Origin of the sequence: Streptomyces sp. NPDC094448 (assembly GCF_044763775.1) — a bacterium.
Classification (GTDB): domain Bacteria; phylum Actinomycetota; class Actinomycetes; order Streptomycetales; family Streptomycetaceae; genus Streptomyces.
The window spans coordinates 1-56,632 of sequence record NZ_JBIWGU010000011.1 but is presented as its reverse complement, the minus strand read 5'-3'; the positions used below and the strand labels follow the sequence as shown (position 1 = coordinate 56,632).

The window sequence follows — 56,632 nt, the reverse complement described above, 5'->3', positions numbered from 1 at the left end:
CGTCTCCCCGACGACGTGGCTGACCGGCAAGCACACCATCTTCGGCGAGGTCACCAGCGACGCCGGCAAGAAGGTCGTGGACGCGATCGCCGGTGCCCAGACCAACCCGCGCACCGACCGCCCGGTGCAGGACGTGGTGATCGAGTCCGTGGTGATCGAGACCCGCGAGGGCTGATATCCGGCTTCCGGGAACAACCCGCCCCGCCCGTCCGTCTGGATGAGCGGGGCGGTGTGTTGCCGGGCCCGGGCCGGGGAAGCCGACGGAGAGACTCGGCGCCACCGGGCCACCGGGAGTACCGGACGGGAGCGCCGGACAGAAATGCGGGGACGGGCCGGGACACCGGCCGTCCGCACGGAGCCGGGACGCCCGGCCGGGATGCTGAAGGACGTGGTGGAAGCTCATGGACCAGGCGCCAGGCCATCCGCAGGAGTCGCGCGGAGCGCACGGCCTGCCCGGCTGCTACCGGCATCCGGACCGCGAGACGGGTATCAGATGTACCCGCTGTGAGCGGCCGATCTGCCCGGAGTGCATGATCAGTGCCTCCGTCGGCTTCCAGTGCCCGGACTGTGTCAGAACCGGTTCGGGTACGGGGCACGGTCCGGCCGCCAACCAGCCGCGGACCATCGCGGGCGGGGCGATCGCCGACGACTCCTTCCTGATCACCAAGATCCTCATCGGGATCAACCTCGCGGTCTTCGTCGCCGTGCTGGCGCTCGGTGACCGGTTCGTCGACGAGATGAGCCTGATCGGTCTGGCCTACAGCCCCTTGCTGGGGGAGGTCGTGGGCCTCGCCGACGGCCAGTGGTACCGGCTGCTGACGTCGATGTTCCTCCACCAGGAGCTGTCCCATATCGCGTTCAACATGCTGGCCCTGTGGTTCCTGGGCCGGATGGTCGAGCCGGCGCTGGGCCGGAGCCGCTTCCTGGTGCTCTATCTGCTCTCGGGCCTCGGCGGCGATGTCTTCGTCTATCTGCTGAGCGAGCCCAACCAGGCCACGATCGGCGCATCCGGTGCGATCTTCGGGCTGGTCGGCGCCTTCGCCGTACTGCTGCGGCGGATGAATCTCGACCTGCGGCCGGTGGGCCTGATCATCGCCATCAGTGTGGTGCTGACGGTGGTGCGGCCGGGGGAGATCTCCTGGCAGGCGCACCTCGGCGGGCTGCTGACCGGCGGACTGCTCGCCCTGGCGATGGTGTACGCGCCCCGGGCGCACCGGAACGCGGTCCAGTGGGCCGCCGGGGCCGCGGTCCTGGCGGCGATCGTGGTGGCGCTGGCCGCCCGGACTGCCTATCTGACCTGACTCCGGCGCTCCGGAGCCGCGGATCCGGGTGTACCGGGTGTACGGAATCGGAACCGCGGCATACAGGGGCAGGGGCCAGGACCGGATCCGGGCCGGCCGGAGCCGGATCTCCGGATAGGGCCGGGCGGACCGGTCCGCCCCGACGCCACCGGGGACTCACCGTCCGGCCCTCCGCTGAGCAGGGTTTTTCCCGGTACCCCGGATAGTTGTCCACAGCATGTGCCGAATCTTGTGCACGGTGTGGTAGAGCACGGCGCCCCTTGTCGCCGCCGGGCTACTGCCCAGCAGGCACAAGGGGCGGAGGGTGGTCACCGGGATGGCGGACCATGATGCGTGCAATCACACCGGCGTCAACATCCGGAAGGTTATCCACAGATCGTCAGACCTTTTCCCCACTGTGGACAAGTTTGTGGACAGGTCTGTGGATAACTTGGGGAAAGGGCTCCGGTCGAAGCTACTTCCACTGGGTGGAGACGGCGAAACCGGCCGCGATAAAGCCGAAGCCCACCACGATGTTCCAGTTCCGGAGGTCCTCGATGGGCAGGCTGCCGTCGGTCACGTAGAACAGAACGATCCAGACAAGACCGATCAGAAACAGTGCAAGCATGACCGGTGCGACCCAGCTGCGATTGGTCAGCTTGATGTTCGTTGCTTGCTTGCCCGCCGGCGGCGTGTAGTCGGCCTTCTTGCGGATCCGTGACTTCGGCACGAGGGACTCTCCTGTCGATGCGCTGCGTGACCGCGCAGTGAACGGTGGCTGGCGCCGGGTCCGGAGGAAGCGAAGGGGCCCACTGCCTCCCCCGGGCGTCCGTTAGCGTAGTGCTTCCGCGGCGCCTGGTGAGATAAGGGTACGCTGAGCAATTCTGCCGGTGGGCAGGGGCGCAGGGACAGGGGGCTGACCGGGATGTGGACGAACAACACGGCGTACGGGTCTCCCGGCCCGTTCCCCGGGATCATGTGATGGGTGCCCGCCGGGTCGCGCTCCGGGCACTGACCGCCGCCGTCTTCGCCCTCGCCGGACTGATCTTCGTCACCAGCTTCAACACGGCCAAGGGCACCAACCTCCGCACCGACGACTCCCTGCTCAAGCTCTCCGACCTGATCCAGCAGCGCAGCGACCGCAACGGCGAACTCGACGACTCCACGGCGAAGCTCCGGAACGAGGTCGACTCCCTCGCCCGCGGCGACGACGGATACACCCGCGAGGAGGACGCCCGGTTCGGCGCCCTGAAGCGGGCGTCCGGCACCGAGAAGGCGACCGGCGGAGCGCTGAGCGTCACCCTCGACGACGCCCCGCCCGACGCCCGCGCCGCGCCCGGCTACCCCGAGCCCGGGGCCAATGACCTCGTCATCCACCAGCAGGACCTCCAGGCCGTCGTCAACGCCCTGTGGGCGGGCGGCGCCGAGGGCATCCAGGTCATGGACCAGCGGCTGATCTCCACCAGCGCGGTGCGCTGCGTCGGCAACACCCTGATCCTCCAGGGCCGGGTCTACTCGCCCCCGTACAAGATCACCGCGGTCGGGGACCAGGAGCGGCTGCGCAAAGCCCTCGACCGCTCCCGGGCCGTCCAGAACTACCAGCTGTACGTCAAGGCGTACGGCCTCGGCTGGAAAGTGGACCAGCACGACACCGTGACTCTTCCGGGGTACTCCGGCACAGTGGACCTCCATCACGCGAAGCCCGTCGCCCCGTCGAGCCGAGCCGACTGAGCCCGGCACCGAGCCGACCGAGCCGGCCAGCCGACCGAGCCCGCCGGGGCCGCCGAGCCCGGGGCGGCTGCCGGAGCGGCCACACACCCTGGGGGTCCGCGGTGCCGGTGCGGCTGATCGTCCGCAGCCTCAGCGAGCTGTGCATCACGGCGGGCACGGTCACCGTGCTGTTCGTGGTCTATATCGTCCACTGGACCGGAGTGAAGGCCTCCGCCGCCGGCGACGGGCAGATCGCCGTGCTCCAGGAGCAGTGGGCCCGCGGCCCGGCCGAACCGCCCGGCACCCCGGCCGCCCCCACTCCCTCCCCCGCCACTTCGGCGGAACCGGCGGAACCGGCGGAACCGGCGGAACCCGCGGAACCGGCGGAACCCGCCGGTGCGCCGGCCGCAGCCGGATACCGGCCCGGCAGACCCTTCGCCGTGATGTACATCCCCCGTTTCGGCCGGGACTGGGACTGGCCCGTACTCGAAGGCACCGGGGTCGGCACCCTCAAGAAGGGCCTCGGCCACTACCCCCGTACCGCCGCCCTCGGCCGGACCGGGAACTTCTCCGTGGCCGGACACCGCCGCACCTACGGCGATCCGTTCAAGGACTTCCCCGAGCTGCGTCCGAAGGACGCGGTCGTCCTCACCGACGGCACCAACTGGTACACCTACCGGATCGTCGAAAAGCCCTACCGAACGGTCCCAACCGATATCGGAGTGGTCGATCCCGTTCCGAAGAAGTCACCTTTCGCACAACCCGGGCGCTACCTCACGCTGACCACGTGTGATCCGGAGTGGGGCAGCAGCCACCGGCTGATCGCCTGGGCGCGGCTGGAGGCCACCCGGCCTGTGACGCACGGCAAACCGGAAGCTTTGCGCGGCTGACCCGCAGCACCGTGCCGCCCCGTAATCTGGAGCGGTACCGAAACGAGAGGGACGGCATGTACGGCTGGATCTGGCGGCATCTGCCGGGCAACGTGTGGGTGCGTGCCCTCATCGCGCTCGTCCTGATCCTGGGGACCGTCTACCTGCTTTTCCAGTACGTCTTCCCATGGGCCGAGCCGCTGCTCCCGTTCAACGACGTCACGGTCGACGGGACCGGATCCGGAACCGGAACCGAAGGGACCGAGGGGGCCACCCGATGAGCGAGCGGCGCACACGCATCCTGGTCGTGGACAACTACGACAGCTTCGTCTTCAACCTGGTCCAGTACCTGTATCAGCTCGGCGCGGAGTGCGAGGTGGTACGGAACGACGAGGTCGCGCTCGCCCACGCCCAGGACGGCTTCGACGGCGTCCTGCTCTCCCCCGGCCCCGGCGCGCCCGAACAGGCCGGCGTCTGCATCGAGATGGTCCGGCACTGCGCCGCCACCGGTGTGCCGGTCTTCGGGGTCTGTCTGGGTATGCAGTCGATGGCCGTGGCGTACGGCGGAGTGGTCGACCGGGCGCCCGAGCTGCTGCACGGCAAGACCTCGCCGGTCGTCCACGAGGGCAAGGGCGTCTTCGCCGGGCTGCCGTCGCCGTTCACCGCCACCCGCTACCACTCGCTGGCCGCCGAGCCCGCGGCCCTGCCGGACGAGCTGGAGGTCACGGCGTGGACGGCGGACGGGATCATCATGGGACTGCGGCACCGTGAACTCCCGGTCGAGGGGGTCCAGTTCCACCCCGAGTCGGTGCTTACCGAGCACGGGCATCTGATGCTGGCCAACTGGCTGGAGCAGTGCGGGGACACGGGGGCGATCGGCCGTTCGGCGGGGCTGGCGCCGGTGGTGGGCAAGGCCCTGGTGTGACCGGGCGGGAGCCGGACCGGGGGGAGGGGCTCTCGCCGTGGTTCACGGCGGGCGCCCGGGTCACCGGAGGCAGCGCCGCCGCGCACCGGCAGGACCCTCAGCAGCAGCCGGACCCACAGGCCCAGCGGGCCCGGCAGACGCAGCAGGCCCCACACCCTCAGCACCCTCAGCAGCCCCGGCAACAGGCCCAGCAGGCCCAGGAGCCTCAGCAGCAGGCCCCGGGGGAGCCCGCGCCCCGGCCCATGCCCCCGCCGCGGTCCCGCGGCGTGGGGGACACCGCGGTCATGCCCGTGATCGGTGACGCCCCCCAGGCCCCCCAGGCCCCCCAGGCCCCCCAGGCCCCCCACACCTTTCAGGTCCCCGGAGCCTCTGCCGTCCCCGACACCTCTGCCGTCCCCGGGGCCTTCGACGAGCCGTCCGTACCGTCCGCGGACCGCACTCCCCCGCTCCCCTCCGGTCCCGGCCGGGCCGAACGCCGCCGGGCCGCCGCGGCGGCCGCCAGAAAGGGCCGTGGCGGACGCCGACAGGGCCCCGCGGCCCCCGCCGGCGCCGCGCCCGGAGAACCCGGCCGCCCCCTCACCCGGGTCGAGGCACGCGCCGCCGCCCGCGCGGCCAAGGACAGCCCGGCCGTGATCGCCAGCCGGGCCATGGGCGAGCTGTTCATCACCTGCGGTGTGGTCATGCTGCTCTTCGTCACCTACCAGCTCTGGTGGACCAACGTCCGGGCCGGGATGGAGGCGGGCAAGGAGAAGCAGCGCATCGAGCAGAGCTTCACGGACACCGAGCGCGCCCCCGGGGCCTTCCGCCCCGGCGAGGGGTTCGCCATCATGTACATCCCCAAGCTGGACGTCGTCGTCCCGGTCGCCGAGGGCATCGACAAGAAGAAGGTCCTGGACCGGGGAATGGTGGGCCGCTATGCGGAGGGCCGTCTCGCAACGGCGATGCCGTCCGACCGTACGGGCAACTTCGGGGTCGCGGGCCACCGCAACACCCATGGCGAACCGTTCCGCTACATCAACCGCCTCAAGCCCGGTGACCCGATCGTCGTCGAGACCCGGGACGCGTACTACACCTACGAGATGGCGAGCATCCTGCCGCAGACCGCGCCGTCCAATGTCGCGGTTCTCGACCCCGTACCCCGCGGTTCGGGATTCACGGGACCCGGCCGGTACATCACGCTCACCACCTGCACGCCCGAGTTCACCAGTACGTACCGCATGATCGTGTGGGGCAGGATGGTCGAGGAGCGGCCGCGCAGCAAGGGCAAGCCCGACGCCCTCATAGGCTAAGGTCCGGCCCGGTTGCCCACCGGGCCGCCCGCCGCCTCACGCGCCACCAGGAAACAGACGGGAACAGGTGCAGCAGTGTCACGTGCACGCAGCCGGATCGCCGGTGTCATCAGTGTCCTCGGCGAACTGCTGATCACCGCGGGCGTGGTGCTCGGTCTCTTCGTCGCCTACTCGCTGTGGTGGACCAATGTGATAGCCGACCGGGAGGCGGCCCGCCAGAGCGGCGAGGTACGCGACGGCTGGAAGGCGAACAACGCGCCGCGCGGCCTCGACACCAAGGACGGCATCGGCTTCCTCCACGTACCCGCGATGAAGAACGGCGAGGTGCTGGTGAAGCGGGGCACCGACCCCGAGGAGCTGAACGACGGGATCGCCGGCTACTACACCCAGCCGGTCAGATCGGCGCTGCCGTGGGACGCCCGGGGCAACTTCACGCTGGCCGCCCACCGCGACGGCCACGGCGCCAAGTTCCACAACATCCACAAGATCAGGACAGGTGATCCGGTCGTCTTCGAGACGAAGGACACCTGGTACGTCTACAAGGTCTACAAGACGCTGCCGAAGACCTCCAAGTACAACGTGGAGGTGCTGGACCCGGTGCCGAAGGAGTCCGGGAAGGCCAAGCCGGGCCGGTACATCACCCTCACCACCTGCACCCCCATCCTCACCTCGGACTACCGCTACATCGTCTGGGGCGAGCTGGTGCGCGAGGAGAAGATCGACCGGGAGCGCACCAAACCGGCGGAGCTGCGCTGAGCCGTAAACCAGCGGCATAAGCAGTGCTTGCGTGCTTGCACTGCAAGCGGTAAGGGCCGGTGCAAGCAGTAGAAGCCGGTGCAAGCAAGCGGTAGAGGCAGTGCGGGCGGTACCGGCGGAACAAGCAGGACAGACGGTACGGGAAAGGCCCCGGCACCCTCGTAGGTGCCGGGGCCTTCCCCGTACTCCGTCAATCCGCTCCGTACCCGCCGGGGGACGGAGGGCCGGACCGGTGTCAGTCGCCGCCTTCGCCGCCGCCGATGATCAGGCCGCCGCCGTTCCCGTTGCCACCGTTGCCGTTCCCGCCGTTGCCATTGCCGTTCCCGCCGAAGTCCTGGGTCTCGACATTGACCGGATCGCCCTGGTTCAGCTGGGTGCCGGGCTGCGGGTCCTGCTTGATGACCCGGGCGTTGCCACCCTGCGGGCCGCTGACGTTGCCGAGCTGGAGCCCCTGCTGCTGCAGGGCCTGCCTGGCCTGTTCCACGGTCAGCGTCAGCAGCATCGGCGCCTGCGTCTGCTGGGCCTGGCCCTTGGAGACCTTCAGCTTCACGGTGGAGCCCTTGGCGGCCTTGCCGTCGCGCGGGCTCTGCTCGACGATCTCGTTGGTCGGCTTGTCCGAGTCGATCATCTCGACCTCGACCTTGAACTCCAGGTCCTCCAACTGCCTCTGGCCCTGGCCGAGCTGGCGCGTCACCACATCGGGGACGGTCACCTGGGCCTGGCGGGCCACCGTGATGGTGACGGTGGAGTTCTTCTCGGCCTCGCTGTTGCCCTCCGGCTGCTGGCTGATGACCTTGCCGGCCTCCACCTCGTCCGATTCGGAGGTCTTGACCTCGACCTTGAAGCCCTTGCGGGTCAGCGCGTCGCGGGCGTTCTCCTCGGACTTCTCGGTGACATCGGGCACTTCGACCTTGGGCGAACCCTCGGAGACCACGACCTGGACCGTGGCGCCCTGCTCCATCTCACCGGTCTCCGGCGTCTGCTTGCAGATAGTGCCCTTGGGCTGGTTGTCGCAGGGTTCGGTGCCGGTCTGCTCGACCTTCACCTTGGCGTTGTCCGCCAGCGTCTGCGCGTTCGCCATGGTCTGGCCGACCAGGACGGGCACCGGCACCTTGACCGGTCCCTCGTCGCCGCCGAAGACGGAGCGGCCGATCAGGATCGCGCCGACCAGGACCAGCACGGCGGCGACGCCCAGCAGTATCGTCGAGGTGTTGGACTTCTTCGGCCGGCCGCCGCGGCGGTCCGGACGGTCGTCGTAGTTGCCGAAACCGCCGTCGTCGGGGTTCATCGGCGGCAGCATCGACGTCTGGGCCACGGCCGGGTCGGCCTGCCGCAGCGCGGTCGTCGGCTGGTCCTGCGGACCGCCGTAACCACCGCCGTAGCCGACGGCACCCAGCGCGGCCGTGGCGGCCACGGGCTGTCCGTCGAGACAGGCCTCGATGTCCGCGCGCATCTCGTCGGCGGACTGGTAGCGGTAGTCCGGGTCCTTGACCAGGGCCCGCAGGACGATGGCGTCCATCTCGGGCGTGATCTCGGGGTCGTAGACGGAAGGCGGCTGCGGCTCCTCCCGGACGTGCTGGTACGCCACGGCCACCGGCGAATCGCCGACGAACGGCGGCCGTACGGCCAGCAGCTCGTACAGCAGACAGCCGGTGGAGTAGAGGTCGGAACGGGCGTCGACCTGCTCGCCCTTGGCCTGCTCGGGGGAGAGGTACTGCGCGGTGCCGATGACGGCCGCGGTCTGGGTCATCGTCATCCCCGCGTCGCCCATGGCGCGCGCGATGCCGAAGTCCATCACCTTGACCTGACCGTTCCGGTTCAGCATCACGTTCGCGGGTTTGATATCGCGGTGGACGATGCCGTTGCGGTGCGAGTACTCCAGCGCCTGGAGGATTCCGGTCGTCATCTCCAGCGTGCGCTCGGGCAGCAGCCTGCGCCCGGAGTGCAGCAGCTCGCGGAGCGTCGAGCCGTCGACGTACTCCATGACGATGTACGGGATCGACACCCCGTCGACATAGTCTTCGCCCGTGTCGTACACGGCGACGATCGCCGGGTGGTTGAGCGAAGCGGCGGACTGGGCCTCACGGCGGAACCGGGCCTGGAAGGACGGATCACGGGCGAGATCGGCCCGCAGCGTCTTCACGGCGACGGTGCGGCCGAGCCGGGTGTCGTGGGCGAGGTAGACCTCGGCCATGCCACCACGGCCGAGCACCGAGCCCAGTTCGTACCGGCCGCCGAGGCGACGCGGCTCTTCCATACTGTTCCAGCCCTCTCCGTCAGTCCCCACCGCACTTGTCTCCGTCACCGCACCCGTGTCCGGTCCGGCAGGTGTGCCGCTCCGGCATACGCTACCGGGCCCCTACCACCCGATCGGTCCGTCACCGTCAGCTGATACCCGACCGGTATCGCAATGCGCAGGTATCGGAGCCGGACGTGAGATGTGTCACCGTACCCGTCCGCCGGTCCTCTGGTTCCGACGACCGGGGCGGTCCGGCGGTTCCGCCGGATTCTCGGGAATCCGGCGGTGCGACCGGGCGGCCGGCCCGTTACCGCCTGCTGTCCAGTACCGCCTTCATCACGTCCTTGGCGATCGGCGCCGCCAGACCGCCGCCGGAGATGTCCTCGCGGCTCGCGCCGCTGTCCTCGACGACCACGGCGACCGCGACCGGGGAGCCGTCGTCGGTCATGGCGTACGAGATGAACCAGGCGTACGGACGCTTGGAGTTCTTCTCACCGTGCTGGGCGGTACCGGTCTTGCCGCCGACCTTGACGCCGCCGCCGAGCGCGGCCTTCCGGCCACCGCCGTTCTCGACGACGTTCTCCATCATGTCCCGCACCAGCTGGGCGTTCTCGGAGGAGAGCGGACGGCTCATCTCCTGCGGCTTGGTCTGGGAGATCACATCGAGATTGGGCGCCACCAGCTGGTCGACCATGTACGGCTTCATCAGCTTGCCGTCGTTCGCGATCGCCGCCGCCACCATCGCCATCTGGAGCGGGGTGGTCGCGGTGTCGAACTGGCCGATGGAGGAGAGCGCGTTGCCCGGCCGGTCCATGGTCTCGTTGTAGCGGGACATCGCCGCCCGGACCGGGGTGTCCAGCTCGTCGTTGTTGAAGCCGAACTTCTTCACCGTCTCCAGCATCTTGTCCTTGCCCACCTCGTCGCCGAGCTTGGCGAAGACGGAGTTGCAGGAGATCTGGAGGGCGAACTTCAGGCTCGCGTTCTCACAGCCGGTCACCATGTTCTTCATGGGGGTCCGGGTGTTGGGCAGGATGTACGGCTCTTCGGTGTCCGTTTTGGCGTTGATGTCGTCGACCTTGCCGTGCTCCAGCGCCGCCGCCGCCGTGACCACCTTGAACACCGAACCGGGCGGGTAGACCTCCCGCAGCGCCCGGTTCAGCATCGGCTTCTCCTTGTTGTCCTTGGAGGACAGCGTCGCCCAGGCCTTCTCGTCCGCCGTGGCACTGCCGGCGAAGGCGCCCGGGTCGTACGAGGGAGTGGAGGCGAGTGCGAGGATCTTGCCGGTCTTGGGGTCGATCGCGGCGACCGCGCCCTTCTTGGTGCCGAGGCCCTTGAAAGCGGCGGTCTGCGCGGCCCCGTTCAGGGTCGTGACGACATTGCCGCCCTTCTTTTTGTCGCCGGTGAACATGGCCATCGTGCGGTCGAAGAAGAGCTGGTCCGAATTGCCGGTGAGGATGCCGTCCTCCAGCTTCTCCAGCTGGTTGGCGCCGAAGACCTGGGAGGCGTATCCGGTGACCGGCGCCCACATGGGGCCGTTGACATAGGTCCGCTTGTACGCGAAGTCCGCGCTGTCCGTCTTCACGGAGCCGGTGATGGGCTTGCCGTCGACGATGATGTTGCCGCGCTCGGCGGCGTACCGCTCGATCAGCACCCGGCGGTTCTTGTCGTGCGTGTTCAGCTTCTCGGCCTCTACGTACTGGAGCCAGTTGGCCCGTACGAGCAGGGCGAGGACGAGGAGTCCGCAGAAGATCGCGATCCGGCGCAGGGGCTTGTTCACGGGCGGACCACCTGGGTCATCTCGGCGTCGGGGGACGGGGCGGGCGCGGGGGCCGGGCGGCGCGCCGTATCGCTGATCCGGATCAGGATGGCGATCAGTGCCCAGTTGGCGATCACGGAGGAGCCGCCGGCCGCGACGAACGGCATCGTCATACCGGTCAGCGGGATCAGGCCCATCACACCGCCGGCGACGACGAACACCTGGATCGCGAAGGCGCCGGAGAGGCCGATCGCCAGCAGCTTGCCGAAGGGGTCGCGGGCGGCCAGCGCCGTACGGATACCGCGCTCCACGATCAGCCCGTACAGCAGCAGGAACGCCATCATCCCGGCCAGGCCGAACTCCTCGCCGACCGTGGCGAGGATGAAGTCGGAGTTGGTGGCGAAGCCGATCAGATCGGAGTTGCCCTGGCCGAGGCCGGTGCCGAGGGTGCCGCCGGCGCCGAACGACATGATCGAGTTGGAGACCTGCTCACAGGCGGCGGTGGCGCAGCCGAAGGGGTCCAGCCAGGCGTCGACCCGGGCGCCGACATGCGGGGAGACCGAGGCCACGCCCACCGCGCCGGCCGCGGACATCAGCAGGCCGAAGACGATCCAGCTGGTCCGCTCCGTGGCCACGTACAGCATGATCACGAACATGCCGAAGAACAGCAGGGAGGTGCCGAGGTCGGTCTCGAAGACCAGGATCAGGATGGACATCGCCCAGACCACGAGGATCGGGCCGAGGTCGCGTCCGCGCGGCAGGTAGAGGCCGAGGAAACGGCGGCTGGCCAGGGCCAGCGCATCCCGTTTCACCATCAGATAGCCGGAGAAGAAGACCGCGATGATGATCTTCGCGAATTCGCCGGGCTGGATGTTGATCGGGCCGAGGCTGATCCAGATCCGGGCGCCGTTGCGGGCCGGGAAGAACATCGGCAGCGCCAGCAGGACCAGCGCCACCGCCATCGAGATGTACGTGTAGCGCTGGAGGATCCGGTGGTCCTTCAGCAGCAGCAGCACACCGACGAAGAGCGCGATCCCGATCGCCGAGTACAGCATCTGCTTGGGGGCGTCCGGGGAGAACGAGCCCCAGGCCGCCTCGGCCCGCCGGATCAGCCGCTTGGACTGGTCCAGCCGCCAGATCATCACCAGCCCGATGCCGTTGAGGACCACGGCCAGCGGCAGCAGCAGGGGATCGGCGTACTTGGCGAACTTGCGCACCACCAGATGGGCCACGGCGGCCAGCAGGGTGATCCCCGCGGTGTAGCCGAAGACGCCCGCGGGCAGTTTGCCGTCGATGGCGAGGCCCACATTGACGTACGCGAAGACCGCGATGGCCACGGCGAGGCCGAGCAGCATCAGCTCGGTGTTCCGGCGGCTCGGTGCGTCGATCGCGCCGATCGTGGTGGTGTTGGTGACAACGCTCATGGTCGAGAAGGCCCCCTACGGCTGAGTTACTGCTTACCGCAGTTCGAGGCCAGCTTCTGCTCCTCCTCCGAGAGGGTGGGACCCGGAGCGGGAGAAGCGGTGGTCGGCGGCTTTTCGGTGGTCTTGCTGTCGCCCTCGGCGGCCTTCCGCGCCTTTTCGGCTTCGGCGGCCTTGGTGGCCTGTGCGGAGGCCTCGCGGCGCTCCTCGTTCTTCCGGCAGGCGGTCGCCTGGACGGAGAGTTCGGCGATCTTCGCCTTGGCCCGGCCCAGGCTGTCCTGGGTGATCGTGCCCTCGACCTGCTTCTGCTGGTACGGCGGCAGGTACTTGAGTTCGATCTCGGGGTGGTCCTTCTTCACCTTCGAGAGCGACACCCAGCCCAGATCCTGGTCGATGCCCTGGAAGAGGGCGACGTGCCCGTCCTTGGTGCCGACGTAGTACTGGGTCTGGGTCCAGCGGTAGCCGCCGTAGAGCGCGCCGCCGACGACGGCCAGGGCGAGGGCTGCGCCCAGCGACCTGGTCAGCCACTTGCGGCCGGCCGAACGCGGTTTGTCGTAGTCGCCGTCGTACACATCGGCGTACGCGTCCTGGCTGCCGTCCGGGGCCCGGCCGCCGTAGCCGCCGCGGCCGCCGCTGCCGGGCGGGCCGAAGCCGCCCGCCGGGGGCGCCGGGCGGCCCAGGCCGGACGCCCGTCCGGCCGGGGTCTGCATGGCGCCGCCGTCGTTGAGCGGGTACTGGTTCTCGGCGACCGCGCCGACGACCACCGGGGTGTCGCTGAGCTGCCCCGCGAGCCCGTCGTCGGCCTCGGTGTCGAGGACGTCCGCGACGATGCAGGTGATGTTGTCGGGCCCGCCGCCGCGCAGGGCGAGCTGGATCAGGCTCTGGACGGTCTCCTGGGGGCCCTGGTAGCCCGCGAGGGTGTCCTCCATCGTCTGGTGGGACACCACTCCCGACAGACCGTCGGAACAGACGAGATAGCGGTCGCCGGCGCGGACCTCGCGGATCGACAGATCCGGTTCCACGTGGTCGCCGCTGCCCAGCGCGCGCATCAGCAGCGAACGCTGCGGATGCGTGGTGGCTTCCTCTTCGGTGATCCGGCCCTCGTCGACGAGCCGCTGGACCCAGGTGTGGTCCTGGGTGATCTGGGTGAGCACACCGTCGCGCAGGAGATACGCACGGGAGTCGCCGACATGGACCAGACCGAGCCGCTGACCGGTCCAGAGCAGGGCAGTCAGGGTGGTGCCCATGCCCTCCAGCTGGGGGTCTTCCTCGACCATGACGCGCAGCTGCTCGTTGGCGCGCTGCACAGCGGTGCCGAGGGCGGTGATGATGTCGGAGCCGGGAACGTCGTCGTCGAGCCCGACGAGGGAGGAGATGACCTCGGAGGAGGCGACCTCGCCGGCCGCCTGGCCGCCCATGCCGTCGGCGATCGCGAGCAGCCGGGGACCGGCGTAGCCGGAGTCCTCGTTGCCCTCGCGGATCATGCCCTTGTGGGATCCGGCGGCGAAGCGCAGAGACAGACTCATACGCACCTGCCCCGGGAAACCTGGATCGGGGTACAGCCGGTCTCTCGCCACACTGCCCACCCTCCGGTCGATGGCCCTGGCCCGCCCCGGTCCGCCGAGGGGTCCGCGGCTCGCTCGCTCCGCTCGCGCGCTGTCATGGGTCCTGTCTACTTCCGCAGCTCGATGACGGTCTTGCCGATACGGATCGGCGCGCCCGGCGGAATCGGCGTCGGGGTGGTGAGCCGGGTCCGGTCGAGATAGGTGCCGTTGGTGGACCCGAGGTCCTCGACGATCCACTGGCCGTCACGGTCCGGGTAGATCCTGGCATGCCTGCTGGACGCGTAGTCGTCGTCCAGCACGATCGTGGAGTCATGGGCCCGGCCGAGGCTGATCGTCTGCCCCTGGAGCGCGACGGTGGTCCCGGTGAGGGTGCCCTCCGTGACGATCAGCTTGGTCGGGGCGCCGCGCCGCTGGCGGCCGCCGGACGGCGGCGGCTGCTGCTGGCGCTGCTGCGGCGGGGCCGTGGCGGCCTGGCGCTGCTGCGGCCGTGGCTCGGCGCCGCGGCGCGAACCGCGCTGGGTGACCCGCGTACCGAACAGGTCACTGCGGATGACCTGGACGGCCACGATGACGAACAGCCACAGAACGGCCAGGAAACCCAGCCGCATGACCGTCAGGGTCAGCTCTGACATTGCCCCCGCTTCACCCTTCGGCTTGCCGGTAAACGATGGTGGTGCTGCCCACGACGATCCGCGAGCCGTCGCGGAGCGTAGCGCGGGTGGTGTGCTGCCCGTCCACCACGATGCCGTTGGTGGATCCGAGATCCTGGATCGTCGGGGGCGTTCCGGTCCGGATCTCGCAGTGCCGGCGCGAGACGCCGGGGTCGTCGATCCGCACATCGGCTTCGGTGCTGCGTCCCAGCACCAGCGTCGCGCGGGAGATCTGGTGGCGGGTGCCGTTGATCTCGATCCAGCACCTGACCTGGGCTCCGGGCAGCGGGCCCGGTCCGCCGGGCCTGCGGTCGGAGCCTACGGCCGCCAGGCCGGGGCGTCCGCCCGGGGGCGGCGTGGAGGGCATGGGCGGGGCGCCGGGAGGGCCGCCCGCGGGGCGGGACGGATAACCGGCACCGCCCCGGTCCGGGCCGCGGTCGGGCACCTGTGACGTACTCGACGCCAGGGTGCGGCTGCGGACCCGGTAGAGCCCGGTGTCGAGATCGTCGGCCTTCTCCAGATGGACCTTGATGGGGCCCATAAAGGTGTAACGCTGCTGCTTGGCGTAGTCCCGCACCAGACCCGCCAGCTCGTCGCCGAGCTGGCCCGAGTACGGGCTCAGCCGTTCGTAGTCGGGGGTGCTCAGCTCGACGATGAAGTCATTGGGTACGACCGTGCGGTCGCGGTTCCAGATCGTGGCGTTGTTGTCGCACTCGCGCTGGAGCGCGCCGGCGATCTCCACGGGCTGGACCTCGGACTTGAACACCTTGGCGAAGGTGCCGTTGACCAGACCTTCGAGACGCTGCTCGAAACGCTTCAGAACTCCCATCGGGCACCTCCTCCGGCGCTGCCGTCCTCATACTGCTTACTGATCGTATCCACGCGTCGGGAAATCGGCTGGTTCCCCTTGTCTGCCCCGTCTATGAGTGTCACCTCTCACACGGATCGTAGAGGCGGCTCGCTGCCAGTGTCCCGCACCCCGGGGGGACCGGGCAGGAGCGGGGCGGACAGCCGCCCCGGCGCACCCGCCGATCCTCCGCTTCCGGGCGGCGCCGGGTCCCGTGCGGGGCCGCCGGGAAGCCTTCCGCTTGGGCTCGGGAGACGGTCGGGCGCTGTCGGGAACCGGTTTCCCGGCCGTCCGGTCCTCCGCGGGACTCCGGGCCCTCTTCCCGGGCCCTGGGAGAGGGTTTCCCCGGGGGACCCGTTCCCTGTTCTCCGTACCGCATTCTCCGGGAGGGCGCGGGTGGTGCTCTCCGTGAGGGGCGCGGTCACGATCCGGCCCGGGTGCCGGCCGGGGCGCATCCGGCTTTCCGGGGCCCCGCGCCGGAACAGCCCGGCCCCGGGGGCGGGCCGTCCGGCATTCCGGCCGTCGCCGTCGCCGCCGGAAAGCAGTGTGAACCCACCCTCCCCAGCGTGCTAATCTTCTGATGTCGCCAGGCGAACGCACCGGAAGGGGCCGAAGCCGAACGGCAACACCCAATGCGCGGGTGGCGGAATAGGCAGACGCGCTGGATTCAGGTTCCAGTGCCCGCAAGGGCGTGGGGGTTCAACTCCCCCCTCGCGCACCAGGGGACACCGGTGAAAGTGTCCTTGTAGCACCGACGAAACGGTCGGCATCGTGATCACGATGCCGACCGTTTCGCTTTTCCCTGCTGGTCAGGCGGGGTGTGACCTCTCTCACGCAGCCGTCTCGGCCCAGGTGGCGAGCTTGTGTTTGTCGGCGTGGGCGAGCTGGAAGGCCAGGAGGATGGCCTGGGCACCGATGCGGCGGGTGCCGCCGGGCTCCAGGCACTCGTAGAGGGGGTCCTTGCTGAAGCCGTCCATGCACTTGATGGCGTTGCGGAGCCGGAAGCAGACGCGCTGCCATGCCGCGGTGCCGTACTGGAGGGGCTCTGCCAGAGCTGGGCACCGGCCTCGGGCGGGAGGTGATGGTGCGCTGGGTGCAGGCGGTGGGCGAGCCGGTGGGGCGGTGGCTGGGCTTGTCGGGGGAGAACGCGACGACCAGGGACGGGACGACGTCGGGGTTGTCCGAGCCGTCGGGCACGGTACGCCGTCATGGCCGGGGCCGCGTGCGACGACGCTTGTTGAGGCGGCAGCGGCGGCTGGAACGGGACGACTTCTCGGCGCGCAGGTAGCCGGTCGCCGGGTACTGCTCGATCGCGTCCATCGTGACTCTCCTCCAGGCCCGAGGCACCTGTCGCGCGACGTCCGCCAAGCAGCGGTCCGGCTTCGTGATTTCGGTCTTCGTGGGGCGGGGCGGGGTGGTCCCTTGATCTCGATGAGGCGCCCGCAGGCCTCGGAGCGGATGGGGCCTCGGTCGCACCATCGCCCGGTTCGTCGAACTCCGAGCCATGGCAGCCGTGTGCCCGTGTGCCCTCCCCGCAGTGCCGGGAGAGACAGCGCCACGGGCATGTGCCCCGTACCCCGCTGAAACAAGCATCCGGAAACCGGATGGTGTCGAACGATCAGTGGTCTGATCAGCGGACAATCTCCTGGACGAGCGCGTCGACTTCGACCCGCCAGGCCCTCACCTGTCCGTACGTGGGCCCGAGCTCGTACAGGTGGTAGTGGCAGCCCAGGCTGAGCTGGGCCCAGAGGGCCTTTGCACGCCGGGCCGTATCCGCCGGCGTGAAGGAGTGCAGGAGGAGCAGCTTGGCGCGGCCCGTGGTGCGGGACGAGCCGGGTACCGCGTTCTCCAGCACCTGGTTGACGCGCAGTTCCAGCGCGGTCCGCAGTGCGAGGCAGGCGCCGCGGTGCCTGCCGGCGTTCGTGGCGTCGGTGAGTTCGCCGTCGAGCAGCTGGTCGGCCGTCAGCAGCAGACCTTCGACGGTAGCGGGGGAACGAGTGGTCACGCGGTCACCTCCGGCTTGCGTACCTTCTTCGCCAGGTCCTCGACGTCCGAGACGAAGCGGTGGCGGTCGTGGATCGCGGCGCCGTCGGGGTGGGCTCCCCGCTGGCACCTCCGGATGAGGGAGTACGCCTGGTTCCCGTACAGGCGGCGTACCTCGGACTCGACGTCGTTCTCACGTCCCACGTCCCCGAAGAGGGCGAAGGCAGCGACCTTGCGGAACCTCTCCGCGCTGTCGATCGCGTCCTGGAGATCGTGTTCCGACCCGCCGGCGCGGTGGTGACGGATCCACGCGGCCTCCAGGAAGGCGTTCTCCAGGGCGATACGGCACAGGCCGGGCAGCACGTGACTGTACGTCTCGGGGGTGAGGCCCTGGGTGGAGGCGATGGCCCGGGCGTCGGCTACGGCCTGGGCGACCGGGTCACTGACGCGCTCGATCTTCACCCGGGACTTCTCACTCCGCGTGACCTGGAAGACCGTGACCGGCAGCTCCTGGTCGGTGAACGCCTTCTGCAGCCGGGTGTCATGGGTGAAGACGACGATCTGCCGGTGCCGGCCCATCTCGTACAGGACCTGGGCGAGTCCGTGCACCTTGGTCGGGTCCATGGACTGCACCGGGTCGTCGATGACGAGGAAGCCGAACGGGCTGTCGGCCGTCGCGGCCCTGGGCAGGAAGAGGGAGAGCGCGAGGGAGTGCAGCTCCCCCTGGCTCATGACGTCGAGCGCCGGGGCGTCCTGGCCGTCGACGGAGGCCGCCATGACGAGCTTCCGGACGTTCGCCCTCTCGCTGCCCTTCAGGCTCACGGCCGTGAGGTCGACGTTGCTCTCCTGCCGCAGGCGCTCCCAGATGCCCTGAGTGGCACCGGTGAACCGCTCCATGCGCTGCTCCCGCAGCTCGGTGGAGAGCGCCTTGAGCCAGCTCAGCGCCTTGCGAAGGTGACCCAGCAGAGGCTTGTCCTGTTCGACCTGGCGCGCCTTGTCCGCCCAGGCGGCGAGCTGGGTGACGAGCGCGCGCCACCGCTCGTCGCGCTCCTCCAGCTCGCGCACCGCGTGCCTCCTGACGGTGTCGCAGGCGGCGGCCAGGACCCTGGCGGCCTCCTCGGCGCTCCGTGCGAGCTCGACGGGGTCGGTGATCTGCCGGCAGGCGGCCCACGCCTTCCAGGGGCCGGTCAGGGGGCCGGGGATCCGCGCCGGGACTTCGACGAGGTTCTGAACGTTCCGTGCGCCCGTCCGCGCGGCGGCGCGCGCGTCCTCGGCCGCCTTCGCCTTACGGCGCAGCTCCGAGACCTGCCGGGACGCGCGGTCGTACCACTCCCGGCCGAGAGCCCGCTCCGTTCCGCACGCCGGGCACCCGTCGTCGTCGGGGTGCCGGTCGGCATGGGCCAGAGCCCGCTCCAGCAGGTCGGCGTGGAGCCGGGCGTTCTCGGCGTCGGTGCCGCGGAGGTCCTCCACGTCGGAGAGGGCGGTCCGCAGCCGCTGAACGGCCTGCCCCACCTCGGCCGGGTCGGGACCGCGTACGTCGGCCTCGACACGGAGTTCGGCGAGCCGGCTGTCATCGGCCGGGGGGAGACCGGCTACGAGGTGGTCGAGGGCGTCGAAGTCCGGCGTTCCGCTGGTGTCCACGGCGACCAGGGCCTGTACGGCACGGTCGTCGTCCTCCAGCTCGTAGAGGGCGCTCTTCAGACCCGGCAAGGCGTCCTTCGCGTCCTTCGCGGCGGCGGCAAGGGCCTTCTCCCGCAGGCTAAGCCTGTTGGTCGTGGTGGAGAGCAGTTCCATGCCGAGGATGGCGGCGATCGCGTCGTACCGCTCGGACGGCTTGCCGTTGAGCATGAGGTCGAGGTCGGTGTACGAGAGGAACGGCCGGTGGTCGGCGAGAGCCTTGTCCCAGCCAGCCTCCGCCAGGGGCACGGGTCCGTGGCCCGGGCGCTTGAACGTGGCCGCGGAGCTTCCGAACTCCCCGCTCGCCCAGGTACGGGTGAGGGTGCTGCGGCCGGTGTCGCCTTCGATCGCGAGCTTGACCTCGATCGCGGGGTCGTTCCCGTCATGGAGGTTGGACCAGTGGCCGCCTCGCGTGGCGTCCTGACCCGGCCGGTGGGCCCGGGCGCCGGTGAAGGCGGCCTCGACGGCTTCGGCGAGGCTGGACTTGCCGCAGCCGTTGCGGCCCACGACGAGGTTCACCCCGGGGCGAGGGCTGAGACCCAGCCGGGCACGGGGGCCGATGCCCCTGAAGCCGTTGACGGTGAGGGAGTGGAGGTAGACCCGACCGGGGAAGGCAGACGATGACGTGGTCTTGACCGTGTCGCTCTCGAGTGCCTCACGCAGAAGGATCTTGACCGGCTCGGTGAGGGCCGACTCGATGAGGCGCGTCGCCACCGTCTCGGCGAGGGAGAACTCGGTCTGCTGGTGCTGTTCCGTTCCGGTCACGAAGGGCCTCCTGCGCGGTGGTGCATGGGATGCGGCGGCGCCGTGCACCGCCTTCTGACAGGACGGAACGTTAGAGAGGAAGTGAACTTGGAAGATTCCTGTTTGCTGGTAACTGGGGTTATCAAGTTGTTGGTTTGAGACCTGCGCTCGGAGGTTCCTTTTCCTCTCTGTCTCTCGGCGCGACGAGGCCCAGCACCGGATGGTTCGACAGATCCGGACCACCAGTGCCAGGACGTCGTCGTTCAGTCGTTGCCGAGAGTGAACCCGAGTTCACCAGAGCGCAGTTCGGCCTCGGTCCGGGTGAGGCCGCCGCGGTGGGACACCTCCACCGTGTAGAACTTGGAGTCCTGAGGTATCCCCTCGATCTCGAACGGGAATTCGCAGCCCAGTGCGGTCTTCGTCCCGCCTCCCAGCTCGCCGGCTGCGACGAGAGTGCCGTCCGCGCCGGTGATGTTGACCTGCGCACCGCGGTGGATGTCCGAGTAGCCGTCCAGTCCGGCGCACACCTCTCCCTCTTCGAGGAGGGAGAGGGACGAGTCGACGAGGGTGAGCGTGCCGCTCGTGCTGAAAGTCTTCTCGGTGGAGGACTCGCCGCCGACCAGGGAGACGATCAGCCAGCAACCGCCCGTGACCGCGGCGCCGAGGACCACGCCGACGGCGAGGACCGCGGGGCGGAACAGCCGGGACCAACGCGAGCCGACGGTCGGCGCGTCGGGAACAGGGGGCGGCTCTTCACCCTCCGGCGCAGGCGGCTGCGGAGGTGGCGGCGGAGGGTGCGTGGGCGGCTCCGGAGGTGGCGGGGTGTGCGGAGGTTCTTCGGGAGGTGTGGTCATCGGGCGCTCCTACCGTCGGGGGTGCGGCGGTACTCGTCGAGCGCCGCCGCGGCCCACAGGGGTACGAGCCGCGGGACTTCGTCCGGGGGGACGGTGCCGCGTACGGTGCGCAGGCCGAGCTTGGCCAGGGAGTCGGCGGCCTCGTTCAGGGGGTTGCCGACGTGGGCCTTCTCGTGGACGAACGTCAGGTTCGGGGTGTACTCGACGCACATCTGGAGCTGGAGGAGGCTGGGCCTGCGCCCCTGGGAGCGCAGCCCCGTCTCGTACCCCTCCGGCATGCGGGTGCCGCCGTTCTGCCAGGCGCGGAGGTAGCGAAGTGCGTCGAGGCTGTCGACGCGCACCTCGACGGGGCTGCCGGGGCGTGCGGCGAGTACGGGCTTCAACCCCCAGTGGACCGCGCGTAGTTCGGAGACGGTGACGCGAGTGCGAGGGCGCGCGAGGTGCTCCGGGTAGAGATGGGCACGCAGTCCGGTGTGGCCGGTCGTGGCGAGGAAGCCGATGGCGGCGTGCTTCCTGCCTACAGAGGCGTCGGTGGCGAGGACGACCGGGCCGGGTACGGCCCTGGTCACCTGGTCGACGATGATCCCCCGTCGGCCACGGGGCGTGGAGCGGGGCGGATGGGCGAGCGGAGAACGGCGGCCCACGGTTCCTCCGGTTCGGGGCGGGACGGCTCGGGTGGGACGGGGCGAGGCGAGATGCGGCAAGGCGCGGTGTGCCGGGATGCGAGAGGACGGCCGGCGCAGGCCGTGGTGAGGCGGGAGCCGGGTTCGGCGGCTCAGCCGGCCTTCTTCCACGGCTGGCAGCCTTTGACTTCCAGGTACTCGCCCTTGTTGACGGTCACCCGCGTCTGCCCCTTGACGTTGTCGTTGGCGATGATCGAGGCGAACTCGCCGGAGGCGTCCTTGTGCCGGGCCCAGTAGCAGTTGGATATGAGGTCGTCCTCCACCGCGCCGTCGGTCCTGTACGTGCCGGCCGCGATGTCCTCGCCGACCAGGTACATGCCGTCCCCCTCGAAAGAGGTCGCCGGTCCGGGCTTCGCCGTCGGTGTCGGCTTCGGCTTCGGCGGGGGAGGTGTCGTCTGGGGGGCGGTCGTGCGAGGGGGCTCCGGCGCGGTGACGGTCGGTGCGGGCCGCTCTCCGTCCGCCTCTCCCACGCCGCCGCCGGAGCCGCCGATCGCGATACCGATGATCAACGCGACGGCCGCCGTCGCACCGTGGGTGAGCCAAGGCTTCACGCGGGACGGCTCCGGGGCGGACGCCGGCGGTGTCGGGGGTACGGGGCCCCAGCCCGCTCCGGGCGGAGGGGTGCCGGGCGGGATCGGAGGCGTGCCGGTCATGGTGGACTCCCTGCTGCTCATCGCGTGGACCTCACGCGGACGCTGTGATGAAGGGAACCTGCCATCTCCCAGCGAGATGAAATCTCTTAGGGCTTGGTAAGGGGGGTTATCAGGAGAAGAGACAAAAGATGTGCCTCCAGCGGTAGGCTTCTGCCTCACGTCGACGCGGCGGCTCAACCGGTGCCGCCTCGACGGACACGAATCCAGGGAGGGGAGGACGATGAGCGGTCCCGTGCCGGGCAGTGTCTCTTTCATCCTGTCCGAGACCCCGGCCTGGTGTATCGGTTACGCCGAGATCGCCGCCCTTGCCCAGGTGAAGCGGCCCGTCCCCACCACCTGGAGCCGTCGCCACCCCGACTTCCCCGCCCCGGTGACCCGCGAGGGCGGCAGCCCGCTCTTCGACGCCCGAGAGGTCGTGGACTGGCTGATCCGGACCGGCCGAGGCAACGCCGAGCCCCGCCGCCTGCGGGCCGAGACGGCCCTGCACACCCTCTCCGCCTGGCGGTCCTCCGGCCTTCCCGCCCCCGTCCTGGTGGGCGCGCTGACGGCTCTGATCTGTCTGCGCCAGCAGTACGACGCCCCCGTCGGAGAGCGCGCCTGGGCCGACCTCCTCGCTCAGGCCGCCGACCTCGACGCGGAGGACAGCTTCCTCCTTTCCGAGCTGCGGGCCCTCCCCGCCCCGGAGCGCCTGGGCCCGGCCCTGGGGGCACTCGCTGACGAACTGACCGAGGCCGCCTACACCCCCGCCGAAGCCTTCGGCTGGATCTTGGAAGCCCGCCGCCGCCTGGGCTCCCACGATCTGGCCGCCGACGAGCCCACCCCGACGGTGGCCCGCGCCCTCGCGGCCCTGGCCGGCGTCGGCACCCTGCCCGACGAGTCGGTCCTCGCGACCCCGTACGCCCACAGCGGCGACCTGCTTGCCGCCCTGCACACAGCCGCGCCCGAGGACTCCGGTCACACCTACCTCGCGGCCGAGGCCGACCCGGCCCTCGCCCGTCTCGTCCGGCGCCGGATGCTCGTTCGGGGCGTGTACGAGTTCTCGCTCGATGTCACCGAGGGCACGGAGCTGTCCACGGAGGACTGGGGCGACCCCGACGTCTTGGTCTGCGCGCTCCCGTACGAAGCGGGCGAGACCCGCAGCGCACGCCGGACGCTGGAACGGGTCCAGGACCTCACCGACTACCTCGGCGACGGCTCGACGGCGGTCATCCTCGGCCCGGCTGACGCGCTGGTCCGGCCTCTGCCCCGGCACGGCGACGCGGACCGGCTGCGCCGCTCCTTCCTCGACAAGGGCCTCCTCAAGGCGGCGATCAGCCTCCCCGACGGAGCCTTCGCCTACCGCCCCGGCTACCGCACCGCCGTCTGGATCCTGGCCCGCACGCCCAAGGACGAGCGCGCCGGCCGCGTCCTCCTCGCCGACTATTCCGCCCAGCCGCTCACGGAGGCGGTCCTGGACGTGCTCGCCGAGGACGTCACCATCTGGAAGGCTTCGGGATGGCGCGGAGACCGCCGCCACGAGCTCCGCCAGGCAGCTGTCGTACGGGCGAAGGACCTCGACGACCGGCCGGGTTCGGCCTTCACCCCCCAGCACCGCTCGCCCGAGGCCCGGTACACCAGGGCGGTCGTGGAACGCCCCGCCCGCATCGCCGACGTGGAACAGCACCTTGCCGAACTTGATGAGCGGGCGGTGCGCCGGGCCGAGGCCGACGGTCCCCTGATGAGCGGGGCGGTCCTCCGCCCCGAGGACCAGCGGGTCCGACGCACGACCGTGGGCCGTCTCCTCAAGGATCGCCGGTTGCGTCGCCGCCCGGGCCACCGCATCGACCCCGAGCACCTCACGGCCGACGGCCACTACGCGGTGATCGGACCGGAGGAGATCCTCGGCACCTCACGATTCGGCAGCCGTCGCATCGACCGGGGCCTGGTCCTCACGGCGTACGAGCACATCCAGTTCACCGAGCCCGGCGACCTCGTCGTCACCACCAGCCCGCGCTTCGGCGTCCACGTCGACACCGAGGGCCTGTCGGTCGTCGTCACCCCCGCCCGCATCCTGCGGGTCCACTCCGACGCCGACCCGCCGGTACGCCCCCGGGCCCTGGCGGCGCTCCTGCGGGCCGCTGCTTCCGACCACGTCCGCACCAGCGGAGCCGTACGGGCGTCGTACGGCATCGAGGACCTGAGCGTCCCCGACTTCGGGCGCGAGGAGCTGGAGCGATACGAAGCCGTGCTCGCCGACATCGAGCGCCGGGCCGAGCTGCTGCGGCAGCAGGCAGAGGCCCTTGACGACCTGGCCCGCATCACAGCCGCCGGCATGGCCGACGGCACCCTGACGATCACCCCGCACTTCCCCGACCCCGCCGGCTGAAGGAGACGACCCACCCCATGCCCCCGCGCAAGAAGAAGCCCACCGAGCAGGAGGAGCTGTTCAGCGCCTCTACCGCCAAGGAGATCCAGGCGATCCTCTGGAAGGCGGCAGACAAGCTGCGCGGCTCCATCGACGCCGCGCAGTACAAGGAGTTCGTCCTCGGCCTGATCTTCCTGAAGTACGTCTCCGACGCCTTCGAGGAGCGTCGCAACGAGCTGGCCAAGGAGCTTGCCGAGGACGGCATCTCCGAGGACCAGATCGGCGACTTCCTTGAGGACCGCGACGAGTACACCGGCGCCCACGTCTTCTGGGTCCCGGAGACCGCCCGCTGGTCCTGGATCGCGGCCAACGCCAAGAGTCAGGGCGTCGGCAAGCTTCTCGACGACGCGATGGACGCGGTCATGCGCGAGAACGCCGCCCTGACCGGCGTCCTCCCGAAGATCTTCAACCGCGACAACGTCGACCAGAAGCGCCTGGCCGAACTCGTCGACCTCATCAGCGACGCGCGCTTCGGCGGCACCGAGGACAAGCCCGCGCAGGACGTGCTCGGCGAGGTGTACGAGTACTTCCTCGGCAACTTCGCGCGGGCGGAAGGCAAGCGGGGCGGTGAGTTCTACACCCCGCAGTCGGTGGTCCGGCTGATCGTGGAGATCCTGGAGCCGTACAACGGGCGGGTGTACGACCCGGCGTGCGGCTCGGGCGGCATGTTCGTCCAGGCCAGCAAGTTCATCGAGGCGCACCGAGGCCGCGGCCACAAGGCCGATATCGCGGTCTACGGCCAGGAGCTCAACGAGCGCACCTGGCGCCTTGCGAAGATGAACCTCGCCATTCACGGCATCGACGGCAACCTGGCCGCCCGCTGGGGCGACACCTTCGCCGACGACAAGCACCCGGACCTCAAGGCCGACTTCGTGATGGCCAACCCGCCCTTCAACATCAAGGACTGGGCGAGGGACGAGAGCGACGCCCGCTGGAAGTACGGCGTCCCCCCGAAGAACAACGCCAACTACGCGTGGCTCCAGCACATGGTCTCGAAGCTGGGCGAGCGCGGCACGGCTGGCATCGTTCTGGCCAACGGCTCCATGAGCTCCCAGTCGAGCGGCGAGGGCGAGATCCGCCAGTCGATGGTGGAGGCGGATCTGGTGGCGTGCATGGTGGCGCTGCCGGCTCAGTTGTTCCGCACGACGCAGATCCCGGCGTGCCTGTGGTTCCTGGTGAAGGACAAGTCGCCGCAGGGTCCGAAGGGCTTGGCGGACCGGCGCGGGGAGATCCTGTTCATTGACGCCCGTGAGATGGGCGAGATGGTGGACCGCACGGAACGCGCGTTCACGGACGCGGACCTCGCGAAGATCGCGGGTGTCTACCACGTGTGGCGGGGGACGGAGTCTGCGAAGGCCGAGGGGCTGACGTACGAGGACGTGCCGGGGTTCTGCTTCTCGGCGGGGCTGGAGACGGTGCGGGAGCACGGGTATGTGCTGACGCCGGGACGGTACGTGGGGGCCGTCGAGGCGGAGGCGGAGGACGCGGAGGCGGTGGCTGCGCGGATCGCCTCGCTGACAGAAGAGCTGTTCGGGCTGTTCGAGAAGTCCGAGGAGCTGGAGAAGACGGTTCGGGAGCAGTTGGGGAGGGTCAGTGCCTGAGACGTCGACCATCGCGCAGCTCATGCATCAGGGATCCCTTACCTTCGGCGATGGATACCGCACGAAGAAGTCCGAACATGGACGGCCGGGGCTCCCGATCCTGCGGGTTGCGGAGGTACACAACGGATTCATCCGGCCGGAATTCTCCGACTACGTGAGTGACTCCTACCGGAGCGCCATGAGCGCGAAGATCTCTCAGCCTGGCGACATCGTCCTCACGACGAAGGGCACAGTTGGTCGCGTTGCGATTATTCCCGATGGTTCCCCTCAGTTCGTCTACAGCCCGCAGGTCTGTTACTTCCGCGTCAGCGATTCAGGCGCACTGGACCGCCGCTATCTCTACTACTGGTTCAAGGGGGCGGAGTTTTGGGGGCAGGCGGGGTACCGCAAGAGCCAGACCGACATGGCTGACTACTTGAACATGGCGGATATTCGCTCGCTTCACATCACTGTTCCTGATCGGGAGTTGCAGAATTCCGTCGTCTGCGTCCTCGGGGCGTTGGACGACAAGATTGCCGTCAACGAGCGCATTACCGGCGTGGCCGACCAGCTGTCCGCAGAGATCTTCCGGTGCGTGCTAGCGGGGTCTCCCGAGCGGTTTAGCGGGCAGGCATTGTCTTCTACTGCGGAGTTCATTAACGGCCGGGCTTTCACGAAGGGCGCCACGGGCACTGGGCGCATGGTCGTGCGGATCGCTGAGATTAATAGCGGTCCTGGTAGCTCCACCGTGTACAACGATATCGATGTGCCGGAGAAGCACCTCGCGCGGTCGGGAGACGTACTCTTCGCCTGGTCTGGCTCGCTGACCGTGACCCGCTGGTTCCGCCCCGAGGCGATCATCAATCAGCACATTTTCAAGTGCGTGCCCAAGAACGGTTTCCCGCAGTGGCTAGTGAGTCAACTGGTTCACCAGAAAATCGACGAGTTTCGGGCGATCGCTGCCGACAAAGCGACGACCATGGGCCACATCCAGCGCAAGCACTTGGACGAACCAGTACTAGTGCCAACACAAGAAGTTCTCTCCTCGTTGGATGGGCGGATCGCTCCCCTCTGGGAGAGGGCCCTACTCGCGGAGCGGGAAAATCTGGCCCTCGCCACCCTCCGCGACACCCTGCTCCCCCAGCTCATGTCCGGTCGCCTCCGCGTCCGTGATGCCGAGAAGATTGTCGAGGACCACGTATGACCGACGCCCCCGACGACAGAACGAACCACCGCCCCTACGAGGCCGACTGGGAGTCCCTCGCCCGCGAAGAGCTGGGCGAGCTCGCCTGGCAACCCGCCCCCGGCAACGAGTTTGCCCCCGGCTCCGGGTACCGGAAGTCCTGGGACGACCTGATCCTGTACCCGGACCTCCGCGACGCGGTCGAGCGGCTCAACCCGGACCTCCCTCCGGACGCCGTCCGGGACGCCGTCGGTATCGCGGCGACCCCGTCCTCCCAGGACACGTACGAGGAGAACCGCACCGCCCACGACTATCTGACCGCCGGCATCCGGTCCGTCACGTACACCGACGCCTTCGGCGCCGAGCACAACCCCACCATCCGGGTCGTCGACCTCGACAACCCGGACAGGAACGTGTACCGCGTGCTCAACCAGGTGACCGTCATCGACGGCGAGAAGCGCCGCCGCTTCGACGTCGTGCTGTACGTCAACGGGCTGGCGCTCGCCGTCCTGGAGCTGAAGCGCGCCGGCGACGAGGACGCGACCCTCCAGGACGCACACACCCAGGTCACCCGCTACGTGGAGGAGTTCCCGACCGCGTTCCGGTACAACGCGGTCGTCCTCGTCTCGGACGGCATCACCGCCAAGTACGGCACGCCCTTCACCCCGTACGAACACTTCGCGCCGTGGAACACGGACGAGTTCGGCGAGCGCGTCGCCCCGTTCTCCGCCGAGGGCATATGGGACTCGGGCCAGAACCTGGCCCTGCACGGCCTGTTCGCGCAGGACCGCTTCCTCGCCCTCATCAAGTCCTTCATCAACTTCGTGCCGTCGAAGCGGATGAAGCGCATCGCGAAGCCGCACCAGTACCACGCCGTCACCCGCGCCGCCGAAGCCGTACGCGTGGCAGCCGCGAGCGACGGGAAGGCCGGCGTCGTCTGGCACACGCAAGGCTCCGGCAAGTCGGAGGAGATGGTCCTCACCACCACCATGGTGATGAAGGACCCGGCCCTCCTGAACCCGACCGTCGTCGTGATCACGGACCGCACCGACCTCGACGACCAGCTGTACTCGACGTTCCTGGAGAGCGAGATCCTCCCGGAGGCGCCGAAGCAGGTCCTCACCCGGGCCGAGCTGCGCGAGGAGCTCGCGGCCAAGCGGGTGGGCGGCATCCTCTTCACGACGCTGCAGAAGTTCGGGCGGACGAAGGAGGAGAAGGAGTCCGGCGCGGACCACCCGCTCCTCTCCGACCGCCGGAACATCATCGTGGTCGTCGACGAGGCGCACCGCAGCCACTACGACAACCTCGACGGCTACGCCCGCCACCTGCGCGACGCGCTCCCGCACGCCACGCTCCTCGCCTTCACCGGTACGCCGATCTCCGAGGCCGACCGCAACACCCGCGAGGTGTTCGGCGACTACATCGACGTCTACGACCTCAAGCGGGCCGCCGACGACGGTGCGACGGTCAAGGTGTTCCACGAGAGCCGGGTCATCCAGCTCGTCATGGACCGGGACGTCGACCCGACGACCATCGACGAGGAGGCCGACCGGATCACCGACGGGCTCGACGATGTCGAGCGCACTCGCGTCGAGCAGGCCGTCGCCACGATGAACGCGATGTACGGCGCGCCCGCCCGCATCCGGGACCTCGCCGCCGACCTCGTACGGCACTGGGAGACGCGGCGGACGGCGATGCAGCCGTTCGTCGGCGTCTCCGAGACAGGCGGTGCGCCGGGCAAGGCGATGATCGTGTGCGCCACCCGTGAGATCTGCGTCAGCGTGTACAACGCCCTGCGCGAGCTACGGGAAGACTGGCACAGCGACGAGATCGACAAGGGCGCGATGAAGATCGTGTTCTCGTCGAACACACGCAAAGACAGTGACCGGCTCCTCGCACACGCCCTGAGCGACAGCCGCCGGAAGGCCGTCATCAACCGGGCCAAGGACCCGGAGGACGAACTCCAACTGCTCATCGTCAACAACATGCTGCTGACCGGCTTCGACGCGCCGCCCGTCCACACCATGTACCTGGACCGGCCGCTCAAGGGCGCGGGCCTGATGCAGGCTCTGGCCCGCGTCAACCGCCGCTTCCGGGGCAAGGAGGACGGCCTCCTCGTCGGGTACGCACCGCTCACCGAGAACCTCCAGCGGGCGATCGCCGAGTACACGGACGCCGACCAACAGGACCGCACGCTCGGCCAGGACCTCGACCAGGCGCTGGACGAGCTGCGCAACGAGTACGACATCCTGAACGACATCCTGCGGGGCTTCGACTGGCGGGCCCGGCTGGACATCCCCTCCAAGACGGCGTTCATCGACGCTGCGCTCCGGACCGCGAACCACCTCCTCGACCCGGCCACCGCGGGCAACAACCCCGAGGCGCTCGACGATCCCCGGCAGACGCTCGGCCGGCGCTACCGCGAGCACGCCCACCGCCTGGAGCGCTTCTATGCGCTCTGCGGCAGCTCCACCGACATCGGCGAACGCTTCCCGGACCATCCGGCCTGGCGGCGGGACATCCAGTTCTTCGTCGAGGTCCGCGCCTACATGGCGAAGATCGACGCGATGAACCGCGAGGCCCGCGGCCTTCCCGTCGCCCGCGATGTCGAGCTGTACCTGGCGCAGCTGACGTCCTCGGTCGTCGAGACCGGCGGAGTGACCGACCTCCTCGCCGAGGCCGGCCTGGAGACCGCCGACCTGACCCACCTCAACGAGGCGCTCGCCGCGAAACTGCAGAACAGCGAGACCCCGCACCTGGCGGCGGAGGCCCTGCGGCGGCTCATCGAGCGGAAGATGCGCGAGGTCACCCGGCATAACATCGTCCGCCGGACGACCTTCTCAGAGCGGCTGCAGGACCTCATGGTCCGGTACATGCGGCAGCAGTGCACGAGCGCGGAGCTCATCGCCAAGCTCGTGGAGATGGCCAAGGAGGTCATGGAGGACGCCCGCCGCGGTGAGAAGTTCGAGCCGCCGCTGGACTGGCGCGAGCTTGCCTTCTACGACGCGGTCGCCGACCACGGCACGGCCCGCTCGGTCATGGGCGACGAGGTCCTGGCCTCCATCGCTCGCGAGCTGGTCGCGGAGGTCCGCAGCAAGCTCAAGCCGGACTGGATCGCCCGCGAGCCGGTCCGCGCCCGGCTCCGCAGCGCCATCAAGCGCCTCCTGGCCCGCCGTAACTACCCGCCGGACGGGACGCCGGAGGCCATCGACCTGGTACTGAAGCAGATGGAGCACTTCGCCAACGAGTGGTCCACGAACGGCACTGGGGAAAGCTGAGCCGAGAAGAGAACGCACGGGCTGGTGCGAGTCAGGAGAATCGTTTCGCACCGGCCTGTGCCGTCTCCTGCAGCGATGGAACTCTCCACAGGATCTTGTGGCTTCGTGTACGAACTCCTGCGTTGAGCGTCCATGTGGAGTCGTCCACGAAGTCGCAACTGGGGGAGTTCGCCATGGAGCACGCGACCATGCGAGCGGCGGTCGTCGCCGCGCTCGTCGACGTCGAAGCACTGCACGACAAGCTGAACAGACTGCTTGCCGATATCGACGGGACCGAGACCGCTGTCGATCTCGGTCGCCAAGGTCTGTGACCCAAGGCTCAGGTCTCGCTGCTGTGGAGCAGAGTGAACCATCTTCCGGGCGTCCGAGCCCTGTTCGAGGCCACTGCCGAGTGCCCCGACGAGAAGATCACCTTCGCGGAGGTCCTGCAGCGCTCCGGGCTTGCGGCCTGACGTCCGTGCGGTGCCTCGCAGGGGGGAGGTGCTGGGCCAACCAACCACCAGATCCGCCGGTACCCGTGATCGGCCCTCCGGCCAAGGCGGCGGGAAAACGGCGGTACAGCGCCGGAAACGATCTCGAGGACGCCCGCATAGTCGCTGACCAGCGCGTTTCGTCGGTACCCCACCAGAGGGCATCGCCGGTTGCCGACGGCGTGCCTTGTCGGTGATCCCCGCTTTGTCGGTGATCGCCGCGGCCGCGGTCCGTCAGCGTACTGCCGTGCACTTCACCAGGCGGGGCGCAGCGGGGGGACCGAGTCGCCTGCGAAGGTACGGATGATGGCCGCGAGTTCGGCTCGCGGGACCTGCCGGCCGGCCTCGTGGAGTTGGTTGGTCAGCTGTGACTCCAGCTCGTGCAGGATCCGTCCGGCTACGGCGAGGTGCTTCAGCGCCTTGTCGGTCAGTACGACGAGCTTGCGCCGGCCGCCGGCGGGATGGGGCCGGCGTTCCACGTACCCCCGCTTCTCCAGGTCGTCGATGGTCTGGCCGGGGTCAGCGAGAGCGAGCAGCGGACGACCAAGACGCCCGCCGCTTCGATGTTCGGCCTGGCGGCCCCCAGCCAGGGGAGCGCCGAGGTCAGCACCTGGCGGGTGGAGATGGCCGCCGACTCGGTCACGCCGGACCACATCATCGACCGTGAACAGGTGTGGATGCCGCTGTCGGGCGAGTTCGAGGTCGAGGTGGAGGGCGAGGCCGGCCGGGCCAAGGCCGGACAGGCCGTCGTCGTGCCCGCCGGTGCGGTGCGGAAGCTGAAGGCCGTGGGCGGCCCGGCGGAGGCGCTGGTCGCCATGGCCGTGGGCGGCAAGGCGATGATCCCCGGCAGCGAGGACAGGATCCCGCTCCCCTGGCCGAGTGAACCTCTCCGAACCGACGAAGGACAGGCACGAATCCCGAGTGAGCAGTGGGCGGCGCCGCGCGCTTCCGGCTCTGCTCGCCATAACGGGGCCGCCGGTGCGGGTGACGGCGGTGTCCTCGAAGGGCCGGCCGGTCGCTTGTCGGAGGGGCTTGGCCGGGGGCGACGTTCGTTGTTGCGGGGCGGGACGAAAGGGGGACGTCCGCGTCGGTGCGGTGTGCTTAGGGTGCCGGGGTGGAGGTGGCGATGAAGTACGGGGCGGAGAGGCTGCGGCGGGGCTGGGGATGGCTGATGGAGCCCGATCCGTGGTCACGCCGCCGGCCCTGGACGGAAGCGGGGTACGCGCTGCTCCTGGCGGCGTCGGCGGTCGGTATCGGGCTGCTGTTGGACAAGGCTTCCGCGCTCTGGCTCGGCCTCTTCGGAGCCGCTGTCGTGGTGCTCGCCCTGCTGCGGCGGCGCTATCCGGCGACGGTGTTCCTGGTCACCAGTGCCTGTGCCGGTCCGCTGGCCGCCGGAATGCTGGTGCTGACGGCACTCGCCTGGTCGGCCGGGCGGCGGATCGAAGCGTCCGGGCGGGCGCTGGCCACGTTCGTCGGTTCCTATGTCGTGGTCAGCCTGGCCGGGCTGCCTGCGATACGCGACAGCGGCTTCCCGCCCGTCTGGGGCCTGGCGCTGGGCGCCCTGGTCTATCTCGCCCTGGTCATCGTGCCGGGTCTCGCGGGCCGCTATCTGGCGCAGCGGCAGACGCTGCTGGACACGCTCCGGGAGCGCAATGCCCAGTTGCTGTGGGAGAGCCGGATGGTGGCGGGGCAGGCGCGGCTGCTGGAGCGGCAGCGGATCGCCCAGGACATGCACGACAGCCTCGGGCACCAGCTCGCGCTGATCGCCGTGCATACGGGGGCGCTGGAGGTGGACTCCGAGCTGACCGGCCGGCAGCGGGAGGCCGTGGGGGTGCTGCGGCAGGCGTCCGTGGGTGCGATGCACGAGCTGCGGGAGGTCGTCGGCATCCTGCGGGAGGACGAGCAGCCCGGAGCGGCGGCGGCCGACGAACCCGGGCGGGCCGCCCGGGGCACGGCCGGGGTGGAGGCTCTGGTGGCGGCCGCCCGGGGGGCGGGCCGGAATGTGGCGCTGCGGCACAGCGGGGAGCGCCGGCCGCTGGCCGCGGCGGCCGATCATGCGGCGTACCGGATCGTCCAGGAGTCGCTGACCAATGCGTACAAGCACGCTCCGGGCGCGGCGATCGCGGTGGAGCTGCGGTACGAGCCCGATTCGCTGGTGGTGGAGATCGTCAGCGGTCCGGCGGAGCCCGGACGGGCGGGGGAGGTCGTCAGCGGGGGGCAGGGGCTGACCGGGCTCCGGGAACGGGCGCGGCTGGTCGGTGGCATCGTCCATGCGGGCGCCGCCGACGGGGGCGGCTTCCGGGTGGCGGGAGTGCTGCCGTACGGGACGGGCGAGAAGGCGCCTTTCGTTGCTCCGCAGGACGACTTTCCGCGGCAGTCCGCGGACGTCTCCCCGACCGATGGTGTTCCGGCGATGAACTGGAATGTCTCGGGACAGGAGCCGGTGATGGGCGAGATGTACGGACCGCGGGCGCCGCGGCGCAGCACGCTGGGCGGGGTGGGCCTGGGGTGCGGCATAGCGCTGCTGCTGGTGCTGGTCGTGGGGGCCGTGGTCGCGGTCGGGGGGTACTTCCTCATCACGTCCGCGGACGACAACCTGGTGAGCCGGGAGCGGTACGACGAGATCGCCCTCGGCGCCGCCGAGGAGGATGTACGGAAGGAGATGCCGTCCGGGGACTCCTTCTGGTCCTACGGCGTCGACGACGCCAAGGGGCACCCGAGGGAGCCGGTGAACTCCGACTGCCTGGTGGTGGTCTCGGACGAGACCAGCGACGATTTCGACCGTGAACCGGTGTTCAGGTTCTGCTTCCGGGACGGCAGGCTGATCGAGAAGACCGCGTACGAGGTGACGGTGGAGCTGTGAGGTCGTGCGGCGGGCGTCGTCCGGGGTGGGGCGGACTAGGGTCTTCCTTTCGGGCGGTGTGACGGTGAGGACGGGACATATGGCGGGGGAGCGGATCCGGGTCGTTATCGCGGACGACGAGCCGTTGATCAGGGCCGGTATCCGGATGATTCTCACCTCCGACCGGCAGATCGACGTGGTGGCCGAGGCGGCGAACGGCCGGGAGGCGGTGGAGGCCGCGCGTTCGTACGGAGCGGATGTGGTGCTGCTGGACATCCAGATGCCGGTGATGGACGGGCTGACCGCGATGGCGGAGCTGCGGCAGGTGGTCCCCGGCACCAGGGTGATCATCCTGACCACCTTCGGTGAGCGGGAGAACGTCCTGCGGGCTCTGGAGTCCGGTGGTGCGGGCTTTCTGCTGAAGGACACCGCGCCCGCGGAGCTGATCGCCGCGGTACGGGCCGCGGTCGCGGGTGACGCCTATCTCTCCCCCGGAGCCACCCGGCACGTGATCGACCAGCTGGCGACGGGCCGGGCGGCCGGCCGGGCCGAGCAGGCCAGGGCCCGGATCGCCCAGCTGAGCGCCCGGGAGCGGGATGTTCTCGGTCTGCTCGGTGAGGGGCTCTCCAACGCCGACGCGGGCCGTCGGCTGCATATGAGCGAAGCCACCGTGAAGACCTATGTCAGCCGGATCCTGGCGAAGCTGGAGTGCGATAACCGGGTTCAGGCGGCGCTGCTGGCGCGGGATGCGGGGCTCGGTCTGCAGGAGTGATGCCGGGCCGGTGGCTGCCGGTCGGCGGATGGCCGGTGTTTCACGTGAAACACCGGCCCTGGGGTCCCCTTGCCGGGGCGGGCGGCTCCTGTCGAGCCCCTCGACGGATGCGTATACGTCGCGGTGTCCCTCGTCGGGCAGGTGCGCGCGGTGTCCGGCACCGGGCCTGGTGCCCGTCGTGGCGACCGCCGGTGCCGGAGCGGCGGAGGCCGGGTGATCGGGGCGCGACCGGGTCTGGGAGCGCCGGGGGACATGGCGGTACGGTCGGGGCGCCGGGAGACGGATCCCGGCCGTCGATTCCGGCCGTGGATCCGGTGTCGGGGGTACGGAGTGGGGGAGGCGGCGCGCGATGGGCGGGGCTGAGACGGTGACGGCAGCGACGGCGGGGGTGCCTGCGACGGGCGGGGCGCGGATCCCGGCCGGGGTGTTCCCGAGCGGTGCTGTGCAGGACGGTGGCGTGCGGATACCGGCCGTGCCCGGGTTCGCACCGCGCGGCGGGGCGGCCGACGGGGTCGGCACCGGCCCGAAGCACAGGGGGAAGGCGCTGCGCGACCGGGTGCCGCGGTCCTCCCATGCGGCCCTGGTCCTGCCCGCCGGCCGCCCGGATGCGGTGGCGGCCGTGGAGCAGTCGAGTCTGGGCCGGGTGCCGGAGCTGACGCCGATCCGGGTGGGGCGGATGGCGGCCTCGCCGTTCGCCTTTCTGCGGGGTGCGGCCGGGCTGATGGCGCACGATCTGGTGGGCACACCGGTAACGGGCGTGAGCGCCCAGGTGTGCGGTGACGCCCATGCGGCCAACTTCGGTCTGTACGGGGACGCCCGGGGCAAGCTGGTGATGGACCTCAACGACTTCGACGAGACCGTGCCCGGTCCCTGGGAGTGGGATCTGAAGCGGCTGGCCGCGTCCCTGGTGCTGGCGGGGCGGGCCGCCGGTGCGGACGAGACGGTCTGCCGCAGCGCGGCCTTCGACGCCGTGGGCGCCTACCGCCGCACCCTGCGGCTGCTGGCGAAGCTGCCCGCACTGGACGCGTGGAACGCGATCGCGGACGAGGAACTCGTCTCGCACACCGCTGCCCGCGATCTCGTGGGCACGCTGGAGCGGGTGTCGGAGAAGGCCCGTAACAACACCAGTGCCCGTTTCGCGGCGAAGTCGACGGAGGCCGTGCCGGAGGCCGAAGGGGGCGGACGGCGGTTCGTCGACGCGGCCCCGGTGCTGCGCCGGGTCCCGGACGCGGAGGCCGCGGCGGTCGCCGGTGCGCTGGCGGAGTATCTGACGACGGTGGCGCCGGACCGGCAGCCGTTGCTGGCCCGGTACGCGATCCACGATGTGGCGTTCCGGGTGGTGGGCACGGGCAGTGTCGGCACCCGCTCGTACGTGGTCCTGCTGCTGGACCACCGCGGCGATCCGCTGGTGCTCCAGGTGAAGGAGGCACGGGCGTCGGCGCTGCTGCCGTATCTGCCGGCCGTCGGGTTCCCGGTGCCGGACGCGGAGCACGAGGGGCGGCGGGTCGTACTCGGGCAGAAGCGGATGCAGGTGGTCAGCGATCAGCTGCTGGGCTGGACCACGGTCGGCGGACGGCCTTTCCAGGTACGGCAGTTCCGGAACCGGAAGGGCAGCGTCGATCCCGCCGAACTCTCGCCCGGCCAGCTCGACGACTACGGGCGGATGACGGGCGCCCTGTTGGCGCGGGCCCATACACACAGTGCCGATCCGCGGCTGCTCGCCGGCTACTGCGGACGCAGCGAGGAGCTGGACGAGGCGGTGGCCGCGTTCGCGGTGCTGTACGCGGACCGTACGGAGGCGGATCACGCGGCCCTGGCGGCTGCGGTCAAGGGCGGACGCATCACGGCTGAGCAGGGAGTGTGACGGGAGCGGGCGGTGCGCCCGTAGGCTGGGCGGGTGACCCAGGAAGCGCCCGGCGGGCCGGTGGCCCGTAACGCCGACCAGAACGCCGACGAGAACGCAGATCGGAACCCCGACCACGGCACAGCACCGAGCGGATCCGGGAGCGAACTCCCGGACCAGGGCTCCGGCGCGCCGGAGGCCGGTGCGGCCGACGGCGGACCGGACACCGGAGCGGGCTCGGTGCCCGGTGCCCGGTCGGAGTCCGGTGGCGGCGCCGAGGCCGCGGAGGCCGCTGCCCACGAGCGGCCGGAGGCGCGGCTGGAGAAGGCGGTGCGCGCAGCCGAGCAGGCGCTGATCGAGTTCGAGATCGCGGTGGAGACGTTCCGGGTCGAGGTGGAGAACTTCTCCCGGCTGCACCACCAGAAGCTCGGGCCCATGTACACGCGGCTGGACGAGCTGGAGGCGCAGATCGCGGAGGCCCGGGCGGCGCGTACGGGCGATCCGGAGGATCTGCGCAAGGCACAGGAGGCCCGCGCGGCGGTGCTGCCGATGCCGGGGGTGGAAGAGCTGTTCCACGGCTGGATGGACGACAGCGGAATGTCTCCCGAGGCCGTCGCGATGCTGACCGGACGGCCGGTGCGGGCGCCGCAGCGGGTGCGGCCGAGCGAAGAGGCCCGCCGGCTCTACCGCGAGCTGGCCCGGAAGGCGCATCCGGATCTGGCGCAGGAGGAGACGGTGCGGGCGCGGCGCGAGGAGTTCCTCACCCGGGTGAACGCCGCTTATGCGCTGGGCGACACCGAGGGGCTGCGCGCTCTGATCGCCGAGTGGGACGCCGGTCCGCTGCCCGCCGAAGCGGGTCCGGGTGCGGCCGAGGAGCTGTACGCCCGGCTGGAGTGGCTGGCCGAGCGCAAGGAACTTCTGGTGGTGATCGCCCGGGAGCTGGAGGAGGGGGCGATCGGGTCGATGCTGCGGATGGCCCCGGACGATCCCGACCGGTTGCTGGACGAGATCGCGGAACAGCTGCTGGCGCAGGTCGCAGAACGCGAGCGGGAGCTGGGCGCGCTTCTCGGCTAGGGTCGAGCGGACGGTCCGTTGCTGTACGAGAAGAGGCTTGACCCATGAACTTCGCCCCGCTGCCCACGGTGACCGTCGCCGAGGTGCCGGACGACGGGCTGATGCTGGACGTCCGCGAGGCCGACGAGTGGCAGGCAGGCCATGTCGAGAGCGCGCTGCATGTGCCGATGAGCGGTTTCGTGGCGCGTTTCGGTGAGGTGACCGAGGCGGCCGAGGACGGGCGGCGCATCTATGTGATGTGCCGGTCGGGCGGTCGGTCGGCGCAGGTCACGGCCTATCTGGTCCAGCAGGGCATCGACGCCGTGAATATCGACGGCGGCATGTTCGCCTGGGAGGCCGCGGGCCGTCCGATGGTGACGGACGACGGCAGTCCCGCGTTCGTGGCCTGACCCGCTGACCCGCCGGTAGGCGTTGGTAGGCGTCGGTCCGATGGCGCAGGCGTCAGCCGAGGGGGTGGGCGGCCAGCAGATCGCCGAGGGCTTCCTCATGGGCGGCTGCCGGGCCCAGGGAGAGTTCGAGCTGTTTGGCCCAGGCGTGGTAGCGGTGCAGGACGTAGTCGGTGTCCGCGCCGAAGCCGCCGTGCAGATGCTGGGCCGTCTGGACCACCCGGCGTACCCCCTCGGAGGCCCAGATCTTCGCCACGGCGACATCCCCGGCGATCGGCAGCGGGCCGCCGACCGCGGCGCCGTCCCGGGCGGGTGAGAGCCGCCAGGCGGCCTGCCAGAGCGTGGCCTCCATGGCCCGCAGATCGACAAAGCGGTCGGCCGCCTGCACGGCGACCGCCTGGAATGTGGCCACGGGGAAGCCGAACTGCTCGCGCTGCGCGGTGTAGGCACCGGTCATCGACAGGACCCGCTCGCCGACACCGAGCGCAAGGGCACAGACGCCGGTGGTGAGCAGCAGCCTCAGCCACTCCCAGGCCTCGCCGTCGTCGATCATCCGCCCGGCCGGTACGCGGACGGAGTCGAGGGTCACCTCGGCGTACCGCTCGCCGCTGGTGGAGAACTGGTCGGCGAGGGCGACGCCCCGCTGTCCCGGCTCGACCAGGGCGAGAACGGAGCCGCCCGCTCCGCTGTGTGCGGGGACCGCGATCAGATCGGCGGAGTGGCCCCAGGGCACGGCCGTCTGGACGCCGTCGAGGATCCACTCCGGTGCCGTGCCGTCCTCGCTGCCGGTCGTCTTCCGTGCGGTGACAGCGAGTTCGGCGGGATCATGGCCCGTACGGCCGCTTGTCGCGGCCGTGAGGACACATGCGCCCCGGCCCACCTCGGGCAGGAGCCCGGCGCGCAGTCCGGCGCTGCCGTACCGCTCCACGGCCATGGCGACCGCACCGGTCTCCAGCAGGGGAACCCGGGCGAGTACCTTCGCGGACTCGCGCAGCACCAGACAGAGTGCGACGGGGTCGGGGCCCGCGCCACCGTACTCGTCCGACAGCACCAGGCTCAGCAGATCGGCGGACGCGAGCAGGGACCACAGCGGGCGGTCGAAGGTGTCGGCCACCGCGCCCGGGGTGAGCGCCGGGCTCGGTACACCGTCCGGGACGACCTTCGAGAACACCGCCCTCGCCGCCTCGACGGCCGCCTGCTGCTCCTCGGTGAAGGTGAAGTCCACAGTCCTGCCCTCCCGCGCACCCGAGCCGGCTCCACCGGCCGTATCTGACGGACCGTCAAGATATGGCAGTGTTGAGGAAATAACCACAGGTACGGCAGCGCGGGGCGAGGTGCCGGGCCGGGCCGGGACGGTCAGCGGTCGAAGTCCAGCTCCACCTCCGGAGTCATCGGGTGGGACTGGCACGCCAGCACATAGCCCGTCTCCGTCTCCTCCGGCTCCAGGGCGAAGTTCCGGTCCATCCGGACCTCGCCGGAGACCAGGAAGGCCCGGCAGGTGCCGCAGACCCCGCCCTTGCAGGCGTAAGGGGCGTCCGCGCGGCTTCGCAGCACGGTCTCCAGGAGCGATTCCCGGTCCCGGACGGTCCAGGTGCCGGAGCGCCCGTGCAGGGTGGCCGTCAGCGCGGCCCCTTCGGGGGCCGGCAGCGGGGCGGGAGCGGGCGCCGAGCCGTCGTCGACATGGAAGATCTCCTGGTGGATCCGGGACCGGTCGACTCCGAGCCCGCGCAGGGCCTGTTCGGCCGCGGACACCAGCCCCAGGGGGCCGCACAGGAACCAGCCGTCCACCTCCGGCACCGGCAGCAGCGCGGGCAGCAGGGCCGTCAGTCTCTCCCGGTCCAGCCGCCCGGACGGCAGCCCGGCGGACTGCTCCTCCCGGGAGAGGGCCGTGACCAGCTGGAAGCGGTCCGGATAGCGGTCCTTGAGGTCCGCGACCTCGTCGAGGAACATCGTCGATGCGGCGGTCCGGTCACTGCGCACCAGACAGAAGCGGGCCTCCGGCTCCCTGGCCAGCAGGGTCGCGACCATCGAGAGCACCGGGGTGATCCCGCTGCCGCCGACGACCGCCGCGAACCGGCCGGGGCGCGGGGCCAGCCGGAACCGGCCCGTCGGGGGCATCACCTCGACCAGCTCACCGGGGGCCAGCTCCTTCAGGGCCCAGGTGGAGAATGCGCCGCCGTCGACCAGCCGGATGCCCACCCGGAGCACGGGCGCGGCGGCCCCCTCGCCGTCGTCGGCGGGGGTGCAGACCGAGTACGTCCGCCGGATCTCCTCGCCGTCGATCACCCGGCGCAGGGCGAGATGCTGACCGGGGGTGTGCCGGAAGTCTGCGGCCAGTTCGGGCAGCACCTCGAAGGTGACGGCGACCGAATCGTCCGTGAGCCGTTCGACCTCGCTGACCCGGAGCGGATGGAACATCTACAACTCCTTGAAGTGGTCGAAGGGTTCACGGCAGGAGACACAGCGGCGCAGCGCCTTGCAGGCGGTGGAGGAGAATCTGCTGAGCAGCTCGGTCTCCGTCGAACCGCAGTGCGGGCAGCGGACCGAGAGCCCCACCGGGACCGGCCCCGACGCCGTGTGGGGCCGGGGCGGGGCGATGCCCGACTCGGCTAGTTTGCGCCGTCCTTCGGCGGTGATGTCGTCCGTCGACCAGGCGGGGGAGAGCACGGTGACGACCGAGATCTCCGTCATTCCGTGGCCGCGCAGGGCACGCTCGATATCGGCGCTCATCGTCTCGACGGCGGGGCAGCCCGTATACGTCGGGGTGAGGGCCACCTCGACCCGGCCGGGGCCGAGGATCTGGATATCGCGCAGCACTCCCAGCTCGGCCAGGGTCAGCACCGGAAGCTCCGGATCGGGCACCGCCCCGGCGATCAGGCGCAGCTCCGCCTCCAGGCCCGAATCGCCGTCCGGCCCCGAACCGCCGTTCAGGCCCGAATCGCCGTTCAGGCCCGAATCGCCGTTCGGGCGGCCCGGCGCCCGCACCGGCCGGCGGACCGTGTCGCTCACCATGACGCCCCCGGGTGGCTGCGGTGGAGGTGCTGCATCTCGGCGAGCATCCGGCCGAAGGGCTCGGTATGGATGCCCTGGCGGCCCGCGCCCGCCGTCCAGCCGCCGGACCGGGGGCCTTCGGGAACGGTCAGCGTCGCCTTGGTGAGCACCGCCGTCACCGACGCCAGCCACTCGGTTTCCAGGGCCGCTCCGTCGACGGGGGCCCCGGAGCCGGACCCGTCCCGGAACCCCTCCGGCTCCGGCGGTCCGTGCCGTCCCGGACCGTCCTCCCGGGTATCCGGGCCGATCAGTCCGCCGAAGGGCCGGAACGGCTCGTCCGTGAACCGCCACAGCGCCTCGCAGGCCCGCTGCATCCGCCGCCGGCTCTCGTCCGTGCCGTCGCCGAGCCGGAGCGTCCACTGCTCGGCGTGGTCCCGGTGGTAGGCGACCTCCTTGACCGCCTTGGCCGCGAGAGCGGTGAACGGCCCGTCCACCGCCGCCAGCCGGGTGTACAGCAGATGCTGGTAGGTGGAGAAGAAGAGCTGCCGGACGATGGTGTGCGCGAAGTCGCCGTTCGGCTGCTCGGCCAGCTGGAGATTGCGGAAGGCCCGCTCCTCGCGGAGATACGCCAGCTCGTCCTCGTCGCCGACGAGGGAGAGCAGGATCCGGGCCTGGCCCAGCAGGTCGAGGGCGATATTGGCGAGGGCGACCTCCTCCTCCAGCACGGGGGCGTGACCCGCCCACTCCCCCAGCCGGTGCGACAGCACCAGCGCGTCGTCGCCGAGGGCGAGGGCCGCTTCACGCGGCACGCCGGCGCCGGGCGCCCGGCGGGCTCCTTCCACGGTGGCCGTCACAGGTGCTTCACCCCCTCGGGGATCTCGTAGAACGTCGGATGGCGGTAGGGCTTGTCGGCGGAGGGTTCGAAGAAGGGGTCCCGCTCGTCCGGCGACGAGGCGGTGACCGCGGCCGACGGTACGACCCAGATCGACACGCCCTCGCTGCGCCGGGTGTACAGATCGCGGGCATTGCGCAGGGCCATCTCCGCGTCCGGCGCGTGCAGGCTGCCGGCGTGGGTGTGGGAGAGGCCGCGCCGCGAGCGGACGAAGACCTCCCACAGGGGCCAGTCCTTCGAACTGCTCATGCCGTCGCCTCCCGGGGGCCCGTGCCGTGCTGGTCCGTGCTCGGGTCCGCCGCGGGGTGCGGCGGACCGGTGGCCGTGTGCTTCGCGGCATGGGCCGCGGCGGCGTCCCGCACCCAGGCGCCGTCCTCGTGCGCGCGGCGGCGCTGGTCCAGCCGCTGTTCGTTGCAGGGGCCGTTACCGCGGAGGACGGCCTGGAACTCCGCCCAGTCGATCGCGCCGAAGTCGTAGTGCCCGCGCTCCTCGTTCCACCGGAGATCGGAGTCGGGGAGGGTCAGGCCGAGGCTCTCGGCCTGGGGGACGCAGATATCCACGAACCGGCGGCGCAGCTCGTCGTTGGAATGGCGTTTGATCTTCCAGGCCATCGACTGCGCCGAATGCGCCGATTCGTCGTCCGGCGGGCCGAACATCATCAGCGACGGCCACCACCAGCGGTCCACCGCGTCCTGCGCCATGGCGTGCTGGGCGGGGGTGCCACGGGAGAGGCTCTGGAGCAGCTCGTACCCCTGGCGCTGGTGGAAGGACTCCTCCTTGCAGATCCGGACCATCGCGCGGGCGTACGGACCGTAGGAACAGCGGCAGAGGGGGACCTGGTTGGTGATTGCGGCACCGTCGACCAGCCAGCCGATGGCACCGACGTCCGCCCAGGTCAGCGTCGGATAGTTGAAGATCGACGAATAACGCTGACGGCCGGAGTGGAGCTTGTCGAGCAGTTCGTCCCGACCGACGCCCAGGGTCTCCGCCGCGCTGTACAGATACAGGCCGTGGCCCGCTTCGTCCTGCACCTTGGCCATGAGGATCGCCTTGCGGCGCAGTGACGGCGCACGCGTGATCCAGTTGGCCTCTGGCTGCATGCCGATGATCTCCGAGTGCGCGTGCTGCGCCATCTGCCGGATCAGGGTCGCCCGATACGCGTCGGGCATCCAGTCGCGCGGCTCGATGCGCTCGTCGGCCGCCACGGTCGCGTCGAAGACCTCCTGAGGGGAGCCGCCGGGGGCGAGCGGCCCGCGCGGACCGGAGCCGTCACCGGGCACCGACCCGTACATCTCCGGCTTATCCGCCGTCACTGACGCCATCCGAACCCCCTACCGACCGATCGTTCGGTTCATTGACTTCAATGGTGAGTCGACGGCCCTTAAGGTGTCAACCCTGTGGATAACCGAGCTGGGACCGGCGGGATCGGGGCGGGATGGACTCCTACGAGCACGAGGGCACACAGGGACCGGGGGGCCGTCGGCCGGATACACCGCCGGACGCACTGCCGGACACCGCGCCCGCACTCTCCGGCGACCGGGCCGGACGCGCCGTCGACCAGCGGGAACGGGACGGCGGCGCGTCAGGTGCCGGGTCCGGCGCCGGTGCCGCCGGTGGGGTGACGGCCTCGGCCGCGAAGGACGCCCCGGCTTCCCCCGACACGAAGGCCGACGGGCCCGGCGGTACCGAAGCACCCCCCCTCGGCGGCGGGCCCGCCGAGGGGCCCCGGGCCGCTGAGCCCGAGGGGGAGGCCGCGGCGGCGCCGGTATCCGGGATCGCCGCGCTGTCGCTCCCGTACCAGATCACCGCCGCCGTCGTCCTCGGGCTCGTCGCCCTGGTCGCCGGGGTCCATCTGCTCTTCGTCTTTCTGCACGTCGCTCCGTCCAATACCGCGAGCAAGCAGTACGACAAGGCCATCGACGCCTGGGTCTATCCCGAGTTCGAGCAGAACTGGAAGCTCTTCGCCCCCAATCCGCTCCAGCAGAACATCAGGGTCCAGGTGAAGGCGGAGCTGTCGACCGCCGACGGCGGCAAGAAGATCACGGAGTGGATCGACCTGAGCGCCGGTGACGCCGCGGAGATCCGCGGCAATCTGCTGCCCAGCCACACCTTGCAGAACCTGCTCCGCCGCTCCTGGGACTTCTACACGAGCTGGCACGACAACCAGAACCGCGCCACCGGCCCCCGGGGCGAACTGGCCCAGACCTATCTGAAGCGGATCGTGATGCTCAAACTGGACCAGCGCCATGGCCTCGGTGCCGAGGTGGAGCGCATCCAGGTCCGTGCGGAAACGGAACTGGTGAAGCCGCCTTCGTGGTCGAAGGAGAAGAACGACAGCCGCCCCGTCTACCGGGTGCTGCCGTGGTGGAACGTCACTCCCGCGGACCGCCCGCTGGGAACCGGAGTCCGCGCGGCCGGCCCGGCCGGCGGCCTTCGGAGCAGTGCGGACCTTCGGAGCGGTACGGACCTTCGGAGCGGTACGGGCTCCCCGGGCGGTACCGGCCAGGGCGGGTCCGAGGCGGTCGCAGCGGCCGTACGGAACGGCGAGCGCACGGAGGCGGCCCGATGACCGGCACGGCAGACGGCCCGGACACCGAGCGGACCCGTACCCCCGACACCCCCGCCACCAGCGCGGACGGCGGGACCACCCGGACCGCCCGGGTACTCCAGAAGATCACCTCCACTGCTCTGGGCCCCTATCAGAGCGCCGTCGTCCGGATCGGTTTCGCCGGGACCTGGCTGCTCTATCTGCTCTGGGAGATTCCCAACCGCCATGAGCTGTACGGCCCGGACGGGCCGTGGAGCTGGCAGATGGCGAACCGGTTCATCGAGGGCAACGACGCCTTCACCGTCCTGATGTGGTCGGACAGCGCACTCTGGTTCGAGATCGTCTACTTCGCGGCCGTACTGGCGAGCCTGCTCCTCTGTCTCGGCTGGCGCACCCGCACCATGTCCGCGCTGTTCATGGTCGGGGTGCTGTCGCTCCAGAACCGGTCGATCTTCGTGGGTGACGGCGGAGACAACGTCATCCATCTGATGGCGCTCTATCTGCTGGTCACCCGCTGCGGCCAGGTGTGGTCGCTGGACGCTCGCCGGGCCGCGCGGAGCGCCCCGGACGCTCCCGACCGGGTGGGCCCGGTGCTCTGGGTGATCACCGGAACCCTGCTGCTCACCGCCACCCTGGAGAACCGGACGGGGCTGTTCATCCTGCTCGTGCTCTGGGGTATGTGGGTGGGGCTGGCCCTGTGGGCGCTGGCGAACCGGCTCGGACCCCGCAGCCAGCCGCGGATCCTGCTGGACTGCTGCGCCAATCTGGGCCATAACGCCGGACTCGTGGTGATCATGGCCGAGGTCTGTCTGATCTATGCCACAGCCGGCTGGTACAAGATCCAAGGCTCCCGCTGGCAGGACGGAACCGCCCTCTACTACCCCCTCAAGCTGGACTACTTCACCCCCTGGCCCGCGCTCTCCGATCTGCTGGCCGCCAACGGGCTGATGGTGATGGTGCTCACCTACGGCACGGTCATCGTGCAGGTCGCCTTCCCCTTCACCCTCTTCAACCGCAAGGTGAAGAACGTCCTGCTGGTGGTGATGATCGCGGAGCACGCCGGGATCGCCCTCATCCTCGGCCTGCCGTTCTTCTCGCTGGCGATGATCGCCGCCGACGCCGTCTTCCTGCCGACCGCCTTCCTGCTCTGGCTGGGCGTCCGGGTGGCACGTGGCCGGGACGGTCTGCTGTCCAGGATCGGGCGCACACCGGGCGCGGGCGGCGGGGACGCGGAGCCGGGGCCCGCGCCGATGGTGCCGGAGCAGCGGACCGGCGACGCCGGACAGCCCCGTACGCTCGTGGGGTGAGCACCACCCGAGACAGCAGCCCCGAAGCCGCACCGGCCGGCCCGGTCGGCGTACCCGACCCCGTTTCCGCGGCCGGGGCGCCGGCCGGGGACGAGCCGGTGCAGCCGGTGCAGTACGACGAGGGCTACGGGCCCGAGATCGGTGTCGGACCGCATCCGCTGCCGTGGCCCGAGGACGAGAGGTACGACCCCGAGCTGCTGGCCGGGGGCGATCGCCGCAATGTCACCGACGGCTACCGCTACTGGACGCGGGAGGCCGTCGTCGCGGATCTCGACACCCGGCGCCACGACTTCCATATCGCCGTGGAGAACTGGAGCCACGACTTCAACATCGGTTCCGTCGTGCGCACCGCCAATGCCTTCCTCGCCCGGGAGGTCCATATCGTCGGCCGCCGCCGCTGGAACCGGCGGGGCGCCATGGTCACCGACCGCTACCAGCACGTCCGGCACCACCCGGACACCGAGTCCCTGACGCGCTGGGCGGCGGCCGAGGGCCTGCCGGTGATCGGGATCGACAACCTCCCCGGTGCCGTACCGCTGGAGCGGACCGTGCTGCCGCGCCGCTGCGTACTGCTCTTCGGCCAGGAGGGACCGGGGCTGACGGACGAGGCCCGGGAGCACGCCGCGATGGTCTGCTCCATTGCGCAGTTCGGTTCGACACGGTCCATCAACGCGGGGGCGGCCGCGGCGATCGCCATGCATGCCTGGGTACAGCGGTACGCGGAGATCCCCGGCCCCTCCTGAAGACAGGACGCGAGCCGGTGTCTGCCCGCCCGGTACCCGCCCGTGCCGGGCCCGTGGGCCCGGCACGGCTCACGGGCCCGGTTACGGGCCCGGGCCCGGTTTACGGCCCGGCGGATCGCGGGTGTCAGGCCTGCCTGCGGACCTCCACCACCCGGAAGCGGTTGGCGACGAACGCTCCGTCGCACAGGGCCGCGTTCGCCGCGGGATTGCCGCCGGAGCCGTGGAAGTCGGAGAACGCCGCCGTCTGGTTCACATACACCCCGCCCGTCAGATTCAGCGACAGCTGGGCCGACTCCTCCAGACAGACCTCCTCGATCGCGCGCTCGGTCTTCTCCGACACCGTGTACGCGCCGACCGTCATCGCGCCCCGGTCGCGGATCGTGCGCCGCAGCAGTTCGACCGCTGCGTCCGTCGAATCCACGGCGACGGCGAAGGAGACCGGTCCGAAGCACTCGGTGAGGAAGGCGGACTCGGACTCCGGCCCGACGGCGTCCACCTTGACGATGACCGGGGTACGGACGACGGCGTCCGGGAAGTCGGGGTTGGCGACGCTGCGCGAGGGCAGGGCCACCTCGCCCAGCTCCGCAGCGCCGTCCAGCCGCGCCTTGACGTCCGGATTGACCAGGGCGCCCAGCAGGGCGTTGGCCCTGGCGTCGTCGCCGAGGAGGCCGCCGACGGAGGCCGCGAGGTCGTTCACCACCTCGTCGTACGTCTTGTGGCCCGCGTCCGTGGGGATGCCGTCGCGGGGGATCAGCAGATTCTGCGGGGTGGTGCACATCTGGCCGCTGTAGAGGGAGAGGGAGAACGCCAGATTGGACAGCATGCCGCGGTAGTCGTCGGTGGAGTCGACGAGAACGGTGTTCACCCCCGCCTTCTCCGTGTACACCTGGGCCTGGCGGGCGTGGGCCTCCAGCCAGTCGCCGAAGGAGCTGGACCCCGTGTAGTCGATGATCTTGATTTCGGGGCGCAGGGCGAGGGTCTTGGCGATGCCCTCGCCGGGGTGCTCGGCGGCCAGGGCGACCAGATTGGGGTCGAAGCCGGATTCGGCGAGGACCTCCCGGGCCGTCCGGACGGTGAGCGCCAGCGGAAGGACCGCCCGCGGATGCGGTTTGACCAGCACCGGATTGCCGGTGGCCAGGGAGGCGAAGAGCCCCGGATAGCCGTTCCACGTGGGGAAGGTGTTGCAGCCGATGACCAGGGCGATGCCACGGCCCGCCGTGGTGAACGACTTGTGCAGCTTCAGGGGGTCGCGCTTGCCCTGCGGCTTGGACCAGTCGGCGGTCTCCGGGGTGCGGGTCTGCTCCAGATAGGCATAGGCCACGGCCTCCAGGCCGCGGTCCTGCGCATGCGGTCCGCCCGCCTGGAAGGCCATCATGAAGGCCTGGCCGCTGGTGTGCATCACGGCATGGGCGAACTCGTGCGTCCGGGCGCTGATCCGGGCCAGGATCTCCAGACAGACCAGGGCGCGCCGCTCCGGCCCGGCCTCGCGCCAGCCGGGCACGGCCCGGCGCATCGCGGGGAGCAGCACATCCGGGTCGACGTGCGGATACTCGATGCCCAGCTCCGGCCCGTACGGCGAGACCTCGGCACCGGCCCAGCCGTCGGTGCCGGGCTGGTCCAGATCGAAGCGGGTGCCCTTGAGCGCTTCGAAGGCCGCGAGGCCCTCGGCGGGCGCACTCTCGCCGTATGCCTTGGGATGCTCGGGGTGGGGGGACCAGTAGGCCCGGGTGCGAATCGCTTCGAGGGCCTGGTCGAGCGTCGCACGGTGGTCGGTCAGCCGGATATCGGTCAGCGTCATGACGGACCAACTCCTCGTCGAGCTGGGCGGGGATGAGTGGACAGGGTTAGAGTAACCGAACGATCGGTCGGTACAAGGGGGCCTGTCGAACCTGTGGAAAACCCATCGGGGAGGATCACCTCCATGACCGCCGTCGAGCACGGGACCGCCGGTGCGCACGGCACCGTCGGCGGCCGGGGCATACCCCGGGCGGCCCCGGCCGCCGGACCAGGCGAGGGAGCGGACGGATGACCACCGCGAAGCGGGACACCTACACCCCGGAGACGCTGCTGACCGTCGCGGTCCGCATCTTCAACGAGCGCGGCTACGACGGCACGTCCATGGAGCACCTCTCCCAGGCGGCGGGCATCTCCAAATCGTCCATCTACCACCATGTGGCGGGCAAGGAGGAGCTGCTGCGGCGGGCGGTGAGCCGGGCGCTCGACGGCCTGTTCGGGATCCTCGACGAGAGCGGGGCGCAGCACGGCCGGGCCGTGGAGCGGGTCGAGTACGTGGTGCGGCGCACGGTTCAGGTGCTGGTGGCCGATCTGCCCTATGTGACGCTGCTGCTGCGGGTGCGGGGCAACACCAAGACGGAGCGGTGGGCCATGGAGCGCCGCCGGGAGTTCGACCACCGGGTGGTGGAGCTGCTGCGGGCGGCGGCGGCCGAAGGCGATCTCCGCGCCGACGTGGACACCCGGCTCGCCACCCGGCTGCTCTTCGGCATGGTGAATTCGCTGGTGGAGTGGTACCGCCCGCATCCGGGCGGCGGCTGGGAGGGCGACCAGGTGGCCGAGACGGTGGTACGGATCGCCTTCGACGGACTGCGGACCACGCCGGACGGGCCGGGAGCGGCGGGCCGGCCCGCTTCCTGACGGTCTCCGGCCCGAGCCCGATCCGGGGGCCTCCGGCTCGGCCCGGCGGCTTTCAGCGGTCTTCGGCGGTCCGGCCAGGCGGCTTGCCGCCCGGTTGAAGGCGGGCTCCGCGGGCCCGGGGGCCTGTGTGCTCCGTGGGTTCTGATGTCTTGTTGCTCTGTGTGCTCTGTGTGCCCTGTGGGCCGAGCGGGCTCCGTGGCCGTGGGTTCCCCGGGCGCCCGGCCTCAGACGAAGGCGTCGTCGTCCGGTGGCACGGCCGGTGCCGGGAGTCCGGTGCCTTGGTCGAGGTCGGTCTCCTCGAAGACCAGCAGGGTGCGGGTGGAGAGCACCTCCGGCATGGACTGGAGCCGGGTCAGCACCAGCTCCCGCAGGGTCCGGTTGTCCCGGGTGTGCACCAGGAGCAGTACATCGAAATCGCCGCTGACCAGCGCGATATGCGTGGCTCCCGGAAGCTTTTCAAGCTGCTCGCGCACCGTCCGCCACGAGTTCTGGACGATTTTGAGGGTGATGTAGGCGGAGGCGCCCTGCCCGGCCCGCTCGTGGTCGATACGGGCGCTGAAGCCGCGGATCACGCCGTCGTCGAGAAGACGGTTGATCCGGGCGTACGCATTGGCCCGGGAGACATGGACCCGCTCGGCCACGGAGCGTATCGACGCCCGGCCGTCGGTCCGCAGGATGCGCAGGATGTCCCGGTCGACGGCGTCGAGCGGGCGGGGAGCGGGCGGCTGCCCGGCTCCGGCCCCGCCGACGGCCATTTGTTCAGCTTCCATGTCCCCCCGCTTTCCCGCTCTGGACGGCCTGTGCCCATCACAGGCTGTGGAGAACCGTTTGTCCACAGGCTGAGGCCGCCTGTAGCCAAATTGCGCTGACGACCGAACAATCGGTAGGTGAGGCGGACCACAGTCGGCCGTCTCCTTCGTCGCCCCCACGAGGAGGTGCTCGCGTTGCGTAAGAGCAGCAGCACGACCGTGCAGGAGCTGCCCGGGTCCGCCGCCTACCGGCCCACCCCGCCCCCGGCCTGGCGGCCCCGCACCGACCCCGCGCCCCTGCTCCCCGACCCCGAGCCGTTCCGTGTGCTGGGCACGGACGCCGCGGCCGCGGCGGACCCCGAGCTTCTGCTGAGGCTCTACGCCCAGCTCGTCCGCGGCCGCCGGTACAACGTCCAGGCGACGGCCCTCACCAAGCAGGGCAGGCTCGCGGTCTACCCCTCCAGCACGGGTCAGGAGGCGTGCGAAGTGGCGGCCGCGCTGGTGCTGCGGGAGCAGGACTGGCTGTTTCCGAGCTACCGGGACACGCTGGCGGCCGTCGCCCGCGGACTGGACCCGGTGCAGGCGCTCACCCTGCTGCGCGGCGACTGGCACACCGGGTACGACCCTTATGAGCACCGTATCGCCCCGCTCTGCACCCCCCTCGCGACCCAGCTGCCGCATGCCGTGGGCCTCGCGCACGCGGCCCGGCTCAAGGGCGACGACGTGGTCGCGCTCGCCCTGGTCGGCGACGGCGGCACCAGCGAGGGCGACTTCCACGAGGCGCTGAACTTCGCGGCGGTATGGCGGGCCCCGGTCGTCTTCCTGGTCCAGAACAACGGCTTTGCGATCTCCGTACCGCTGGCCAAGCAGACCGCTGCGCCGTCTCTGGCCCACAAAGCCGTCGGATACGGCATGCCGGGCCGCCTCGTCGACGGGAACGACGCGCCCGCGGTCCACCAGGTCCTCTCCGAGGCGATGGAGCGGGCCCGCTCCGGTGGCGGTCCGACGCTGGTGGAGGCGGTCACCTACCGTATGGACGCGCATACGAACGCCGACGACGCCACGCGCTACCGCGGCGACGCGGAGGTCGAGGCCTGGCGGGAGCACGATCCGATCCTGCTGCTGGAGCGGGAGCTGACCGCCCGCGGGCTGCTGGACGACGGACACCGGCGGACCGTCGCGGACGGGGCCGAGGCGATGGCCGCGCGGCTGCGGGAGCGGATGAACGCCGATCCGGTGCTCGACCCGATGGACCTGTTCGCCGAGGTGTACGCGGAGCGCACCGGCCGGCTCGCGGAGCAGGCGGACCTGCTCCGCGCCGAGCTGGAGGCCTCCGAAGAGACCGGCGACACCGGTGAGGGCCCCCGCAGCCCCCGCGGCGACGAAGGAGACGCGCGATGACCACGGCGACCACCACGGCCCCCGGGACGGCGGCCCCGGCCCGGCCCGCGACCATGGCGCAGGCCCTGCGGCGTGCCCTGCGGGACGCGATGGCCGAGGACCCGGCGGTCCATGTCCTCGGCGAGGACGTCGGCACCCTCGGCGGAGTCTTCCGGATCACGGACGGGCTCGCCGCCGAGTTCGGCGACGACCGCTGTACGGACACCCCGCTCGCCGAGGCGGGGATCCTGGGCGCGGCCGTGGGCATGGCGATGTACGGGCTGCGGCCGGTGGTGGAGATGCAGTTCGACGCCTTCGCCTATCCCGCGTTCGAGCAGCTCTTCAGCCATGTCGCCCGGATGCGGAACCGCACCCGGGGCGCGATGCCGCTGCCGATCACCGTCCGGGTGCCGTACGGGGGCGGAATCGGCGGTGTCGAGCACCACAGCGACTCCTCCGAGGCGTACTACATGGCGACACCGGGGCTGCAGGTCGTCACCCCGGCGACCGTCGGCGACGCCTACGGCCTGCTCAGGGCGGCCATTGCCAGTGACGATCCGGTGGTCTTCCTCGAACCCAAGCGGCTGTACTGGTCCAAGGCCGACTGGTCGCCGGACGCCCCGGCCGCGGTGGAGCCCCTGGGCCGGGCCGCCGTCCGGCGCCGGGGCAGCAGTGCCACGCTGATCACCTACGGTCCGTCCGTGCCGGTCTGTCTGGAGGCGGCGGAAGCGGCGACGGCGGAGGGCTGGGACCTGGAGGTCGTCGATCTGCGCTCCCTGGTGCCGTTCGACGACGAGACCGTGTGCGCGTCGGTGCGGCGCACCGGGCGGGCCGTCGTCGTCCACGAGGCCACCGGTTTCGGCGGACCCGGCGGGGAGATCGCGGCCCGGGTCACGGAGCGTTGCTTCCACCATCTGGAGGCGCCGGTGCTGAGGGTCGCCGGTTTCGATATCCCTTATCCGCCGCCGATGCTGGAGCGGCACCATCTGCCCGGGGTCGACCGGGTTCTCGACGCGGTGGCGCGGTTGCAGTGGGAGGCGGCGAGCTGATGGCCCAGGTGCTGGAGTTCAGGCTTCCCGACCTCGGTGAGGGGCTGACCGAGGCGGAGATCGTGCGCTGGCTGGTAGCCGTGGGCGATGTGGTCGCCGTCGACCAGCCCGTGGTGGAGGTCGAGACGGCCAAGGCCATGGTGGAGGTGCCCTGCCCGTACGGGGGTGTGGTGACCGCGCGCTTCGGCGAAGAGGGCACCGAACTGCCGGTGGGCGCACCTCTGCTGACGGTCGCGGTGGGTGCGGTGGGCGGCGGTCCGGGCGCCGGGCCGGTGCCGGATGCGGAAGCCCCGGAGCCGGGCGGCGGTCACCGTGCCGCGGGTTCGCGTACCTCCGGTGAAGCGCCGTCGGGCGGCGTCGGCGGCAGCGCGGGTGCGGCCGGCGCGGCCTCGGGTGAGACGTCCGGCAATGTGCTCGTCGGGTACGGGACGGGGGCGCCGGCCGCCCGCCGCCGCCGGGTCGGGCCCCGATCCGTACGGCCCGCGCCCGGGACTCCCGTTCTGCGCGAGCCCGGTGTCGTCACCCCCGGACCCGCGGCGGCAGTGCGGGAGCCCGCTCCCGAGGGGCCCGTGCCGGTGATCTCGCCCCTGGTGCGGAGACTGGCCCGGCAGAGCGGTGTGGACCTGCGGCAGTTGACCGGGTCGGGACCGGAAGGGCTGATCCTGCGGGCCGATGTGGAGCGGGCTGCTCAGGTGGCCGCCCCGGCTGCTCCGACGGTGCCCGGTACGGCTTCCGCACCGGCCGCTGCTCCCGCGGCGGCCGCGGAACCGGCGGGGCGGACAGGACCGGTGGCGGGGCAGGAGATCCGGATCCCGCTGCGCGGAGTGCGCGGCGCGGTGGCCGACAAGCTCTCCCGCAGCCGCTCCGAGATCCCCGACGCCACCTGCTGGGTGGATGCCGACGCGACCGAGCTGATGGCCGCGCGGACCGCGATGAACGCCGCGGGGGCACCGAAGATCTCCCTGCTCGCGCTGCTCGCCCGGATCTGTACGGCCGCGCTCGCCCGCCATCCGGAGCTGAACTCCCGGGTCGATACGGCCCGCCGGGAGGTCGTACTGCTGCCCGAGGTGCACCTCGGGTTCGCCGCCCAGACCGAACGGGGTCTGGTGGTGCCGGTGGTACGGGCCGCGCACCGCCGGACGGCGGAGTCGCTCACCGAGGAGTTCGCCCGGCTGACGGAGGCCGCCCGACGGTCCGCGCTGACCCCCGCGGAGCTGACCGGCGGGACGTTCACCCTGAACAACTACGGGGTGTTCGGTGTGGACGGTTCGACCCCGATCGTCAATCACCCGGAAGCGGCGATGCTCGGTGTCGGCCGGATCGTGCCCAAACCGTGGGTGCACCGGGGTGAGCTGGCCGTCCGTCAGGTCGTGCAGCTCTCCCTCACCTTCGATCACCGGGTCTGCGACGGCGGCACGGCGGGGGGATTCCTGCGGTACGTCGCGGACTGTGTGGAGCAGCCCGCGCTGCTGCTGCGCACCCTCTGACGGCGACGGCGACGGCGACGGCGACGGCGATGGCGGCGGCGGCGCCGACGGCGGGGGCGGGGGCTGACCGGCCGCTCCGGTGGGCACTGCCACCGGGGCGGACACGGGGTGACGGATGGTCCCCTGCGACGGGTGCGGATCATACTGCTGGGTATGACTGCGACCTCGGGCGAGTCCGTCCCGGCCGGGCCCGTTCCGTCCGAGCCCGTCCCGGCGGGGCCGGTTCCGACCGGATCCGTTCCACCCGGATCCGTTCCGCCGGGGACCGTCCCGTACGACGCCGTTGTGCTCGCCGGAGGGGCGGCGAAGCGGCTCGGTGGTGCGGACAAGCCGGGCATCGGGGTGGGTGGCCGGGCGCTGCTCGACCGGGTGCTGTCCGCCTGCCGGGAAGCGGGCCGGACGGTGGTCGTCGGCGGGCGCAGGCCCACCGCGCGGCCCGTCGTCTGGGCCCGTGAGGATCCTCCCGGCGGTGGCCCGCTCGCGGCTCTCGACGCCGGGGTCCGGCGGCTCGACACCCCACCGGACGGTGTCGTGGTGGTGCTCTCGGCGGATCTGCCGTTCCTGGACCGGGCGACCGTACGGCGGCTGGTGTCCCCCCTCGGCGCCGCGGTCGAAAGCGGTGGACGGGAGGGCGTCGTCCTCACCGATACCGAGGGGCGGGACCAGTTCCTGGTGGCGGCATATCGTGCGGAGCCGCTCCGCCGTGAACTCGCCCTGCTGGCGACCGAGTACGGTTCGCCGGCCGGGCTGCCGCTGAAACTGCTGGTCCAGGAGTTGGATCCGATCCGGATGGCGGCTGGGCCGTTCGCCGCTTTCGACTGCGACACCTGGGAGGACATCGCCGCCGCCAGGGCCCGGATCAGGGAGCATGGGGCCGTGCTGGAGGAATGGATTACCGCCGTCAAGGACGATCTCGGTATCGAGCTGGACGTGGACACCGGTCTGCTGCTCGACCTGGCCCGGGACGCTGCCCACGGGGTGGCCAGGCCCGCCGCTCCGCTGACCACTTTCCTCGTGGGCTATGCGGCGGCCTCCGCGGGCGCAGGCGGGCCCGAGGCGGTCGCCGCGGCCGTCCGGAAGGCCACCGCGCTCGCCCGGCGCTGGGCGGAGGAGTCACCCGGCCCCGACGGCCCTGCCGGCCCCGGCGGCGCGGGCGGTTCCGGTGGCGCGGGCGGTTCCGGCGAGGGCGGTGCGTGATGGGCGCAGAACGCAGCCCCGGACGCAGCCCCGGCCCGGACCAGGTTCAGGACCAGGACCAGGACCAGAAGCAGGTACAAGTACAGGAACAGGAACAGGACGACCGGGACTGGTGCGCCGACTGGGACCAGGTTTTCGGCCGGGGTCCGGACGGCCCCGGCCGTATTCCGCCCCCCGGGCCTTCCGGACCACCCGCCGGATCACCTTCCGGGCCGGACGGCTCCGGCGGCGCCCCGGCCCCCGTGCCGGGGCACACCCCGGGCCGGGACCAGGACTCCGGCCCGGACACCGGCCCGGCGGACTCGCCCCTGCCGGACCCGGACGTGCCGTTCGTCGACTTCGCCGAGGGCCTGGACGACGATCCCGTCCGGCCCCCGGTCCGTCAACGGACCACCAAGGGCACCGGGGCGGGCGGGCGCGACGCTGTCGAAGACGCTCTCGCGCTCGTCGCACGGCGTCCCCCCGTGCCGGACGGCTCACCGTCCGCGGCACCGCCGCCGTCCCGGCCCGGCAGCACGTCCTCCTCCCGGCACCGGGCCGTCCCATGGCCCGAGGCCCGGAGACTGGCCGCCCGGACCGGCCGGGAGACCGCCCGCCGTACCGGCACCGAAGGCGACCGGGTCCACCGCGCCCCGCTGGAGCACTCCTTGGGGCTGGTGCTCGCGGAGGAACTGCCCGCCCTCTGCGATCTCCCCTCCTTCGACACCGCCGCCATGGACGGCTGGGCGGTCGCCGGGCCCGGCCCCTGGACCGTCGACGGGGACGCCCCGGTGCTCGCCGGAAGCGCCGACCCGCCCACGCTGCCCGACGGCACCGCCGTACGGATCGCCACCGGGGCCCGGATTCCATCGGAGACCACCGCGGTCATCCGCAGCGAGCACGCGCAACTCGACCTCACACGGCAGCTGCTCTCCGCCGACCGTCCGGTCGTCCCCGGCCAGGACATCCGGCCCCGGGCCCAGGAGTGCCGCTCCGGCGAGCTGCTGCTGCCCGCCGGGGCGCTGGTGACCCCCGCGGTCCTCGGACTCGCCGCCGCGGCCGGGTACGACGCCCTGGCCGTCGTGGCCCGTCCCACGGTGGAGGTCCTCGTCCTCGGGGACGAGCTCCTCGACAAGGGGCTCCCCCGGGAAGGGCTGATCCGGGACGCTCTCGGCCCCATGACCGGCCCCTGGCTGCGGGCGCTCGGCGCCGAGGTCGTCGCCACCCGCCGGATCGGCGACGACGAGTCGGCGCTGCACCGTGCGGTGACCTCGTCCACCGCCGATCTGCTCGTCACCACGGGCGGTACGGCCGCCGGGCCCGTCGACCACGTCCACCCGGTCCTGCGGAAGGCAGGCGCCGAACTGCTCGTCGACGGAGTCGCCGTCCGCCCCGGGCACCCCATGGTGCTGGCCGGGCTGCCGGACGGGCAGGGCCCCCGCTGGGTCGTCGGACTGCCGGGCAACCCGCTTGCGGCCGTCTCCGCGCTGCTCACCCTGGCCGCACCGCTGCTGCGGGGGCTGGCCGGACTGCCGGAACCCGCCCCGTACACCGCGCCCGTACGGGACGAGGTGGCCGGCCATCCCCGGGACACCCGCCTCGTCCCCGTGGTCGACCACGGGGAGGTACTGGTGCCGCTGCGCTACGGCGGCCCCGCCATGCTGCGCGGTATCGCCGCGGCCGACGGTCTGGCCGTCGTTCCCCCGGGCGGGGCCCGTCCCGGGGACGAACTGGAGGTACTGGACCTGCCGCTGGGGCGCTGACGAGAAAGGCCGGGGGCCGTGGGGGGGGGGGGGGGGGGGGGGCCCCCCCCCCCCCCCCCCCCCCCCCCCCCGCCGCTACCGGCGCACCGCCGTGAAGCCGCCCTCAGGCGACCGCGCAGGGGCACTCCCGGAATTCGAGGCCCAACTCCCGGTCGACCGGCA

General features: G+C 71.0%; 50 protein-coding genes and 1 tRNA gene (1 of these 51 cut by a window edge). 29 read left to right on the top strand and 22 right to left on the bottom strand.

Going from position 1 to position 56,632, the window contains the following annotated elements; translation table 11 throughout:
• A protein-coding gene (locus ACIQ9E_RS21935; protein ID WP_403709490.1) for a peptidylprolyl isomerase crosses the window boundary here: on the top strand, positions 1–175 show its final stretch. Its footprint begins 359 nt before the window's first position; only the last 175 of its 534 coding nucleotides appear in the window; its start codon lies off the left edge, out of view; its stop codon occupies positions 173–175.
• A gap of 226 nt (positions 176–401) precedes the next feature.
• A complete protein-coding gene (locus ACIQ9E_RS21930; protein ID WP_403709488.1) occupies positions 402–1,301 on the top strand; it encodes a rhomboid family intramembrane serine protease in 900 nt (299 codons plus the stop codon).
• Positions 1,302–1,755: 454 nt separating this feature from the next.
• Here the strand turns inward: ACIQ9E_RS21930 and crgA are convergent, their stop codons facing one another.
• Positions 1,756–2,010, bottom strand: coding sequence for a cell division protein CrgA (gene crgA / locus ACIQ9E_RS21925; protein ID WP_006348031.1), 255 nt, complete (start codon positions 2,008–2,010; stop codon positions 1,756–1,758).
• Positions 2,011–2,261: 251 nt separating this feature from the next.
• On the opposite strand from crgA, the gene ACIQ9E_RS21920 reads away from it, so the two are divergent.
• The 6 genes from ACIQ9E_RS21920 (at position 2,262) to ACIQ9E_RS21895 (ending at position 6,829) form a co-directional block, all read left to right on the top strand.
• A complete protein-coding gene (locus ACIQ9E_RS21920; protein WP_403709846.1) occupies positions 2,262–3,011 on the top strand; it encodes a DUF881 domain-containing protein in 750 nt (249 codons plus the stop codon).
• 101 nt (positions 3,012–3,112) lie between these two features.
• Positions 3,113–3,880: a class E sortase gene (locus ACIQ9E_RS21915; RefSeq protein WP_403709486.1), complete on the top strand. Its 768-nt coding sequence runs from the start codon at positions 3,113–3,115 to the stop codon at positions 3,878–3,880.
• Positions 3,881–3,936: 56 nt separating this feature from the next.
• Complete coding sequence (locus ACIQ9E_RS21910; protein WP_403709484.1) at positions 3,937–4,140, top strand: hypothetical protein; 204 nt, start codon at positions 3,937–3,939, stop codon at positions 4,138–4,140.
• Positions 4,137–4,784, top strand: a complete 648-nt coding sequence (locus tag ACIQ9E_RS21905; RefSeq protein WP_403709482.1) for an aminodeoxychorismate/anthranilate synthase component II — start codon at positions 4,137–4,139, stop codon at positions 4,782–4,784. Before ACIQ9E_RS21910 ends, ACIQ9E_RS21905 begins: the two co-directional genes overlap by 4 nt.
• Entirely contained in the window at positions 4,781–6,073 is a 1,293-nt protein-coding gene (locus ACIQ9E_RS21900; RefSeq protein ID WP_403709480.1) for a class E sortase, read from the top strand. The genes ACIQ9E_RS21905 and ACIQ9E_RS21900 overlap by 4 nt, the downstream gene beginning before the upstream one ends.
• 75 nt (positions 6,074–6,148) lie before the next feature.
• The gene (locus tag ACIQ9E_RS21895) at positions 6,149–6,829 is read left to right on the top strand and encodes a class E sortase (RefSeq protein WP_403709478.1); all 681 of its coding nucleotides are present in this window, start codon (positions 6,149–6,151) and stop codon (positions 6,827–6,829) included.
• A 235-nt stretch (positions 6,830–7,064) separates the two neighbouring features.
• Here ACIQ9E_RS21895 and pknB read toward each other — a convergent pair whose 3' ends face one another.
• The 6 genes from pknB to ACIQ9E_RS21865 form a co-directional block, all read right to left on the bottom strand.
• Positions 7,065–9,086: a Stk1 family PASTA domain-containing Ser/Thr kinase gene (gene pknB / locus ACIQ9E_RS21890; protein ID WP_403709476.1), complete on the bottom strand. Its 2,022-nt coding sequence runs from the start codon at positions 9,084–9,086 to the stop codon at positions 7,065–7,067.
• A gap of 289 nt (positions 9,087–9,375) precedes the next feature.
• Positions 9,376–10,845: a penicillin-binding transpeptidase domain-containing protein gene (locus ACIQ9E_RS21885; RefSeq protein WP_403709474.1), complete on the bottom strand. Its 1,470-nt coding sequence runs from the start codon at positions 10,843–10,845 to the stop codon at positions 9,376–9,378.
• Positions 10,842–12,248 (bottom strand): FtsW/RodA/SpoVE family cell cycle protein, encoded by a 1,407-nt coding sequence (locus tag ACIQ9E_RS21880; protein WP_006348022.1) that lies wholly within the window; start codon positions 12,246–12,248, stop codon positions 10,842–10,844. The genes ACIQ9E_RS21885 and ACIQ9E_RS21880 overlap by 4 nt, the downstream gene beginning before the upstream one ends.
• 26 nt (positions 12,249–12,274) lie before the next feature.
• Positions 12,275–13,771, bottom strand: coding sequence for a PP2C family protein-serine/threonine phosphatase (locus ACIQ9E_RS21875; protein ID WP_403709472.1), 1,497 nt, complete (start codon positions 13,769–13,771; stop codon positions 12,275–12,277).
• A 146-nt stretch (positions 13,772–13,917) separates the two neighbouring features.
• On the bottom strand, positions 13,918–14,442 hold the full coding sequence (locus ACIQ9E_RS21870; protein ID WP_403709471.1) for an FHA domain-containing protein: 525 nt from the start codon (positions 14,440–14,442) through the stop codon (positions 13,918–13,920).
• A 10-nt stretch (positions 14,443–14,452) separates the two neighbouring features.
• The gene (locus ACIQ9E_RS21865; protein WP_130584985.1) at positions 14,453–15,289 is read right to left on the bottom strand and encodes a DUF3662 and FHA domain-containing protein; all 837 of its coding nucleotides are present in this window, start codon (positions 15,287–15,289) and stop codon (positions 14,453–14,455) included.
• A gap of 652 nt (positions 15,290–15,941) precedes the next feature.
• On the opposite strand from ACIQ9E_RS21865, the gene ACIQ9E_RS21860 reads away from it, so the two are divergent.
• Positions 15,942–16,028 (top strand) — tRNA-Leu (locus ACIQ9E_RS21860).
• Positions 16,029–16,137: 109 nt separating this feature from the next.
• On the opposite strand, the gene ACIQ9E_RS21855 is transcribed toward ACIQ9E_RS21860, so the two are convergent.
• The 6 genes from ACIQ9E_RS21855 to ACIQ9E_RS21830 all read right to left on the bottom strand — a co-directional run bounded on the left by ACIQ9E_RS21855 (position 16,138) and on the right by ACIQ9E_RS21830 (position 21,922).
• Positions 16,138–16,284 (bottom strand): hypothetical protein, encoded by a 147-nt coding sequence (locus ACIQ9E_RS21855; RefSeq protein ID WP_403709469.1) that lies wholly within the window; start codon positions 16,282–16,284, stop codon positions 16,138–16,140.
• 653 nt (positions 16,285–16,937) lie between these two features.
• The gene (locus ACIQ9E_RS21850) at positions 16,938–17,312 is read right to left on the bottom strand and encodes a hypothetical protein (protein ID WP_403709467.1); all 375 of its coding nucleotides are present in this window, start codon (positions 17,310–17,312) and stop codon (positions 16,938–16,940) included.
• A complete protein-coding gene (locus ACIQ9E_RS21845; protein ID WP_403709465.1) occupies positions 17,309–19,732 on the bottom strand; it encodes an AAA family ATPase in 2,424 nt (807 codons plus the stop codon). The genes ACIQ9E_RS21850 and ACIQ9E_RS21845 overlap by 4 nt, the downstream gene beginning before the upstream one ends.
• A gap of 242 nt (positions 19,733–19,974) precedes the next feature.
• Entirely contained in the window at positions 19,975–20,565 is a 591-nt protein-coding gene (locus ACIQ9E_RS21840; protein ID WP_403709463.1) for a hypothetical protein, read from the bottom strand.
• On the bottom strand, positions 20,562–21,134 hold the full coding sequence (locus ACIQ9E_RS21835; protein ID WP_403709461.1) for an RNase H family protein: 573 nt from the start codon (positions 21,132–21,134) through the stop codon (positions 20,562–20,564). The genes ACIQ9E_RS21840 and ACIQ9E_RS21835 overlap by 4 nt, the downstream gene beginning before the upstream one ends.
• Positions 21,135–21,340: 206 nt before the next feature.
• Positions 21,341–21,922, bottom strand: a complete 582-nt coding sequence (locus ACIQ9E_RS21830) for a hypothetical protein (RefSeq protein WP_403709459.1) — start codon at positions 21,920–21,922, stop codon at positions 21,341–21,343.
• A 199-nt stretch (positions 21,923–22,121) separates the two neighbouring features.
• Here ACIQ9E_RS21830 and ACIQ9E_RS21825 point away from each other — a divergent pair, with 199 nt between their 5' ends.
• The 5 genes from ACIQ9E_RS21825 (at position 22,122) to ACIQ9E_RS21805 (ending at position 30,657) form a co-directional block, all read left to right on the top strand.
• Complete coding sequence (locus ACIQ9E_RS21825) at positions 22,122–24,266, top strand: hypothetical protein (protein ID WP_403709458.1); 2,145 nt, start codon at positions 22,122–22,124, stop codon at positions 24,264–24,266.
• A gap of 17 nt (positions 24,267–24,283) precedes the next feature.
• A complete protein-coding gene (locus ACIQ9E_RS21820; protein ID WP_403709456.1) occupies positions 24,284–25,906 on the top strand; it encodes a type I restriction-modification system subunit M in 1,623 nt (540 codons plus the stop codon).
• Positions 25,899–27,089, top strand: coding sequence for a restriction endonuclease subunit S (locus tag ACIQ9E_RS21815; RefSeq protein WP_403709454.1), 1,191 nt, complete (start codon positions 25,899–25,901; stop codon positions 27,087–27,089). Before ACIQ9E_RS21820 ends, ACIQ9E_RS21815 begins: the two co-directional genes overlap by 8 nt.
• Complete coding sequence (locus tag ACIQ9E_RS21810) at positions 27,086–30,346, top strand: type I restriction endonuclease subunit R (protein WP_403709452.1); 3,261 nt, start codon at positions 27,086–27,088, stop codon at positions 30,344–30,346. Before ACIQ9E_RS21815 ends, ACIQ9E_RS21810 begins: the two co-directional genes overlap by 4 nt.
• A gap of 122 nt (positions 30,347–30,468) precedes the next feature.
• Complete coding sequence (locus ACIQ9E_RS21805) at positions 30,469–30,657, top strand: hypothetical protein (protein WP_403709450.1); 189 nt, start codon at positions 30,469–30,471, stop codon at positions 30,655–30,657.
• A 413-nt stretch (positions 30,658–31,070) separates the two neighbouring features.
• Here ACIQ9E_RS21805 and ACIQ9E_RS21800 read toward each other — a convergent pair whose 3' ends face one another.
• Complete coding sequence (locus ACIQ9E_RS21800; protein ID WP_403709448.1) at positions 31,071–31,295, bottom strand: hypothetical protein; 225 nt, start codon at positions 31,293–31,295, stop codon at positions 31,071–31,073.
• On the opposite strand from ACIQ9E_RS21800, the gene ACIQ9E_RS21795 reads away from it, so the two are divergent.
• From ACIQ9E_RS21795 to ACIQ9E_RS21770, 6 genes are all read left to right on the top strand, one after another.
• Positions 31,278–31,946 carry a cupin domain-containing protein gene (locus ACIQ9E_RS21795; RefSeq protein WP_403709446.1) on the top strand — a complete coding sequence of 223 codons (669 nt, stop codon included), beginning with the start codon at positions 31,278–31,280 and terminating at the stop codon, positions 31,944–31,946. The genes ACIQ9E_RS21800 and ACIQ9E_RS21795 overlap by 18 nt on opposite strands.
• Positions 31,943–33,679 carry a histidine kinase gene (locus ACIQ9E_RS21790; RefSeq protein WP_403709844.1) on the top strand — a complete coding sequence of 579 codons (1,737 nt, stop codon included), beginning with the start codon at positions 31,943–31,945 and terminating at the stop codon, positions 33,677–33,679. The genes ACIQ9E_RS21795 and ACIQ9E_RS21790 overlap by 4 nt, the downstream gene beginning before the upstream one ends.
• 79 nt (positions 33,680–33,758) lie before the next feature.
• Positions 33,759–34,430, top strand: a complete 672-nt coding sequence (locus ACIQ9E_RS21785) for a response regulator (protein WP_403709444.1) — start codon at positions 33,759–33,761, stop codon at positions 34,428–34,430.
• Between the two features lie 349 nt (positions 34,431–34,779).
• The gene (locus ACIQ9E_RS21780; protein WP_403709442.1) at positions 34,780–36,294 is read left to right on the top strand and encodes a DUF2252 domain-containing protein; all 1,515 of its coding nucleotides are present in this window, start codon (positions 34,780–34,782) and stop codon (positions 36,292–36,294) included.
• A 33-nt stretch (positions 36,295–36,327) separates the two neighbouring features.
• Positions 36,328–37,347, top strand: a complete 1,020-nt coding sequence (locus ACIQ9E_RS21775) for a hypothetical protein (protein ID WP_403709440.1) — start codon at positions 36,328–36,330, stop codon at positions 37,345–37,347.
• 44 nt (positions 37,348–37,391) lie between these two features.
• Positions 37,392–37,736: a rhodanese-like domain-containing protein gene (locus ACIQ9E_RS21770; RefSeq protein WP_403709438.1), complete on the top strand. Its 345-nt coding sequence runs from the start codon at positions 37,392–37,394 to the stop codon at positions 37,734–37,736.
• A gap of 52 nt (positions 37,737–37,788) precedes the next feature.
• Here the strand turns inward: ACIQ9E_RS21770 and ACIQ9E_RS21765 are convergent, their stop codons facing one another.
• From ACIQ9E_RS21765 to paaA, 6 genes are all read right to left on the bottom strand, one after another.
• The gene (locus tag ACIQ9E_RS21765; RefSeq protein WP_403709436.1) at positions 37,789–38,958 is read right to left on the bottom strand and encodes an acyl-CoA dehydrogenase family protein; all 1,170 of its coding nucleotides are present in this window, start codon (positions 38,956–38,958) and stop codon (positions 37,789–37,791) included.
• A 131-nt stretch (positions 38,959–39,089) separates the two neighbouring features.
• Positions 39,090–40,151, bottom strand: coding sequence for a 2Fe-2S iron-sulfur cluster-binding protein (locus ACIQ9E_RS21760; RefSeq protein ID WP_403709434.1), 1,062 nt, complete (start codon positions 40,149–40,151; stop codon positions 39,090–39,092).
• Positions 40,152–40,745, bottom strand: coding sequence for a 1,2-phenylacetyl-CoA epoxidase subunit PaaD (paaD, locus tag ACIQ9E_RS21755; protein ID WP_403709432.1), 594 nt, complete (start codon positions 40,743–40,745; stop codon positions 40,152–40,154).
• Positions 40,739–41,578 (bottom strand): 1,2-phenylacetyl-CoA epoxidase subunit PaaC, encoded by an 840-nt coding sequence (gene paaC / locus ACIQ9E_RS21750; RefSeq protein ID WP_403709430.1) that lies wholly within the window; start codon positions 41,576–41,578, stop codon positions 40,739–40,741. The genes paaD and paaC overlap by 7 nt, the downstream gene beginning before the upstream one ends.
• On the bottom strand, positions 41,575–41,865 hold the full coding sequence (gene paaB, locus ACIQ9E_RS21745; RefSeq protein ID WP_366261526.1) for a 1,2-phenylacetyl-CoA epoxidase subunit PaaB: 291 nt from the start codon (positions 41,863–41,865) through the stop codon (positions 41,575–41,577). The genes paaC and paaB overlap by 4 nt, the downstream gene beginning before the upstream one ends.
• Positions 41,862–42,938 carry a 1,2-phenylacetyl-CoA epoxidase subunit PaaA gene (gene paaA / locus ACIQ9E_RS21740; protein ID WP_403709428.1) on the bottom strand — a complete coding sequence of 359 codons (1,077 nt, stop codon included), beginning with the start codon at positions 42,936–42,938 and terminating at the stop codon, positions 41,862–41,864. Before paaA ends, paaB begins: the two co-directional genes overlap by 4 nt.
• A 113-nt stretch (positions 42,939–43,051) precedes the next feature.
• Here paaA and ACIQ9E_RS21735 point away from each other — a divergent pair, with 113 nt between their 5' ends.
• The 3 genes from ACIQ9E_RS21735 to ACIQ9E_RS21725 are packed head-to-tail and all read left to right on the top strand — an operon-like array spanning position 43,052 to position 46,214.
• Complete coding sequence (locus ACIQ9E_RS21735) at positions 43,052–44,185, top strand: DUF5819 family protein (RefSeq protein WP_403709426.1); 1,134 nt, start codon at positions 43,052–43,054, stop codon at positions 44,183–44,185.
• Positions 44,182–45,471, top strand: a complete 1,290-nt coding sequence (locus ACIQ9E_RS21730; protein WP_403709424.1) for an HTTM domain-containing protein — start codon at positions 44,182–44,184, stop codon at positions 45,469–45,471. The genes ACIQ9E_RS21735 and ACIQ9E_RS21730 overlap by 4 nt, the downstream gene beginning before the upstream one ends.
• Positions 45,468–46,214, top strand: a complete 747-nt coding sequence (locus ACIQ9E_RS21725; protein WP_403709422.1) for a TrmH family RNA methyltransferase — start codon at positions 45,468–45,470, stop codon at positions 46,212–46,214. Before ACIQ9E_RS21730 ends, ACIQ9E_RS21725 begins: the two co-directional genes overlap by 4 nt.
• 124 nt (positions 46,215–46,338) lie before the next feature.
• Here the strand turns inward: ACIQ9E_RS21725 and paaN are convergent, their stop codons facing one another.
• Positions 46,339–48,012 carry a phenylacetic acid degradation protein PaaN gene (gene paaN / locus ACIQ9E_RS21720; RefSeq protein ID WP_403709420.1) on the bottom strand — a complete coding sequence of 558 codons (1,674 nt, stop codon included), beginning with the start codon at positions 48,010–48,012 and terminating at the stop codon, positions 46,339–46,341.
• A 227-nt stretch (positions 48,013–48,239) separates the two neighbouring features.
• On the opposite strand from paaN, the gene ACIQ9E_RS21715 reads away from it, so the two are divergent.
• A complete protein-coding gene (locus ACIQ9E_RS21715; protein ID WP_403709418.1) occupies positions 48,240–48,866 on the top strand; it encodes a TetR/AcrR family transcriptional regulator in 627 nt (208 codons plus the stop codon).
• Positions 48,867–49,090: 224 nt separating this feature from the next.
• Here ACIQ9E_RS21715 and ACIQ9E_RS21710 read toward each other — a convergent pair whose 3' ends face one another.
• Positions 49,091–49,621 (bottom strand): Lrp/AsnC family transcriptional regulator, encoded by a 531-nt coding sequence (locus ACIQ9E_RS21710; protein WP_403709842.1) that lies wholly within the window; start codon positions 49,619–49,621, stop codon positions 49,091–49,093.
• 189 nt (positions 49,622–49,810) lie between these two features.
• Between ACIQ9E_RS21710 and pdhA the strand changes: the two genes are divergently transcribed.
• The 5 genes from pdhA (at position 49,811) to ACIQ9E_RS21685 (ending at position 56,470) form a co-directional block, all read left to right on the top strand.
• Positions 49,811–51,016 carry a pyruvate dehydrogenase (acetyl-transferring) E1 component subunit alpha gene (gene pdhA, locus ACIQ9E_RS21705; RefSeq protein ID WP_403709840.1) on the top strand — a complete coding sequence of 402 codons (1,206 nt, stop codon included), beginning with the start codon at positions 49,811–49,813 and terminating at the stop codon, positions 51,014–51,016.
• Positions 51,013–52,044 (top strand): alpha-ketoacid dehydrogenase subunit beta, encoded by a 1,032-nt coding sequence (locus tag ACIQ9E_RS21700; protein ID WP_403709416.1) that lies wholly within the window; start codon positions 51,013–51,015, stop codon positions 52,042–52,044. Before pdhA ends, ACIQ9E_RS21700 begins: the two co-directional genes overlap by 4 nt.
• The gene (locus tag ACIQ9E_RS21695; RefSeq protein ID WP_403709414.1) at positions 52,044–53,531 is read left to right on the top strand and encodes a dihydrolipoamide acetyltransferase family protein; all 1,488 of its coding nucleotides are present in this window, start codon (positions 52,044–52,046) and stop codon (positions 53,529–53,531) included. Before ACIQ9E_RS21700 ends, ACIQ9E_RS21695 begins: the two co-directional genes overlap by 1 nt.
• A 153-nt stretch (positions 53,532–53,684) precedes the next feature.
• The gene (locus ACIQ9E_RS21690; protein ID WP_403709412.1) at positions 53,685–54,728 is read left to right on the top strand and encodes a DUF6457 domain-containing protein; all 1,044 of its coding nucleotides are present in this window, start codon (positions 53,685–53,687) and stop codon (positions 54,726–54,728) included.
• On the top strand, positions 54,728–56,470 hold the full coding sequence (locus ACIQ9E_RS21685; RefSeq protein WP_403709410.1) for a molybdopterin molybdotransferase MoeA: 1,743 nt from the start codon (positions 54,728–54,730) through the stop codon (positions 56,468–56,470). The genes ACIQ9E_RS21690 and ACIQ9E_RS21685 overlap by 1 nt, the downstream gene beginning before the upstream one ends.
• The last annotated feature ends 162 nt before the right edge of the window (positions 56,471–56,632 follow it).

Excerpts from the sequence above, each read along its gene's own strand:
- paaB (WP_366261526.1), bottom strand. The coding sequence starts at position 41,865 with ATGAGCAGTTCGAAGGACTGGCCCCTGTGGGAGGTCTTCGTCCGCTCG.
- ACIQ9E_RS21770 (WP_403709438.1), top strand. The coding sequence starts at position 37,392 with ATGAACTTCGCCCCGCTGCCCACGGTGACCGTCGCCGAGGTGCCGGAC.
- ACIQ9E_RS21920 (WP_403709846.1), top strand. The coding sequence starts at position 2,262 with ATGGGTGCCCGCCGGGTCGCGCTCCGGGCACTGACCGCCGCCGTCTTC.
- paaA (WP_403709428.1), bottom strand. The coding sequence starts at position 42,938 with ATGGCGTCAGTGACGGCGGATAAGCCGGAGATGTACGGGTCGGTGCCC.
- ACIQ9E_RS21735 (WP_403709426.1), top strand. The coding sequence starts at position 43,052 with ATGGACTCCTACGAGCACGAGGGCACACAGGGACCGGGGGGCCGTCGG.
- ACIQ9E_RS21870 (WP_403709471.1), bottom strand. The coding sequence starts at position 14,442 with ATGTCAGAGCTGACCCTGACGGTCATGCGGCTGGGTTTCCTGGCCGTT.
- ACIQ9E_RS21810 (WP_403709452.1), top strand. The coding sequence starts at position 27,086 with ATGACCGACGCCCCCGACGACAGAACGAACCACCGCCCCTACGAGGCC.
- ACIQ9E_RS21695 (WP_403709414.1), top strand. The coding sequence starts at position 52,044 with ATGGCCCAGGTGCTGGAGTTCAGGCTTCCCGACCTCGGTGAGGGGCTG.
- ACIQ9E_RS21790 (WP_403709844.1), top strand. The coding sequence starts at position 31,943 with ATGAAGTACGGGGCGGAGAGGCTGCGGCGGGGCTGGGGATGGCTGATG.
- ACIQ9E_RS21710 (WP_403709842.1), bottom strand. The coding sequence starts at position 49,621 with ATGGCCGTCGGCGGGGCCGGAGCCGGGCAGCCGCCCGCTCCCCGCCCG.
- pknB (WP_403709476.1), bottom strand. The coding sequence starts at position 9,086 with ATGGAAGAGCCGCGTCGCCTCGGCGGCCGGTACGAACTGGGCTCGGTG.
- ACIQ9E_RS21910 (WP_403709484.1), top strand. The coding sequence starts at position 3,937 with ATGTACGGCTGGATCTGGCGGCATCTGCCGGGCAACGTGTGGGTGCGT.
- ACIQ9E_RS21730 (WP_403709424.1), top strand. The coding sequence starts at position 44,182 with ATGACCGGCACGGCAGACGGCCCGGACACCGAGCGGACCCGTACCCCC.
- paaD (WP_403709432.1), bottom strand. The coding sequence starts at position 40,745 with ATGGTGAGCGACACGGTCCGCCGGCCGGTGCGGGCGCCGGGCCGCCCG.
- ACIQ9E_RS21780 (WP_403709442.1), top strand. The coding sequence starts at position 34,780 with ATGGGCGGGGCTGAGACGGTGACGGCAGCGACGGCGGGGGTGCCTGCG.
- ACIQ9E_RS21690 (WP_403709412.1), top strand. The coding sequence starts at position 53,685 with ATGACTGCGACCTCGGGCGAGTCCGTCCCGGCCGGGCCCGTTCCGTCC.
- ACIQ9E_RS21875 (WP_403709472.1), bottom strand. The coding sequence starts at position 13,771 with ATGAGTCTGTCTCTGCGCTTCGCCGCCGGATCCCACAAGGGCATGATC.
- ACIQ9E_RS21825 (WP_403709458.1), top strand. The coding sequence starts at position 22,122 with ATGAGCGGTCCCGTGCCGGGCAGTGTCTCTTTCATCCTGTCCGAGACC.
- ACIQ9E_RS21930 (WP_403709488.1), top strand. The coding sequence starts at position 402 with ATGGACCAGGCGCCAGGCCATCCGCAGGAGTCGCGCGGAGCGCACGGC.
- ACIQ9E_RS21880 (WP_006348022.1), bottom strand. The coding sequence starts at position 12,248 with ATGAGCGTTGTCACCAACACCACCACGATCGGCGCGATCGACGCACCG.
- ACIQ9E_RS21820 (WP_403709456.1), top strand. The coding sequence starts at position 24,284 with ATGCCCCCGCGCAAGAAGAAGCCCACCGAGCAGGAGGAGCTGTTCAGC.
- ACIQ9E_RS21830 (WP_403709459.1), bottom strand. The coding sequence starts at position 21,922 with ATGAGCAGCAGGGAGTCCACCATGACCGGCACGCCTCCGATCCCGCCC.
- ACIQ9E_RS21785 (WP_403709444.1), top strand. The coding sequence starts at position 33,759 with ATGGCGGGGGAGCGGATCCGGGTCGTTATCGCGGACGACGAGCCGTTG.
- ACIQ9E_RS21685 (WP_403709410.1), top strand. The coding sequence starts at position 54,728 with ATGGGCGCAGAACGCAGCCCCGGACGCAGCCCCGGCCCGGACCAGGTT.
- ACIQ9E_RS21760 (WP_403709434.1), bottom strand. The coding sequence starts at position 40,151 with ATGTTCCATCCGCTCCGGGTCAGCGAGGTCGAACGGCTCACGGACGAT.
- ACIQ9E_RS21795 (WP_403709446.1), top strand. The coding sequence starts at position 31,278 with ATGGGGCCGGCGTTCCACGTACCCCCGCTTCTCCAGGTCGTCGATGGT.
- ACIQ9E_RS21905 (WP_403709482.1), top strand. The coding sequence starts at position 4,137 with ATGAGCGAGCGGCGCACACGCATCCTGGTCGTGGACAACTACGACAGC.
- ACIQ9E_RS21865 (WP_130584985.1), bottom strand. The coding sequence starts at position 15,289 with ATGGGAGTTCTGAAGCGTTTCGAGCAGCGTCTCGAAGGTCTGGTCAAC.
- ACIQ9E_RS21855 (WP_403709469.1), bottom strand. The coding sequence starts at position 16,284 with ATGGACGGCTTCAGCAAGGACCCCCTCTACGAGTGCCTGGAGCCCGGC.
- paaN (WP_403709420.1), bottom strand. The coding sequence starts at position 48,012 with ATGACGCTGACCGATATCCGGCTGACCGACCACCGTGCGACGCTCGAC.
- ACIQ9E_RS21715 (WP_403709418.1), top strand. The coding sequence starts at position 48,240 with ATGACCACCGCGAAGCGGGACACCTACACCCCGGAGACGCTGCTGACC.
- ACIQ9E_RS21700 (WP_403709416.1), top strand. The coding sequence starts at position 51,013 with ATGACCACGGCGACCACCACGGCCCCCGGGACGGCGGCCCCGGCCCGG.
- ACIQ9E_RS21840 (WP_403709463.1), bottom strand. The coding sequence starts at position 20,565 with ATGACCACACCTCCCGAAGAACCTCCGCACACCCCGCCACCTCCGGAG.